This is a genomic window from Halomonas cupida (assembly GCF_900142755.1).
GTDB lineage: Bacteria > Pseudomonadota > Gammaproteobacteria > Pseudomonadales > Halomonadaceae > Halomonas > Halomonas cupida.
The window spans coordinates 56,622-111,783 of record NZ_FRCA01000012.1 but is presented as its reverse complement, the minus strand read 5'-3'; the positions used below and the strand labels follow the sequence as shown (position 1 = coordinate 111,783).

At 59.2% G+C, this 55,162-nt stretch carries 61 protein-coding genes and 1 tRNA gene (2 of these 62 only partly in view); 34 read left to right on the top strand and 28 right to left on the bottom strand.

All coding sequences use genetic code 11. The features are described from left to right. A protein-coding gene (locus BUE38_RS19020; RefSeq protein WP_073436816.1) for a 2-dehydro-3-deoxygalactonokinase crosses the window boundary here: on the top strand, positions 1–536 show its 3' portion. 373 nt of this gene lie to the left of the window's left edge; the window shows 536 of its 909 coding nt (coding positions 374–909); its start codon lies beyond the left edge, outside the window; the stop codon is at positions 534–536. Between the two features lie 145 nt (positions 537–681). Here the strand turns inward: BUE38_RS19020 and BUE38_RS19015 are convergent, their stop codons facing one another. Together BUE38_RS19015 and BUE38_RS19010 are read right to left on the bottom strand one after the other, a co-directional pair. After that, positions 682–1,221: a gluconokinase gene (locus BUE38_RS19015; RefSeq protein ID WP_234987101.1), complete on the bottom strand. Its 540-nt coding sequence runs from the start codon at positions 1,219–1,221 to the stop codon at positions 682–684. Between the two features lie 75 nt (positions 1,222–1,296). Further along, positions 1,297–2,046: an SDR family oxidoreductase gene (locus BUE38_RS19010; RefSeq protein WP_234987100.1), complete on the bottom strand. Its 750-nt coding sequence runs from the start codon at positions 2,044–2,046 to the stop codon at positions 1,297–1,299. Between the two features lie 247 nt (positions 2,047–2,293). Here BUE38_RS19010 and BUE38_RS19005 point away from each other — a divergent pair, with 247 nt between their 5' ends. Further along, complete coding sequence (locus BUE38_RS19005) at positions 2,294–3,067, top strand: MauE/DoxX family redox-associated membrane protein (RefSeq protein ID WP_073436814.1); 774 nt, start codon at positions 2,294–2,296, stop codon at positions 3,065–3,067. Between the two features lie 159 nt (positions 3,068–3,226). Here the strand turns inward: BUE38_RS19005 and BUE38_RS19000 are convergent, their stop codons facing one another. From BUE38_RS19000 to BUE38_RS18985, 4 genes are all read right to left on the bottom strand, one after another. Further along, the gene (locus tag BUE38_RS19000) at positions 3,227–4,114 is read right to left on the bottom strand and encodes a glycine betaine ABC transporter substrate-binding protein (RefSeq protein ID WP_073436813.1); all 888 of its coding nucleotides are present in this window, start codon (positions 4,112–4,114) and stop codon (positions 3,227–3,229) included. 61 nt (positions 4,115–4,175) lie between these two features. Continuing rightward, entirely contained in the window at positions 4,176–4,895 is a 720-nt protein-coding gene (locus tag BUE38_RS18995; RefSeq protein WP_073436812.1) for an ABC transporter permease, read from the bottom strand. A 4-nt stretch (positions 4,896–4,899) separates the two neighbouring features. After that, positions 4,900–6,063: an ABC transporter ATP-binding protein gene (locus tag BUE38_RS18990; RefSeq protein WP_073436811.1), complete on the bottom strand. Its 1,164-nt coding sequence runs from the start codon at positions 6,061–6,063 to the stop codon at positions 4,900–4,902. A gap of 78 nt (positions 6,064–6,141) precedes the next feature. Next, a complete protein-coding gene (locus BUE38_RS18985) occupies positions 6,142–6,807 on the bottom strand; it encodes an ABC transporter permease (protein ID WP_073436810.1) in 666 nt (221 codons plus the stop codon). 452 nt (positions 6,808–7,259) lie between these two features. Here BUE38_RS18985 and BUE38_RS18980 point away from each other — a divergent pair, with 452 nt between their 5' ends. The 7 genes from BUE38_RS18980 to BUE38_RS18950 all read left to right on the top strand — a co-directional run bounded on the left by BUE38_RS18980 (position 7,260) and on the right by BUE38_RS18950 (position 14,360). After that, positions 7,260–7,721 (top strand): SUF system Fe-S cluster assembly regulator, encoded by a 462-nt coding sequence (locus tag BUE38_RS18980; protein WP_073436809.1) that lies wholly within the window; start codon positions 7,260–7,262, stop codon positions 7,719–7,721. Between the two features lie 198 nt (positions 7,722–7,919). Further along, positions 7,920–9,362, top strand: coding sequence for a Fe-S cluster assembly protein SufB (gene sufB, locus BUE38_RS18975; RefSeq protein WP_073436808.1), 1,443 nt, complete (start codon positions 7,920–7,922; stop codon positions 9,360–9,362). Positions 9,363–9,437: 75 nt separating this feature from the next. Then, the gene (gene sufC / locus BUE38_RS18970; protein WP_073436807.1) at positions 9,438–10,190 is read left to right on the top strand and encodes a Fe-S cluster assembly ATPase SufC; all 753 of its coding nucleotides are present in this window, start codon (positions 9,438–9,440) and stop codon (positions 10,188–10,190) included. Further along, entirely contained in the window at positions 10,187–11,533 is a 1,347-nt protein-coding gene (gene sufD / locus BUE38_RS18965) for a Fe-S cluster assembly protein SufD (protein ID WP_073436806.1), read from the top strand. Before sufC ends, sufD begins: the two co-directional genes overlap by 4 nt. Before the next feature lie 3 nt (positions 11,534–11,536). After that, a complete protein-coding gene (locus tag BUE38_RS18960) occupies positions 11,537–12,778 on the top strand; it encodes a cysteine desulfurase (protein WP_073436805.1) in 1,242 nt (413 codons plus the stop codon). 11 nt (positions 12,779–12,789) lie between these two features. Further along, positions 12,790–13,362 carry a putative Fe-S cluster assembly protein SufT gene (gene sufT / locus BUE38_RS18955; protein WP_073436804.1) on the top strand — a complete coding sequence of 191 codons (573 nt, stop codon included), beginning with the start codon at positions 12,790–12,792 and terminating at the stop codon, positions 13,360–13,362. Positions 13,363–13,493: 131 nt separating this feature from the next. Next, a complete protein-coding gene (locus BUE38_RS18950) occupies positions 13,494–14,360 on the top strand; it encodes a SanA/YdcF family protein (protein WP_073436803.1) in 867 nt (288 codons plus the stop codon). A 3-nt stretch (positions 14,361–14,363) separates the two neighbouring features. Here BUE38_RS18950 and BUE38_RS18945 read toward each other — a convergent pair whose 3' ends face one another. From BUE38_RS18945 to BUE38_RS18930, 4 genes are all read right to left on the bottom strand, one after another. Next, on the bottom strand, positions 14,364–14,855 hold the full coding sequence (locus BUE38_RS18945) for a ferritin family protein (RefSeq protein ID WP_073436802.1): 492 nt from the start codon (positions 14,853–14,855) through the stop codon (positions 14,364–14,366). 155 nt (positions 14,856–15,010) lie between these two features. After that, positions 15,011–15,925: a 30S ribosomal protein S6--L-glutamate ligase gene (gene rimK, locus BUE38_RS18940; RefSeq protein WP_073436801.1), complete on the bottom strand. Its 915-nt coding sequence runs from the start codon at positions 15,923–15,925 to the stop codon at positions 15,011–15,013. A 161-nt stretch (positions 15,926–16,086) separates the two neighbouring features. Further along, positions 16,087–16,524 carry an ATP-dependent zinc protease family protein gene (locus BUE38_RS18935; protein ID WP_073436800.1) on the bottom strand — a complete coding sequence of 146 codons (438 nt, stop codon included), beginning with the start codon at positions 16,522–16,524 and terminating at the stop codon, positions 16,087–16,089. A gap of 59 nt (positions 16,525–16,583) precedes the next feature. Beyond that, positions 16,584–17,633, bottom strand: a complete 1,050-nt coding sequence (locus BUE38_RS18930; protein WP_073436799.1) for a DUF3549 family protein — start codon at positions 17,631–17,633, stop codon at positions 16,584–16,586. Positions 17,634–18,069: 436 nt separating this feature from the next. Here BUE38_RS18930 and BUE38_RS18925 point away from each other — a divergent pair, with 436 nt between their 5' ends. The 5 genes from BUE38_RS18925 to BUE38_RS18905 all read left to right on the top strand — a co-directional run bounded on the left by BUE38_RS18925 (position 18,070) and on the right by BUE38_RS18905 (position 21,359). Further along, the gene (locus BUE38_RS18925) at positions 18,070–18,837 is read left to right on the top strand and encodes an amino acid ABC transporter substrate-binding protein (protein WP_073436798.1); all 768 of its coding nucleotides are present in this window, start codon (positions 18,070–18,072) and stop codon (positions 18,835–18,837) included. 18 nt (positions 18,838–18,855) lie between these two features. Beyond that, the gene (locus BUE38_RS18920; RefSeq protein WP_073436797.1) at positions 18,856–19,530 is read left to right on the top strand and encodes an amino acid ABC transporter permease; all 675 of its coding nucleotides are present in this window, start codon (positions 18,856–18,858) and stop codon (positions 19,528–19,530) included. Continuing rightward, positions 19,527–20,282: an amino acid ABC transporter ATP-binding protein gene (locus BUE38_RS18915; protein WP_073436796.1), complete on the top strand. Its 756-nt coding sequence runs from the start codon at positions 19,527–19,529 to the stop codon at positions 20,280–20,282. The genes BUE38_RS18920 and BUE38_RS18915 overlap by 4 nt, the downstream gene beginning before the upstream one ends. Positions 20,283–20,496: 214 nt before the next feature. Then, the gene (locus BUE38_RS18910; RefSeq protein ID WP_073436795.1) at positions 20,497–20,841 is read left to right on the top strand and encodes a YqcC family protein; all 345 of its coding nucleotides are present in this window, start codon (positions 20,497–20,499) and stop codon (positions 20,839–20,841) included. A gap of 17 nt (positions 20,842–20,858) precedes the next feature. Next, positions 20,859–21,359: a gamma-glutamylcyclotransferase family protein gene (locus BUE38_RS18905; RefSeq protein ID WP_073436794.1), complete on the top strand. Its 501-nt coding sequence runs from the start codon at positions 20,859–20,861 to the stop codon at positions 21,357–21,359. 120 nt (positions 21,360–21,479) lie between these two features. Here BUE38_RS18905 and BUE38_RS18900 read toward each other — a convergent pair whose 3' ends face one another. Then, the gene (locus BUE38_RS18900) at positions 21,480–22,121 is read right to left on the bottom strand and encodes an OmpW/AlkL family protein (protein WP_073436793.1); all 642 of its coding nucleotides are present in this window, start codon (positions 22,119–22,121) and stop codon (positions 21,480–21,482) included. Positions 22,122–22,286: 165 nt separating this feature from the next. Here BUE38_RS18900 and BUE38_RS22750 point away from each other — a divergent pair, with 165 nt between their 5' ends. After that, positions 22,287–22,532 carry a hypothetical protein gene (locus tag BUE38_RS22750; protein WP_143166397.1) on the top strand — a complete coding sequence of 82 codons (246 nt, stop codon included), beginning with the start codon at positions 22,287–22,289 and terminating at the stop codon, positions 22,530–22,532. Here BUE38_RS22750 and BUE38_RS18895 read toward each other — a convergent pair. Next, positions 22,516–23,124 (bottom strand): OmpW/AlkL family protein, encoded by a 609-nt coding sequence (locus tag BUE38_RS18895; RefSeq protein ID WP_073436792.1) that lies wholly within the window; start codon positions 23,122–23,124, stop codon positions 22,516–22,518. The genes BUE38_RS22750 and BUE38_RS18895 overlap by 17 nt on opposite strands. A gap of 381 nt (positions 23,125–23,505) precedes the next feature. Here BUE38_RS18895 and BUE38_RS18890 point away from each other — a divergent pair, with 381 nt between their 5' ends. Then, the gene (locus BUE38_RS18890) at positions 23,506–23,823 is read left to right on the top strand and encodes a hypothetical protein (protein WP_143166396.1); all 318 of its coding nucleotides are present in this window, start codon (positions 23,506–23,508) and stop codon (positions 23,821–23,823) included. Positions 23,824–24,010: 187 nt separating this feature from the next. Here BUE38_RS18890 and putA read toward each other — a convergent pair whose 3' ends face one another. The 6 genes from putA to BUE38_RS18860 all read right to left on the bottom strand — a co-directional run bounded on the left by putA (position 24,011) and on the right by BUE38_RS18860 (position 33,483). Next, positions 24,011–27,202 (bottom strand): bifunctional proline dehydrogenase/L-glutamate gamma-semialdehyde dehydrogenase PutA, encoded by a 3,192-nt coding sequence (gene putA / locus BUE38_RS18885; protein ID WP_073436790.1) that lies wholly within the window; start codon positions 27,200–27,202, stop codon positions 24,011–24,013. Between the two features lie 175 nt (positions 27,203–27,377). Beyond that, positions 27,378–28,202 carry an AraC family transcriptional regulator gene (locus tag BUE38_RS18880; protein ID WP_073436789.1) on the bottom strand — a complete coding sequence of 275 codons (825 nt, stop codon included), beginning with the start codon at positions 28,200–28,202 and terminating at the stop codon, positions 27,378–27,380. 36 nt (positions 28,203–28,238) lie between these two features. After that, positions 28,239–28,637 carry a hypothetical protein gene (locus BUE38_RS18875; RefSeq protein WP_073436788.1) on the bottom strand — a complete coding sequence of 133 codons (399 nt, stop codon included), beginning with the start codon at positions 28,635–28,637 and terminating at the stop codon, positions 28,239–28,241. A gap of 214 nt (positions 28,638–28,851) precedes the next feature. Then, complete coding sequence (locus tag BUE38_RS18870; RefSeq protein WP_073436787.1) at positions 28,852–29,256, bottom strand: DUF1090 family protein; 405 nt, start codon at positions 29,254–29,256, stop codon at positions 28,852–28,854. A 287-nt stretch (positions 29,257–29,543) separates the two neighbouring features. Further along, positions 29,544–32,495: an amidohydrolase family protein gene (locus BUE38_RS18865; protein ID WP_073436786.1), complete on the bottom strand. Its 2,952-nt coding sequence runs from the start codon at positions 32,493–32,495 to the stop codon at positions 29,544–29,546. Between the two features lie 499 nt (positions 32,496–32,994). Next, complete coding sequence (locus BUE38_RS18860; RefSeq protein WP_073436785.1) at positions 32,995–33,483, bottom strand: hypothetical protein; 489 nt, start codon at positions 33,481–33,483, stop codon at positions 32,995–32,997. A gap of 361 nt (positions 33,484–33,844) precedes the next feature. Between BUE38_RS18860 and BUE38_RS18855 the strand changes: the two genes are divergently transcribed. The 4 genes from BUE38_RS18855 (at position 33,845) to BUE38_RS23295 (ending at position 35,800) form a co-directional block, all read left to right on the top strand. Next, positions 33,845–33,918, top strand: a tRNA-Gly gene (locus BUE38_RS18855). A gap of 86 nt (positions 33,919–34,004) precedes the next feature. After that, entirely contained in the window at positions 34,005–34,337 is a 333-nt protein-coding gene (locus BUE38_RS23410) for a single-stranded DNA-binding protein (protein WP_073436784.1), read from the top strand. 25 nt (positions 34,338–34,362) lie between these two features. Then, positions 34,363–34,755 (top strand): hypothetical protein, encoded by a 393-nt coding sequence (locus BUE38_RS23300; protein WP_234987099.1) that lies wholly within the window; start codon positions 34,363–34,365, stop codon positions 34,753–34,755. 670 nt (positions 34,756–35,425) lie between these two features. Then, positions 35,426–35,800, top strand: a complete 375-nt coding sequence (locus tag BUE38_RS23295; RefSeq protein ID WP_234987102.1) for a helix-turn-helix domain-containing protein — start codon at positions 35,426–35,428, stop codon at positions 35,798–35,800. Here BUE38_RS23295 and BUE38_RS22745 read toward each other — a convergent pair whose 3' ends face one another. After that, positions 35,801–36,016, bottom strand: a complete 216-nt coding sequence (locus tag BUE38_RS22745; RefSeq protein ID WP_143166395.1) for a hypothetical protein — start codon at positions 36,014–36,016, stop codon at positions 35,801–35,803. A 442-nt stretch (positions 36,017–36,458) separates the two neighbouring features. On the opposite strand from BUE38_RS22745, the gene BUE38_RS18835 reads away from it, so the two are divergent. Beyond that, positions 36,459–36,920 (top strand): GNAT family N-acetyltransferase, encoded by a 462-nt coding sequence (locus BUE38_RS18835; RefSeq protein ID WP_073436781.1) that lies wholly within the window; start codon positions 36,459–36,461, stop codon positions 36,918–36,920. Between the two features lie 128 nt (positions 36,921–37,048). Here the strand turns inward: BUE38_RS18835 and BUE38_RS18830 are convergent, their stop codons facing one another. Continuing rightward, entirely contained in the window at positions 37,049–37,315 is a 267-nt protein-coding gene (locus BUE38_RS18830) for a hypothetical protein (RefSeq protein ID WP_143166394.1), read from the bottom strand. 247 nt (positions 37,316–37,562) lie between these two features. On the opposite strand from BUE38_RS18830, the gene BUE38_RS22740 reads away from it, so the two are divergent. After that, entirely contained in the window at positions 37,563–37,838 is a 276-nt protein-coding gene (locus BUE38_RS22740; RefSeq protein ID WP_143166393.1) for a hypothetical protein, read from the top strand. A gap of 123 nt (positions 37,839–37,961) precedes the next feature. On the opposite strand, the gene BUE38_RS18825 is transcribed toward BUE38_RS22740, so the two are convergent. The 5 genes from BUE38_RS18825 to BUE38_RS23020 form a co-directional block, all read right to left on the bottom strand. Next, a complete protein-coding gene (locus tag BUE38_RS18825) occupies positions 37,962–38,309 on the bottom strand; it encodes an AzlD domain-containing protein (RefSeq protein WP_073436779.1) in 348 nt (115 codons plus the stop codon). Next, positions 38,302–39,021: an AzlC family ABC transporter permease gene (locus BUE38_RS18820; RefSeq protein WP_073436778.1), complete on the bottom strand. Its 720-nt coding sequence runs from the start codon at positions 39,019–39,021 to the stop codon at positions 38,302–38,304. Before BUE38_RS18820 ends, BUE38_RS18825 begins: the two co-directional genes overlap by 8 nt. Further along, positions 39,018–39,551 carry an XRE family transcriptional regulator gene (locus BUE38_RS18815; RefSeq protein WP_073436777.1) on the bottom strand — a complete coding sequence of 178 codons (534 nt, stop codon included), beginning with the start codon at positions 39,549–39,551 and terminating at the stop codon, positions 39,018–39,020. The genes BUE38_RS18820 and BUE38_RS18815 overlap by 4 nt, the downstream gene beginning before the upstream one ends. 533 nt (positions 39,552–40,084) lie before the next feature. Next, positions 40,085–40,507, bottom strand: a complete 423-nt coding sequence (locus tag BUE38_RS18810; protein ID WP_073436776.1) for a CBS domain-containing protein — start codon at positions 40,505–40,507, stop codon at positions 40,085–40,087. Positions 40,508–40,775: 268 nt separating this feature from the next. Further along, positions 40,776–40,952, bottom strand: a complete 177-nt coding sequence (locus BUE38_RS23020; RefSeq protein WP_159438909.1) for a hypothetical protein — start codon at positions 40,950–40,952, stop codon at positions 40,776–40,778. 141 nt (positions 40,953–41,093) lie between these two features. Between BUE38_RS23020 and BUE38_RS18805 the strand changes: the two genes are divergently transcribed. The 8 genes from BUE38_RS18805 (at position 41,094) to BUE38_RS18770 (ending at position 47,991) form a co-directional block, all read left to right on the top strand. Continuing rightward, positions 41,094–41,672, top strand: coding sequence for a YqaE/Pmp3 family membrane protein (locus BUE38_RS18805; protein ID WP_073436775.1), 579 nt, complete (start codon positions 41,094–41,096; stop codon positions 41,670–41,672). 85 nt (positions 41,673–41,757) lie between these two features. Next, on the top strand, positions 41,758–42,627 hold the full coding sequence (locus tag BUE38_RS18800; RefSeq protein WP_073436774.1) for a carboxylate/amino acid/amine transporter: 870 nt from the start codon (positions 41,758–41,760) through the stop codon (positions 42,625–42,627). A 265-nt stretch (positions 42,628–42,892) separates the two neighbouring features. Continuing rightward, on the top strand, positions 42,893–43,774 hold the full coding sequence (locus tag BUE38_RS18795; protein ID WP_073436773.1) for an NAD(+) kinase: 882 nt from the start codon (positions 42,893–42,895) through the stop codon (positions 43,772–43,774). Position 43,775: 1 nt separating this feature from the next. Next, a complete protein-coding gene (locus BUE38_RS18790; RefSeq protein WP_073436772.1) occupies positions 43,776–44,777 on the top strand; it encodes a metallophosphoesterase in 1,002 nt (333 codons plus the stop codon). A 319-nt stretch (positions 44,778–45,096) separates the two neighbouring features. Then, positions 45,097–45,942 carry a rhomboid family intramembrane serine protease gene (locus BUE38_RS18785; protein ID WP_073436771.1) on the top strand — a complete coding sequence of 282 codons (846 nt, stop codon included), beginning with the start codon at positions 45,097–45,099 and terminating at the stop codon, positions 45,940–45,942. 102 nt (positions 45,943–46,044) lie between these two features. Continuing rightward, positions 46,045–46,329, top strand: a complete 285-nt coding sequence (locus tag BUE38_RS18780; RefSeq protein WP_073436770.1) for a YeaC family protein — start codon at positions 46,045–46,047, stop codon at positions 46,327–46,329. Then, positions 46,313–47,224, top strand: a complete 912-nt coding sequence (locus tag BUE38_RS18775; protein ID WP_371860427.1) for a DUF2797 domain-containing protein — start codon at positions 46,313–46,315, stop codon at positions 47,222–47,224. Before BUE38_RS18780 ends, BUE38_RS18775 begins: the two co-directional genes overlap by 17 nt. Before the next feature lie 68 nt (positions 47,225–47,292). Further along, a complete protein-coding gene (locus tag BUE38_RS18770) occupies positions 47,293–47,991 on the top strand; it encodes a glutathione S-transferase family protein (RefSeq protein ID WP_073436769.1) in 699 nt (232 codons plus the stop codon). Positions 47,992–48,079: 88 nt separating this feature from the next. Here the strand turns inward: BUE38_RS18770 and BUE38_RS18765 are convergent, their stop codons facing one another. From BUE38_RS18765 to BUE38_RS18755, 3 genes are all read right to left on the bottom strand, one after another. Beyond that, positions 48,080–48,466 (bottom strand): hypothetical protein, encoded by a 387-nt coding sequence (locus tag BUE38_RS18765; protein ID WP_073436768.1) that lies wholly within the window; start codon positions 48,464–48,466, stop codon positions 48,080–48,082. A gap of 11 nt (positions 48,467–48,477) precedes the next feature. Beyond that, on the bottom strand, positions 48,478–49,797 hold the full coding sequence (locus BUE38_RS18760; protein ID WP_073436767.1) for a sulfite oxidase: 1,320 nt from the start codon (positions 49,795–49,797) through the stop codon (positions 48,478–48,480). 164 nt (positions 49,798–49,961) lie between these two features. After that, complete coding sequence (locus tag BUE38_RS18755; RefSeq protein ID WP_073436766.1) at positions 49,962–51,044, bottom strand: PA0069 family radical SAM protein; 1,083 nt, start codon at positions 51,042–51,044, stop codon at positions 49,962–49,964. A gap of 368 nt (positions 51,045–51,412) precedes the next feature. Between BUE38_RS18755 and BUE38_RS18750 the strand changes: the two genes are divergently transcribed. The 4 genes from BUE38_RS18750 to cobT form a co-directional block, all read left to right on the top strand. Then, positions 51,413–52,429: an ABC transporter substrate-binding protein gene (locus BUE38_RS18750; RefSeq protein ID WP_073436765.1), complete on the top strand. Its 1,017-nt coding sequence runs from the start codon at positions 51,413–51,415 to the stop codon at positions 52,427–52,429. Beyond that, positions 52,429–53,496, top strand: a complete 1,068-nt coding sequence (locus BUE38_RS18745; RefSeq protein WP_073436824.1) for a FecCD family ABC transporter permease — start codon at positions 52,429–52,431, stop codon at positions 53,494–53,496. Before BUE38_RS18750 ends, BUE38_RS18745 begins: the two co-directional genes overlap by 1 nt. Beyond that, entirely contained in the window at positions 53,493–54,257 is a 765-nt protein-coding gene (locus BUE38_RS18740) for an ABC transporter ATP-binding protein (protein WP_073436764.1), read from the top strand. The genes BUE38_RS18745 and BUE38_RS18740 overlap by 4 nt, the downstream gene beginning before the upstream one ends. A 155-nt stretch (positions 54,258–54,412) precedes the next feature. After that, a protein-coding gene (cobT, locus tag BUE38_RS18735; protein WP_073436823.1) for a nicotinate-nucleotide--dimethylbenzimidazole phosphoribosyltransferase crosses the window boundary here: on the top strand, positions 54,413–55,162 show its 5' portion. It continues 288 nt past the right edge of the window; 750 of the gene's 1,038 nt are visible here — the first part of the coding sequence; the start codon lies at positions 54,413–54,415; its stop codon lies beyond the right edge, outside the window.

Here is a 55,162-nt window from a genome sequence, read left to right as displayed (position 1 = left end):
AAATCCAGGCTTTCGGCGCGCTGGCTCTGGCCGAACGTGACAGTGCAGTGTGTTGTCTGCCGGGTACGCACAGCAAATGGGCTCGACTCGAGCAGGCCAGCTTGGTGGACTTCAGCACTGCGATGACCGGCGAGCTTTTCCATGCGGTGCGTTTCCATACCCTCCCGGGGGAGCCGGCACGTGGTGAGCACCCGCACAGCAAGAAGGGCTTTGCTCAGGGACTGGCTGCGGCGCAACACCCTGCCGGGGTATTACATGCCCTGTTCGAGGCGCGCAGCCGTCATCTGTATGCTGGCCTTGCGACGCATGAAGTGGCCAGCTTCCTGTCCGGGGTACTGATCGGCAGTGAGATCCTTGCCCAGCGGGGGTCATTGCTGAGTCATATCGATGAAGTCCTGCTGGTGGGTTCCAGCGGGCTCAATCCGCTCTACCGTCAGGCGCTGGAAATGCATCAGTTCAGTGTCAGGGAAATCGATAGCGATGCCGCCACTCTGGCGGGATTGCTGGCTCTGGCGGAACGCCATCAAACTGTATGATGAATTCGTTCAATACAAGATGAATGGCTACAAAGGAAACGGCGCCACAAGCGTCGTTTTCTTTTCTGGTGATCAGTCGTTTTACATCTAGTGGAACAAGAAGAGAAAAGTGCTTTTCTGAGCGTGATAATTACCGAATCACCTGCTAAAAACTTTTCCTCAGTTCGCTGAGAAATTCTTCAATGATTTGTGCTGGCATCTGTTCGATACTGCAACGAATGGCCTCGTCATTACCGGGAATTTCCAGGGTGTCGAGTTGACTGTTGAGCATATGTTCGCCATTGAAGAAATGGTCGCCACGACTGTTCAGGCGTTGCAGTAGCACTTCGCGTTCACCATGCAGATAGAGAATACGCAGACCGGGCGCACCCTGACGAAGAATATCTCGATAGCGGCGCTTGAGCGCCGAGCAACCAATGATGACTGAATTTCCATCCCGGCGGTGCTGGTTGAACAATTCTGCGAGGGTTTCCAACCACTCCTTTCTGTCATCATCCGATAGCGGTTCGCCGCGTGACATCTTGTCGATGCTGAGTGCACTGTGGTAGTCATCACCATCGATGAAAAGCGCACCGGTGACATTGGCAAGCTGGCGGCCGATGTGTGATTTTCCTGACCCTGAAACTCCCATGACAAGAAAGGAGAATGGCGTTTCAATGGACGGGGAAGTGGCTGAGCTATTCATGCTGAAATCCGCGCTGAATCGTCTGAAAATGATGCTGATATTCTAGCATTAAATTTTCCGGAAATGTGCTTCCTGTCAGCGTCCTCCTGCAACATCGATCATGGCGCCAGTGGTATAGGAGGAAGCCTCCGACAGCAGCCAGACAATGGCATCGGCAACCTCTTCGGCTTGCCCTGGCCTTCCCAGTGGACACAGGGGGCCAAGCTCGGCGATGCGTTCCGGGCGCCCGCCGCTGGCATGGATATCCGTGGCGATGAGCCCCGGACGCACGCAATTGACCCGGATGCCGCGTGGCCCCAGCTCCTTCGACAGGCCGAAGGTCAGGCTATCCACGGCTCCCTTGCTGGCGGCATAGTCGACATACTCGTTGGGCGAGCCCAGTTTGGCCGCCATGGAGCCGACATTGACCAGCGAGCCACCATCGGCCAACTCGCGGGCCGCCTGGCGAGCCACCAGCAGCGCCCCGAGCACATTGATCTCGGTGACCCGGCGCATGCGCTCGATATCCATGTCGGCCAGCGGCATGGAAGGCGCGACGATGCCGGCGTTGTTGACCACGCCAGTGATCGCGCCGAACCGTGACCGGGCCTGCTGGAACAATGCGCTTACGTGGTTCTCGTCGCGGACATCACCGCGCAGTGCGCTGATACCGTCGCTACCGGCCAGTGCCCAGCAGTCTTCCAGCGTGCGTCGGGCGGCATCTTCATTGCCCTGGTAACTGAACATGACTCGGGCGCCGGCCCGAATGCAGGCCAGGGCCGTGGCGCGGCCAATACCGCGTGAGCCACCGGTGATCACGATGGCGCCGGACAGTGCTGTTGGCATGGAGTGTCTCCTGCATTTCGATAGGGTCAGGTCGAGGAACCAATATACCGGGCTTTGTAGCGCGAAGGGCAGTGGCGGAGGAGAGGAGCGGTTGTAGTGGTTGTGGGCCAGCTCTTTTCTGGCGTTACGCTTGCCCTTTTCCTGACACAAGGCTTCTACGCTTACCGCAGGAGGGCACACAGGACATCCTCTCTCGAAGGTTGTCTGTCCTCTTTTCATTCACCATGACCATGAGCAGGAATAACGGATGAGTACAGGTACGACCCCCGTAGCCTCAGGGCAGCAAACTGCTCGACTCTATCGGATGAAAACTGACGAGCACCTATGCCCCTTTGGCCTCAAGACCCTGGATCTGTTGAAGCGGAAGGGATACAAGGTCGAAGACCATACTCTTGTCTCCCGCGATGCCATTGATCGCTTCCAGCAGGAGGCGGGTGTCGACACAACGCCTCAGGTGTATATCGGAGACGAGCGGATCGGAGGGTATGAAGCGGTACGCGCCCATCTGGGCATGAGTGTCCCCGGCGACAAGGAGGTTACCTATCGCCCGGTGATCGCAATCTTCACCACGGCATTATTGATCGGCATGGCGATCAGTTGGATGGTTGGTCTGGGGCTTGTGACGTTGCGCACGCTGGAATTTGCGATCGCCTCAGCCATGGTCCTGCTTGGCCTTCAGAAGCTTCAGGATGTGGAAAGCTTCAGCACCATGTTTCTCAACTATGACCTGCTCGCCCAGCGCCACGTTCGCTATGGCTATGTCTATCCCTATGCAGAAACACTGGCAGGTATTCTGATGCTGGCAGGGACTCTGGTCTGGATTGCGGCACCACTGGCGTTATTCATCGGAAGCGTGGGTGCCATATCCGTCATCAAGGCCGTCTATATCGACAAGCGGCAGCTCAAGTGTGCCTGTGTCGGCGGCAACAGTCGTGTTCCGCTGGGCTTTGTCTCGTTAACGGAAAATCTGATAATGGTGCTGATGGGCTTGTGGATGCCGATGAAGGCACTGCTTCTATAGATACCCTCGGCAAGAGTACGTGAGCTATCCGTGGCAGGAGCCCGTGGCTGCAGTGCTCGGTAACGTTGTGGTACCTTGCGGAGGAGGGACCGCGCGGTGGAAGGGGCAGGGAGGGGGCAAGTCAACCAGGGCGACTCGGCGGAGCCGCCCCGGTGAGGATTATTCCTCGATCAGTTCGTTCTCGACCAGGAAGTTGTGGGCGACATCCTCGATGGTCTCGCGGTCGACGTCGACCTGCGCGTTGAGCTGCGCCATGGTGTCATCGTCCAGCAGCGCAGACAGAGCGTTCATCTGAGCTTCCAGCTCCGGGTTCTCGGCCAGGGTATCTTCATGCACCACTGGCGTCAGGGCATAGGCCGGGAAGAAGTTCTGGTCATCTTCCAGCACCTGGAAATCGAAGGCCGGGATACGACCATCGGTGGCAAACACCAGGCCGACTTCCACCTGGCCATCACGCAGGGCCTGGTAGACCAGCCCGGAATCCATGCGCTTCACGTCAGCTCGACCGACACGGAAGTCATAGGCCTGCTGCAGCGGGCGCCAACCGTCCTCGCGGGCGTAGAACTCGGCGTTCATGGCAAAGGATAGCTCCTGCCCATCATTGACGGCCTGGGCCAGCTCCGACAGCGTGCTGATACCGGTTTCCTCGATGCTGTCGGCACGCATGGCCAACGCATAGGTGTTGTTGGCGGCGGATGGCTCGAGCCAGACGAGACCCTTTTCGGCGTCCAGCTCCTTGACGCGCTGGTAGGTCTCCTCGGGGCTGAGTGACTCGGTGACATCGTTGTAGTTGATCAGCGAAGTCCCGGTGTATTCCCAGTAGAGGTCGATCTGGCCGTTCTCCTGTGCCTGCCGCAGTACGGCTGACCCCATCCCGGCACGCGTCTCGACGTCATAGCCGAGGTTATCCAGATATTGGCTGGTCATGCTGGCGATGAGCTGCTGCTCGGTGAAGTTCTTGCCGCCGACGACGATTTCATTGGCGTTGGCAACTGCAGCCGAGCCGGCGAGTGCTACGCCGGCAATCACGGGAATCCAGGTTTTCATGGGCTTTCTCCTTCTACCGATTGTTATCGGAGATGTGGCCGGTTTCGAGGCCTGCAAATGGTTATAGGCGATTCGGATTGACGCCGCGGGGCACCACCAGAAAGGCTGTGGCGGCTATCAATGCATCAACCAGCACGGCGAGCATGGCCGTGGGAATGGCGCCGGACAGCATCATGACCGGGTCATAGAGATCGATACCGGTGAAGATCAATTCTCCCAGGCCGCCAGCGCCAATCAGGAAGGCCAGCGGGACGGTACCTACGTTGATGGTCAGCGCGGTACGAATCCCGGCGAAGATCACGTACAGGGCATTGGGCAGTTCGACCTTGAGCAGCCTCTGCATGGGTGACATGCCGATACCTGCCGCGGCTTCCTTGAGCGCGGGCGATACGCCCTTGAGGCCAGCATAGGTATTGCGGGTGATCGGTAATAGTGTGGCGACGAACAGACCGAATACCGCAGGTACCGTGCCGATGCCCAGAAAGCTCATCGACAGAGCCAGCACCGCCAGCGTCGGAATGGTGGTGCCGACATTGAGACCCTGCATGATGGTCTCGGCGTACTTCGTCATGCTGGGGCGGGACAGTACGGTGCCCAGCGGGATAGCTACCAGCAGGGCCAACCCCCCGGACATCGCCGTCAGCCACATATGCTGCATTGTCAGGTATTGGACATCCGGTAGATAGAACAGGAATTCGTCCAGCGGGATCCAGATACCGAGACAGAAGGCAGCCAGCAACCCCAGTCCATAGGCGGCACTGCGTAGATTACGAATGCGCATAGGCTCACCCCCTCGGCTGTTCGCCAGTGGTGGCTGCAGCTTCCGCTTCCTGAGTACGGAATCGCGCACCGAGATGGTGGGTCATGGCGCGCTGGGTGATCTGCCCGCACACGCGCCCGTCGTCGTCGACACAGGGCAGCCAGGTCATGTCCTGGGCAAACATCAGTGAGGCGACCTTGCGCAGGTCGTCGTCGAGATTCACCGAGGCGGGAACATTCTGGAAATGATCGCGGCAGTAGCCTCGGGTAGTGCGCGCTACGGCACGGCTGATCAGCCCAACGGGCTGGCGGCGCTCGTTGACCATCAGAATCGAGTTCTGATAGCCGTAGTCGTCGATGCGGGCGAGGGCGGCCTCGAGGGTATCGCCGGGTTCGACCGTACCGATCTCATCGCTGACCACTTCTCTGACCTTGACCAGATTGAGGCGCTTGAGGGCACGGTCCTCACCGAGGAACGATTCGACGAAGGCATTCTTCGGCGCTGCCAGCAGGTCATCCGGGGAGGAATACTGCACCAGTTTGCCGTCGCGGAATACGGCAACGCGATCGCCCATCTTGATGGCTTCGTCGATGTCGTGGCTGACGAACATGATGGTCTTGTTCAGTTCCTGCTGCATCTTGAGGAACTCGTCCTGGATCACCGCCCGATTGATCGGGTCGATAGCGCCGAAAGGCTCATCCATCAGCATCACCGGCGGATCCGCTGCCAGCGCTCGGGCAACGCCGATACGCTGCTGCTGGCCCCCTGACAATTCGTTGGGGTAACGCTTGAGAAAGGCGTCTGGGTCCAGTGCGATCATGTCCATCAGCTCGCGGGCGCGCTCACGATAGCGCTTGCTGTCCCAGCCCAGCAATTTAGGTACCACTGCGATATTTTCCTCGATGGTCATGTTGGGAAACAGACCGATCTGCTGGATGACATAGCCGATATTGCGGCGCAGGTCCTGGGTATTCAGGCCGGAGGTATCCTCATCGTTGATGAAGACCTTGCCGGAACTGGGCTTGATGATACGGTTGATCATCTTGAGTGTGGTGGTCTTGCCGCAGCCTGAGGGGCCGAGCAGGATGCAGATCTCGCCGCTGGGAACTTCCATAGTGACATGGTCAGCGGCTACGACTGCGCCCTTGGGCGTATCAAAGACCTTGGTCAGGTTTTCCAGTCGAATCATTGGCGGGTCCTTGTAAGAATCATTGGCGCATTCCTGTTCCTGTAAAAACAGGACGGGGCGGTTACAAATGGTGGCGGCTCAGGTGGTACTGAGGGCCCGCTCCATGCCCTTGGGCGTCAGGCGCTTCTGCAGGGCGAGCAATGCATAGTCGACGATGATGGCCAGCAGACTCACGGCGATGGCGCCGACAATCAACTGGCGCGGATCGGATTGCGAAATGCCGCGGCTGATAAAGGTGCCGAGCCCGCCGGCCCCGATATAGGTGGCGATGGCCATGACCCCGATGTTGAGCACCACGGCGGTACGAACGCCGGCCATGATGACGGGAACGGCGAGCGGGATTTCCACCATGCGCAGGCGTTGATTGTGGCTCATGCCAATGCCGCGAGCGGCTTCACGCAATGCCGGGTCGACGTTGTTGATGGCGGTATAGGTGTTGCGGATGATCGGCAACTGCGAGTAGAGCAGTACGGCGATGACCGCGGGCACGTAGCCGATGCCCTGACCAATCAGGGACAGCACGGGAATCATGATGCCGAACAGGGCAATGGAAGGGATCGTGACAATGATGGAGGCGGTATAGAGCACAGCCCTGGCGAGGCGCTCATTGCGTGTAATGGCAATCCCGATGGGGACTCCAGTAATGATGGCAATCCCCACCGCGACGCCGACCAGGGCAATATGCTCAAGCGTCTTTGCCAGCAACAGGCCGAAGTTGTCGATGGTGTATTGGATCAGTTCCAAATGGGTGACTCCTTCAGAATCGGCAAGCGCCGTTTTTATTGATGTCATGGACGCAACCGATCGGCTCGTGCAGGCAGTTGGTGTGCCAGCGAGACGCCTGGGTGGCCATGAACCCTCAAGTGACTACAAGGGTAGCAGAAGCCCATATCTATTTGTTTTAGTCATGAATGACGATCTGCAATGAGTGGAATTGATGGATATGATGCTGTGCCATTCCAGGCAGTTATTTGGAAGGAAGGGGACGGATATCATGATCGCGGGTGCGCATGAAAATGATAACGATTGTCATTTTGATGCGAATGGTGCCGAACATGTCGATAAATTCCTCTCTATTGGCGTAATAGCCTGGGTTACCTCTTCACATGGATTTCATACAGGACTAAAATGGTCCGCATTAAGAGGTGAGGCGGAAAACCTTGCCGGATTCTGGAGTGGTGATACGGGGAGTAGGCATGCTCAAGCTATCGCGGTTGACGGATTATGCGGCAGTGGTAATGGCGCAGATTGCACGGCATCCGCAGCAACCGCATGCCGCGGCAGAGCTGGCCGAGGCAGTGCAGCTCCCTCATCCGACCGTCAGCAAGACGCTGAAGATGCTGGTCAGAGCCGGTCTGCTGGAGTCGCGCCGCGGAGCCCAGGGGGGGTACAGCCTGGCGCGCCCTGCCTCGCAGATTACCGCCAGCGATATCATCGCCGCCATTGAGGGGCCGGTGGCGGTCACGGAATGCAGCCATGCCGATGGCGACTGTGATCTGGCCTCGACCTGTGGCGTATCCGACAACTGGCAACGGGTTTCCGTCGCCATCCGCGAGTTGCTCGACAGCATCACTCTGGCGCATCTGGCGGCCACTACGCCATTGAAGCTGCCGGTGAGGTTGCCGATTCAGTCCGTGACTCTGGCCGTCGAGGCCTAGCCCGACAGCCGAAGCATACCGCAGTAGCCAAGCCGGGCAGATGAGATCCGGCAGCAGCATGAAAGGCGCCACTGCAAACAAGGATCTCAAAACCTGGATCTCAAACTCTAGATTTCAATACCGGGATTTCAATGCCTGGATTTCAAGACCCAGGTCGGGCAACGCCCGCCGACCCAACATTCCGGGAGGGGACACATCATGGCAAGTCAGGAAATGGAACAGCTTGTCCGTCGCGAGTATAAAGAAGGCTTCGTGACCGACATCGAAAGCGAAACGGTACCGCCCGGCCTGGACGAGAGCACCATTGCCTTCATCTCGAACAAGAAGGGTGAACCGGAGTGGATGCTGGAGTGGCGCCTCGACGCCTATCGCCAGTGGCTCAAGATGACGGCTCCGTCCTGGGCGCATCTGGACTATCCGCCCATCGATTACCAGGCGATCTCCTACTACAGTGCGCCCAAGCGTCCTGAGGATCGCCCGCAGAGCCTTGATGAAGTCGACCCCAAGCTGCTCGAGACCTACGAGAAGCTGGGTATTCCGCTGCACGAACGTGCTGCTCTGGCCGGCGTCGCGGTGGATGCGGTGTTCGACTCGGTATCGGTTGCCACCACCTTCAAGGACAAGCTCCACGAAGCGGGTGTGATCTTCTGCTCGATTTCCGAAGCGATTCGCGACTACCCCGAGTTGGTCCGACAGTACCTGGGCACCGTGGTCCCGACTGCCGACAACTATTTCGCGGCGCTCAACTCGGCGGTATTCACCGACGGCTCCTTCGTCTTTGTCCCCGAAGGCGTGACCTGCCCGATGGAGCTGTCGACCTACTTCCGTATCAACGCCGCCAATACCGGTCAGTTCGAACGTACCTTGATCGTCTGCGAGAAGCAGGCCCAGGTGTCCTACCTCGAAGGCTGTACCGCGCCGATGCGCGACGAGAATCAGCTGCATGCCGCCGTGGTGGAACTGGTTGCACTGGAAGACGCCAAGATCAAGTACTCCACGGTGCAGAACTGGTATCCGGGTGACGAGAACGGCAAGGGCGGTATCTACAACTTCGTCACCAAGCGTGGCGACTGCCGTGGTGACCGCTCACACATCAGTTGGACCCAGGTCGAGACCGGTTCGGCGATTACCTGGAAGTACCCGTCCTGCGTACTGCGCGGGAAGGACAGTATCGGTGAGTTCTATTCCGTAGCGGTGACCAATGGTCGGCAGCAGGCGGATACCGGCACCAAGATGATCCACCTTGGCGAAGGTACCCGCTCGACGATCGTCTCCAAGGGCATCTCCGCCGGGCGTTCCAACCAGTCCTATCGTGGTCTGGTCAAGATCGGCCCGCGGGCGAAGGGAGCACGCAACTTTACCCAGTGTGATTCGCTGTTGATCGGCGATACCTGTGGCGCGCATACCTTCCCCTATCAGGAGATCGGCAACAGCACGGCGACGGTCGAGCACGAGGCGACCACCTCGAAGATCGGCGAGGACCAGCTGTTCTATTGCCAGAGCCGGGGAATCTCCGAGGAGGATGCCGTGAACATGATCGTCAACGGTTTCTGCAAGGACGTCTTCCAGGAATTGCCGATGGAGTTCGCGGTGGAAGCGGAAGCATTGCTGAACGTTACCCTCGAGGGCGCGGTGGGCTAGTCACCACCCGATATACATCCAAATTCATTTTCCGGGCCGTTGGCGCGGCCCGAGATCAGGTTAAAGGTAGGCAAGATGCTCGAAGTCAAGGATCTGCATGTCACGGTCGAGGGTTCCGAGATCCTCAAGGGACTCACTCTGACCATCAACCCCGGTGAGGTTCACGCCATCATGGGCCCGAACGGCGCCGGCAAGTCGACGCTGTCTGCGGTGATTGCCGGCAAGGACGGCTATGAAGTGACGTCCGGCAGCATCACCTTCGAAGGTCGTGATGTTCTGGAGATGGAAATCGAGGAGCGTGCCCAGGCCGGCCTGTTGCTCGGCTTCCAGTACCCGGTGGAGATTCCGGGGGTCAAGAACATCTATCTGCTCAAGGCTGCGCTGAATGCCCAGCGTGAGGCACGGGGTGAAGGCGAGATTCCTGCGCCGGAATTCATGAAGTTGATCAAGGAGAAGGTGGCGTTCATGAAGATGGACACCAGCTTCCTGCAGCGCGCGGTCAATGAAGGCTTTTCCGGGGGTGAGAAGAAACGCAACGAGATCCTGCAGATGTTGGTGCTGCAGCCGAGACTGGCGATGCTCGACGAGATCGACTCTGGCCTCGATATCGATGCCATGAAAGTGGTGGCCGAAGGCGTCAACTCTCTGCGCGGTGAAGAGCGCGCCATTCTGTTGGTGACCCATTATCAGCGCCTGCTTGACTACATCGTTCCCGATCGGGTTCATGTGCTGGTCGACGGCCGAATCGTCAAGAGCGGCGGAGCTGAGCTGGCGCATGAACTCGAATCGCGTGGCTACGACTGGGTCGTTGAGGAGCCTGCGGCATGAGCGATGTTCAATCCTTTCTCGATCGTCTCGCCGAGCGTAATGCCGAGCGCGGCAGCGAGCCAAGCTGGATAGCGGCGCGCCGTCAGGCTGGAGCTGCGCGTTTCGAGGCCATGGGCTTTCCCCATCGCCGCATCGAGCAGTGGAAATATACCGATGTCCGGGCCATCAGCCGTGGTGACTTTCGTCTGGCGGACAGCGCTGAGTTCTCTCCGGCCTCGGCGGCAGCGTTGACCCTGCCGATCGACGGCTACCGGCTTACCTTTGTCGATGGGGTGTTCTCGAGTGTGCTGTCGGATCTTGCCGACCTACCCAGTGGACTCGCCGTGCAACCGCTGTCCCAGGCGCTGGCCGAGAACCACGAGGCCGTGGGTGGACCACTAGGGCGCCTGACCGGTGTCGAGTTCTCGGCCTTCTCGGCGCTGAATACCGCCTTCTTCGAGGAAGGGGCGCTGGTGCGTCTGGCACCAGGTACGGTGGTGGAGAAGCCGATTGTACTGCAGTTCCTGTCGCGCCATGCCGACTCGGCGGTGATGAGTCATCCGCGTATTCTGGTCGAGGCCGGCGGACGCAGTGAGGCGACCATCATCGAGCACCATGTGGGAGAGAAGGACGCGGCCAACTTCACCAACCTGGTCGAGGAAATCATGCTCGACCGTGGTGCCATCCTGACCCACTACAAGCTGCTGGAGTCCCCCGAGCAGGACCTGCATATCGCCAGTATCCATGTCGAGCAGGCGAGGGATTCGCGCTACACCTCCTTCAACCTGACGCTGGGTGGTGGTCTGGTGCGCAATGACCTGATCACGGACCTCAATGGCCAGGGGGCCGAGGCCACCTTCAATGGCCTGTTCCATGGCCGCAATCGTCAGCATGTGGACAACCACACCCTGGCGAATCACAACGCGCCGCATACCTTTTCGCGTGAGAACTACAAGGGCATTCTCGACGACCGCGCCCATGGCGTGTTCAACGGCAAGGTCATCGTCAAGCGGGACAGCCAGAAGATCGAGGCCGAGCAGAGCAACGCCAACCTGTTGCTGTCCGATCGTGCCCAGATCAATACCAAGCCGGAGCTCGAGATCTACGCCGATGACGTCAAGTGCGCCCACGGTGCCACCACCGGCCAGTTGGATGAAGAGGCGGTGTTTGCCCTGCGTGCTCGCGGGCTGGACGAGGCCACGGCGCGCGGTCTGCTGACACTGGCCTTTGCCGGTGAGGTCATGGATCAGGTCGGTCTGGATGTCATTGCCGAGCGTGTCGAACTGACCGTTGCCGGCAAGCTGCCGGAACGTTTCAACCTGGCAGGGTTGGTGCAGGCTGCGGTTGCCCTGAATGAGGATTGAGACATGACCAATTTCAGCGACCTTCTGCTGGACGTGGCTCGGGTGCGCAAGGATTTCCCGATCCTCGAACGCGAGGTGCATGGCAAACCGCTGGTCTATTTCGACAACGCGGCGACCTGTCAGACGCCTCAATCGGTGATCGATGCGTTCGACCACTACTACCGGCGGATGAATGCCAATATTCATCGTGGTCTGCATAGCCTGGCCGATGAGGCCACTGCCGCATTCGAGAATGCACGCGAGACGGTGCGTGCCTTCATCAATGCCGCCGAGAGCCGTGAGGTGATCTTCACCCGCGGCACTACCGAAGCGCTCAATCTGGTCGCCCAGAGCTGGGGGCGTGCGAACCTCGGCGCGGGTGATGAGGTGCTGGTCTCACAGATGGAGCACCACTCCAACATCGTGCCCTGGCAATTGCTGGCGCAAGAGCGCGGTTTCACCATCAAGGTGATTCCGGTGGATGAGCGTGGTGTGCTGGATCTACACGCCTATCACGATCTTCTCAACGAGCGTACCCGGCTGGTGGCCGTGAATCACGTCTCCAATGCGCTGGGCACCATCAACCCGGTCAAGGAGATGACGGCCACTGCTCATGAGCATGGTGCTCTCGTTCTGATTGACGGGGCTCAGGCCGCACCGCATATCGCCATCGACGTGCAGGACATCGGTGCCGACTTCTATGCCCTTTCAGCGCACAAGGTCTATGGCCCGACCGGTGCTGGCGCCCTCTATGGTCGCGCTGAACTGCTCGAGGCAATGCCGCCCTGGCAGGGTGGTGGTGAGATGATTGCTACGGTCTCGTTCGATGTACCGACGACCTTCGCGGACATTCCCCACAAGTTCGAGGCTGGCACTCCAGCCATCGCCGAGGTGGTGGCCTTCGGTCGCGCCATCGAATGGGTCAACAGCATTGGCCTGGAGCATATCGCCGCCTGGGAAAATCGCTTGTTGAAGCATGCCAGCGAGGCGGTTTCCGGCATCGACGGCCTGAGGATCATCGGTACGGCGCCGGAGAAGGCGGCGGTGCTGTCCTTCGTGGTGGACGGTGCCCACAGTCAGGATATCGGCCTGCTGATCGACCAGTTCGGGGTAGCGATCCGTACCGGCCATCACTGCGCCCAGCCACTGTTGAGCCGGCTGGGTGTCGATGCAACCTGTCGCGCCTCCTTCGCGGCCTACAACACCCCGGAGGAAGTCGATGTCTTCGTCGATGGCCTCCAGCACGTCATCAACATGTTGCGCTGAACGGGAGTGCCATGAGCGACAACGAACAGATCGCGCAGCTCAGCAAGGGGCAGCAATTGCCCCTGCAGCGTGATGTCGATGCGATCTCGATTCCCTTCGGCAAGACCGTGACCCTCGACGAGGACAGTATCGTCAGTGTGATGCAGGCCAAGGGCAGCACGGTCAGTGTTGCCTTCGAGGGGCGCCTTTATCTGGTCGAGGGGGCAAACCTTGATGCGCTGGGGCTCGAGGCACTGCCGCGACCGACACTCCCGGAAGACGCCAGCGAAGAGCAGATCGAACAGTTTGTCTGGGATCAGTTGAGGACCTGTTTCGATCCCGAGATTCCGGTCAATATTGTCGATCTGGGGCTGGTCTATGGGTGTCGTATCGAGCGCCTGATCAGCGGTGAGAGGATCGTCACCATTCGCATGACCCTGACCGCACCTGGCTGTGGAATGGGAGATGTGATAGCGGCGGATGCGCGCAACAAGATCCTCGGCGCTCCGCAGATTGCTCGCGTGCATACCGAGATTGTCTTCGATCCTCCCTGGAGTCGTGAGATGATGTCGGAAGAGGCCAGACTCGAGTTGGGCATGTTCTAGACGAGAGGTGATGATGTCGCGCCAGCGGCATCTCATGTCGCCGTCCTGCGGCGGCTCGAGGCAGGGAAGCATTGTCGGGATAGTACGATTTGCTCAAGGCCCGCTGATTTCGCCGCTTGAATGGGAGCACCATGCGCGAGTCGCTTGTTACGTTTTGTCGTCGTTTTCTGCTGGTGGCGGGCATGCTGGTGCTGGGGCTGGCAGCCGTGCTGCTGGTGGCCAACCTCTGGGTGGTTGCCAGTACTCGAGAGCGCATTGTGCCTCTGGCATCCTGTCCGTCACAGGGCGTCGGCATTGTCTTTGGAACATCCCACTGGACTCGCAGCGGCGAGCGCAACCCGCATTTTGAGGGGCGCATGCAGGCTGCAGCGGAGTTGATGAGCGAACGGCGTCTTGAGCACCTGCTGGTTTCCGGTGACAACGCCACTCGTTACTACAACGAGCCCATCACCATGTGGAAAGATCTGCTCAAGCGTGGTGTACGGACAGTAGATATGACGCTCGACTATGCTGGGTTCAGTACTTTTGATACCCTGGCTCGCGCGCGTGATGTCTTTGGTGTCGACAAGGCGATGCTCATCACCCAGGCTTGGCATCTGCCCAGGGCCCTGTTTATCGCCGATGCCCTGGGTATCGAGGCCGTTGGTTGCGCAGCACCGCGCTTGCCTGCGGATGCCATGTGGTTGCTGCTGCTTCGTGAGTGGATAGCGCGTGCTGCCACCATTGGTGATCTCTATCTGTGGAAACGTGAGCCACATTTCCTCGGGCCTGTGGAGCCCCTGGATATTGTTCCTCTGATCGAGGTGCCGGAAGCATCAGACCCATTGATTCTCAAGCGACCGGCCATCGAGGGGCAGTCGGCAGCCGTTGTGCGCATGGGTGAGCGGGTGTGGGAGGAAGCGATCCATCGAGGTAGCCTGGGATCGCCGGCGGCCGACGAGGCGCCGCCGATGATGAGGCCGGACCGCAACGCCGGGCGGGAAGAGCCCGCCCGGTAAATGTCAGCGGCGTGAGGAGCGTTTGGTGCGAGGCTGACGTTGTTGCGCCTTCTTCGGCGCGGTGTCCTTCTGCAACTGGTACAGTTCGCGAATCAGCGAGCGGCAACCTTTCCACACTTCCTCGATGACCGGCTCTATGGAGCTCGGCAGAGGATGGGTGAACAGTGTTGACAGCGACTGCATCAGCACGCGTTCCTGCTCCAGCAGCTCATTGATCAGTACCTGGGAATCGTTGCCGACAAAGCTCTTCAGGCGACTCCACAGCCACATGTAGTCATCACGTTCGACATCGGCATCACGCGGCAGGAGGTCGAGATGGCGTCGTGCGAGGGCCTGCAGTTTGCGCATCGACTTCCTGCGCGCCTCGAAATGAGGCTCGAGAGCATCGCGCAGCGACGGGCGCAGGCGCTCGAGATTGTCCTGAAAATAATCAATGCTATCGGCCAACGCTTCCAGCAGACTGTCCATCGCCACCTGGCGATTATCGAGAAACATGCGCGTCACCTCCTACAGTGACGCAAATTGTGGGGCCCCAGCTCGAGTTTTGCCACCCCCAATGTGGCAAATATTTGTGATTAGTGATCATGCGGTTGAAATGCCCCTGGCCCCAGCAAACTTCCGAGGCGAGGGGCAGAGGGGCGATAAGCGGCTCAACCCTTGGGTTTTGCGGGCGGACGGCGGCGTGGAGTGCTGTTGGCGGCCTTCTCGAGGTGTTCGATGACCAGCCCGGCAATATCCTTTCCGGTTGCCTGCTCGATGCCCTGGAGCCCCGGTGATGAGTTGACTTCCATGACCACCGGGCCGTGGTTCGAGCGCAGCAGGTCGACGCCGGCAACTCTCAGGCCCATGGCCTTGGCGGCACGAATGGCCGTGGAGCGCTCTTCCGGCGTAATGCGAATGACGCTGGCGCTGCCGCCACGATGAAGATTGGAGCGGAACTCGCCTTCAGCGGCCTGACGCTTCATTGATGCGACGACCTTGTCACCGATCACGAAGCAGCGAATATCGGCGCCCTTGGCCTCCTTGATGAACTCCTGAACCATGATGTTGGCCTTCATGCCCATGAAGGCCTGAATCACCGACTCTGCCGCCTGGTTGGTTTCGGCAAGCACCACGCCGATGCCCTGGGTACCCTCGAGTAGCTTGATGACCAGCGGAGCGCCGCGGACCATGGTGATCAAGTCGGGGATGTCATCCGGGGAGTGAGCGAAACCTGTTACCGGCAGGCCAATTCCCTTGCGCGACAGCAACTGCAGGGAACGCAGCTTGTCACGGGAACGCGTGATACCGACACTATCGTTGAGCACCGGGATGTTCATCATCTCGAACTGTCGCAATACCGCACAACCGTAGAAGGTAACCGAGGAGCCGATGCGCGGAATCACTGCATCAAAGGGCTCCAACTCCTCCCCCTTGTAGTGAATTGAAGGGTGATGAGAGGCAATGCTCATGTAACAGCGCAGAGTATCGACGACGCGGGCCGAATGCCCCCGTTGTTCTGCGGCTTCCACCAGGCGGCGAGTCGAATAGAGGTTGCGGTTGCGGGACAGCAGCGCAATGTGCATGGGCATGTCTCCTGAAGGCAGTGTGAACGGCCGTTCATTGGCAGGTGCGGCGACGCCTGTTCCTGTGGTGGTTGATTCGACCCGGTCAGCCTATCGCCGTTGTGCCTGTCGAGGGTCTGTTGTCGGCTTTGTGTTGTCTATGTTGCAGTATTCGGCATGTCTTACGGCTCGCCGTGCAGAAAGGCGGTGCCGGGGGCAACCAGCAGGCGTCTGAGCGCACGTCGCCCGAGCAGCATGGGGTGGCGCATGTTGCGGCGGTCGGTCAGCGAGAACTCCACCGGGAACTCGAGTTCTCCCAGTTGCAGGCGTGTTCGAACAATGTAGCGCCACTCGGATTGACCATTGGAGCTGGTTACACGGCGACGGTCATGCAGGTGCATGCGATAGCTGTGTGCAGGGCTATCCGGGCCTCCACCGCGAGTCACAAAGCTGACCCAGAGAACTTCATCTTCTTCGAAGGACTCGATATCCTCGGCATGTAGCGCCGACGTTCGGGCTCCGGTGTCGATCTTGGCGCAGAGGTGCAGATGCAACTCCGGCAGGATCACCATCTCCCGGCGTCCGACAATGGCTCTGGCCTGGTAGGGCAGCTCCTTCATGGCATTCTCCCTGGTACACCGCATATCGCACAGTTGTTGTTCACGAGCTCGATCCGTGCTCAGTCCTGCTGATGCCCTGTCGTACCCGCAGTCACTGCTTGCAGACGATTGCTGATTGCCGACCCCTTCTCGGCCTGACGCAGCAGCATCAGCACCGGTAGGCGCAGACGTGGAATCAGTGCCAGATCCCTGACCAGCGCCAGGAAGTCCGCCTGCTCGCAACTCGCCACTCGTTCCAGATAGTGTGGCAGGCGCTGCTCATGCTCGAGATGTTCCCAGCCTCGCGCCGCCATGGCAGCCAGCACATCCGGGCCGCAGGCGTGGGCATCAGCCAGCAGTTCATCGAACCAGGCGCCGGTCACTTCACGTGGTGCGCCGGCGACCGCTCGGATGCAGGCGCACAGGCCTTCGAGATGGCCGGCCTGGGCTTCGGTTTCCCCACGTCGACGCAGTGCATCAGCTACCGCTGTATCAATAGAGGTATTCTCCAGACAGTAGCACAGCGATAACAGGACTTCGTTGTGCAGAATTGGTATTGCTGCCGCCAGTTCCGCCATGCGCTCGCTGTTCAAGCGTGCGGAATAATCGGCGATACCCTGCAGACCCAATGCCTGCCAGTCGGTATTGACCTGGCCACTGAGAAAGTCCTCCACGGGCTCCAGATGCTCGCTGGCCGGTAGTCCCAGATCAGCACAGGCGCGAGCATGCAACATGGCCTGAAAGGGCAGTGTCGGCGTGAAGGCCAGGGGGTTGTCCTTCATCAGGTTGTCGATATCTGTGGCGGACTGTTTTTCGATGGCTTCGGCGCTCTGTCCCAGGGTGTGCAGCAGACGCTCCAGAAAAGCGTCTCGCTGGGCCGGCTCCAGGTGTCCCTGCTCATCAAGGGGCAGGGCCAGAAACCAGATCAGTGGGTCCTGCATCTCACCCAGGCGAAAGACCAGGGCAAGGCGCGCCTTGCCCTGCCAGGGAACGGGCCAGGGGCTGCTAGCGCTTTCCAGCTCCGCCAACAGCTCGCGTTCACAGGGCGTGACGCGACGCCCCATGTGATAAAGGTGCAACTCGGCATGGGTCAGGTTGAAGAAATCGTGAAGGCTGTGGATGGATTGCATGGAACCTCCCTGGATGACGGACGCACTCTACATGCCACTGCGAGGGCTGTCAGCCGTTCGCCGGGAAAAAAGTTGTGCCGCCTGATCAATTGTTGAGCAATCCTCTTGAGCAGGCATTGGCCCTGGGCTTGAGCGATCTTTCCAAGGCTTATCCACAGGGACATTCAGGCGTTCTGTGAATGTTTTCTGACGTTTCGGGGACACGCCGATGTCATCTGGATTCCTGCTCCCTGGATGCTATTGGCAGCAGGGCAGGGCCAATAGGTGTATTACATTGAGGCGAGCAACGGAATTTACTCGGTGTGATGAATCAATATGGAATATAATACAGTCCACTTATTCCATATGTTGCTTAAGGTTTCATGCCGAGTCGTTGTTCGATTTGCTGGCGAAACACATAGCTCATTGATGTAATTGAGGAAAAAAGGAGTCATCCATGCGTCGTCAACTGGCAGTTGTACTGATGTCCACCGGTCTTGTCGGCTTCGCCGCCAATGTTCAGGCCGAGGAAGCACTCAAGGTCGGTATGTCGGGAGGATACTTCCCGTTCACGTTCGTCGAGCAGGATCAGCTTCAGGGCTTCGAAGTCGATGTCATGGAAGCGGTTGGTGAGCAGATGGGGGTTGATGTCGAGTTCGTCACCGCCAGCTTCTCGGGTTTGTTCGGCATGCTCGAATCAGGTCGCATTGACACCATTGCCAATCAGATCACCATCACGCCGGAGCGCGAGCAGAAGTATCTGTTCACCGAGCCCTACGTCTATGACGGAGCTCAGGTAGTGGTGAAACGGGGCAACGAGGAGATCGAGGGCGTCGAGGACCTGGTGGGCAAGACAGTGGCCGTTAATCTGGGGTCCAACTACGAGCAGCTGCTGCGTGAGCTGCCCTATGCCGACGAGATCGATATCCGCACCTATGACAGCAATATCGAGCAGGATACTGCGCTGGGGCGTGTTGATGCCTTCGTCATGGATCGTGTCAGTGCCACCCAGGTGATCAAGGAAAAGCCGTTGCCGCTGCAACTGGCCGGTCAGCCATTCTCCGTGATCCACAATGCGCTGCCGTTCCGCCAGAACGATGCCGAGCTGCGGGATGAGGTCAATACGGCATTGCAGACGCTGCGTGAAGACGGCACCCTCAGTGAGATTTCGCAGCAGTGGTTCGGTGCCGATATCACCACGGCGGACGACACCGCTGCCAACTGAGTCCTGATCGGCTGACTGATGGATATCCTCGACTTCGATTACATGCTCGGCCTGGTGCCGGTGCTATTGAGCTACCTGCCGCTGACGCTCGCCATGGCGGCGGCAGGCATGGCGTTGGCACTGGTGCTGGCCTGCCTGCTGGCGGTGATTCGCGTACTGAAGTTGCCGGTCTTGAACGGCTTTACCATGCTGTTCATTTCCTTCTTCAGGGGGACGCCGCTACTGGTTCAGCTGTTCCTGTTCTATTACGGGTTGCCTCAGGTGCTGTCCTTCCTGACGGCGATCAACGGCATTACGGCCACGATCATGGGGCTGACGCTGCATTTTTCCGCCTATATGGCCGAGTCCATCCGCGCGGCGATCATCGGTATCGACCGCAGCCAGACGGAGGCGGCGCTGTCGATCGGTATGACCAATGGCCAACTGATGCGCCGTATCGTGCTGCCTCAGGCGGCTCGTATCGCCGCCCCCACGCTGATGAACTACTTCATCGACATGATCAAGGCAACCTCTCTGGCTTTCACTCTGGGAGTGACCGAGCTGATGGGGGCGACCCAGAAGGAGGCCTCCGGCAGTTTCCTGTATTTCGAGGCCTTCGTTACCGTGGCGCTGATCTACTGGGGGATTGTGGAATTGCTGGCCTGGTTGCAGCGCCAACTCGAACACCGACTGAATGAGGCTTATCGCCGATGATCAAGGTGCGTCAGCTGGTCAAGCGCTTTGGCCAGACAACGGTGCTGGATGGCATTGACCTGGATATCCAGCAGGGCGAGATCATCGTGGTGATCGGGCCCTCCGGTACCGGCAAGTCAACCTTGCTGCGTTGCCTGAACTTTCTTGAGCAGCCCGACGCCGGGACGCTGGAGATTGGCGATCTGGAAGTGGATGTCACCAGGGCAACACGGCAACAGATTCTCGCCGTGCGCCGACGTACTGCCTTCGTGTTCCAGAATTATGCGCTGTTTGCCAACAAGACGGCGCTGGAGAACATTGCCGAGCGCCTGGTCGTGGTCGACCGCTGGCCCGAGGAAAAGGCGCAGGTGCTGGCACGAAAGATTCTCGAGCGTGTCGGCCTGGCCGACAGGGCCGACGCTTTTCCCGTATCCCTGTCGGGAGGCCAGCAGCAGCGTGTGGGAATCGGCCGTGCCATGGCTGCCCAGGCAGACGTTATCCTGTTTGATGAGCCGACTTCGGCGCTGGATCCAGAGTGGGTCGGCGAGGTGCTCAGTGTGATGAAGACACTCGCCGAGGAGCGTCAGACCATGCTGGTGGTGACTCATGAAATGGGTTTCGCCCGGGATGTCGCGGACAGGGTGATCTTCATGGACGAGGGGCGCATCGTCGAACAGGGGCCTCCCTCTCAACTGTTCGAGTCGCCGCGTGACCCCCGCACCCGCAGCTTCCTGCGCAAGGTGCTGTCCGAGAATGCCCTGATCGGAGAGTGAACGGGTTTGGTCGATGCCTTTCATGGCGTTCAATTGATTCACTTTGGGGTGGTCGACAGCCGCCGGGCGCGAGACAATAGGCATCCCCCCGGTTTTCATGCCGGGTGGATTGCGGCATAGGGAAGTGCCGCCGTCGACAATCAAATCGTTCAGGATGATCCATTTGATTGCCACGTTGATAGCATGATTCTTGTGCAACAGAACCGGAGCCGGAATGTCCGATCAATCCGCGGTACATGACGAATTGTCTGCCGCATTGCGTGAGCTCGAGGCCACCATGCGCGCCACCAACCTGTGGCGCATGGAAGAGCCGGAGGCCAGCGCCTTCAACAGCCAGCAACCCTTCTGTATTGACACCATGTCCCTGCCGCAGTGGCTGCGTTTTGTGTTTATCGCGCGGCTCCAGACGTTGGTGGAACATCGTGCGCCGTTGCCGGCGAATTGCGATGTGGCACCGGCTGTGGATGCGTGGCTGATACAGGAAGGCGCACGGCCAGAGGATCGGGCGCTGATGAAGAAGGTGGTTGAGGATATTGACCAGTTGATCACTCGGAACTGAAGGTCTCGGAGCGTCGCATGAGCTGGTACTTTGCCTACGGCAGCAACATGAACGAGGCACGGGTAGAAGCGCGTATCGGTGCTGTCCGTCGCGTCATGCCGGGTGTGCTGGAAGGTTTCCGTCTGAGCTTCAACAAGGCCTCTCGGGTCGCGGGCATTTCCCACGCCAACGTCGTGTCCTGCGCGGCATCGAGCGTGGAGGGAGCGCTGTTCGAGCTGGCGGAAGTTGATCAGATTCTGGCCATGGACCCGTTCGAAGGTTATCCCTCCGAGTATCAGCGCCACTGGTTGCCGATCAGGGTGGAGCATGGTGTGGTCGAGGCATGGGTGTACATTGCTGGCCCAGACAGGACTGCCGAGGCGCTGAAGCCGGCTCGGGAATATCTGAATCACCTGCTGGCCGGAGAGGCGTTTCTGAGTCCCGATTATCACCGTCAACTGGCGGCAGTGGAGGTGGTCGAAGGGCTCGATGACGACACCCTGGCCAGGCTGGGATTATCCAGACAGTCTCCGCGCTGATGTCCGCAGCTTGAAAGCCCAGCGCCCACTCAATCAAGACAGTGCCCGCTCAATCACGACAGCGCCCACTCTCGAGTGGGCGTTGTCGTGTCCGGCAGGGCTCAGAATATGGGGTAGGGCTCAGAAGTAGAAGCTGATACCGCCCATTACTACGACTGGGTCGACATCGACGCTGCCGATATCCTCTCCATCGAGTTCGACGTCGCTGTCGATATCGGCATAGGTGATGGAAGTTGTGGCAGCCCAGTGATCGCTGATGATCAGGTCGACGCCCATCTGTGCCGCGGCTCCCCAGGAGTCATCCAGTTCAAGGTCGGCACCCTTGACGTCGATGCGCTCGTCGGAGAAGTGGGTGTAGTTGACGCCCAGTCCAAAGAACGGCTGCACACGAGACTCCAGCCCGCCCAGCGGATAGTACTGCAGCGTCAGGGTCGGCGGCAGGCTGTCGACGTCAGCACCGATATCGCTGCCATCAAAGGCTTCCAGGTTGACGCCATGCTCGAAGGGGGCGGCAGCCAGCAGCTCGACACCGAACTTGTCATGGAAACGATAGCCGATGGTATAGGCGAAACCGCTGTCCTCGTCGATGCTGGCTTCCAGCGCCCCGTGCACCAGATCCCCACTGTCGGACTTCGGTACGACCTTGGCCACGCCGACACGGGTGAAGAAGTCGCCCTTGCCGTAGGCCATGGCCTGAGAGCTCACCAGTACGGAACTGGCGACGACGGCAATCAGAAATGGGGAAGCGAGAGGGTGGCGCATGGCAATCTCCTTGTGCACGGGTGGGTCGACAGAAACCTTGTCGAGCCTGAAGCGACGGCAAGTGTATGCCGCTCCGAGCATCAGAATATTGATCCCGCTCAATGCTTAATGCGCACAACCTAATATTAGGGAACTATTAACCCGGCATGCTTTCATGTTGGGTTAGTGGCGGCACAGGGATGTGCCGCCGTCGGCCACCAGACCGATGCGAGACCGCACCACACCAGCAGATCCGAGCATCTGCGCCAGTGTGGTGCGGACGACAATCAAATCGATCAGGATGAGTTATTTGATTGCCATGTTGATAAAAAAACCGCGCCCGATGAATTGGGGCGCGGTCTGAGGTCATGCTGTACCAGTCTGACCGGCCAGCAAGCGCTCGTAAGCGGAGTGCTTAGAAGCGGTAGGTGACACCTGCACCAACAGTGACCGGATCGATGTCGAGACGGGTCTTGTAGGTGCCGTCGATGTCGAGGTCAGTGTCAACGTCGGTGTAGCGAGCCCAGGTACCAACCAGCAGGTTGTCGGTAACGCTCAGGTCCACGCCGACTTGTCCGGCAAAGCCCCAGGAGTCGTCCAGATCAGCGTCGAAGGACTCGTTGTCGAAGTAGGTGTAGTTGACACCCACACCGGCGTACGGATGAATACGAGCGTTGCTGATGCCACCCAGCGGGTAGTAGTTGACCATCAGGTTGACCGGAGTGCTGTCGAAGTTACCGACACCGTTGCCACCAACGCTCAGGTCCTGCTTCTGGGTCTGGCTGCCGTTCAGTTCAACACCGAACTTGTTGCTGAACAGGTAACCTGCGCCGTAGGCGAAGCCGGTGTCATCAGAAACGTCGATATCGTTGTCATACAGCGCGCCGTTACCGGATTCCGGATCAGTTTTCTCAAAGCCGCCGCGGACATAGATGTCGCCAGCCTGGTAGGCCAGGGCAGATTGAGCGCCGAAAGCAGTAACGGCCAGCAGTGCAGCGGTACCAACAAGACGTGAAGTTTTCATATGACTGTCTCCTCATCAGTCTGATGGATCTCTGCATCAGCAGTGATCCTTGAACATTGAGGAGTATAAAAACAGTGTTTCCAAATGTCTTGTAGAAAATTCCTATCGCGTTGTAGGAATGTTCTTGGTTATTTCTATGGAACTTTTGTCGAATACGGTAGTTCAATCAACTGAAATCCCGTCTGGGCTCCCGATACATCGCCTGCTGCTGCACTGTGCTCTGTGCCGGGCTGAAGCCATGTACTCGCGCCATCTCGATAAATCGTCTTCACTGTATGGGAAGGGCCCTTGATGGTCCTTGGCCGTTCAAGCCGCTCACCGGAGGTTCAGGTGGGGAGACCGCTGGAACTCTCAGGGGACAGTGAGTGAGGGAGAGTGGGTATGAGACGAAGGCGACAGGACATGCCCTTGCTTGGGCTGAACACTCTGCCGGTGGGAATGGCTGCCGTGATTCTGGCGCTGAGTGCGGTGCTGGCTCTCTGGTTGTTGATCGAGCCGCAATTGATCAGCGGGCTGGCGTGGCCATGGCGCCTGCCGATGCTGTTGCTGGGCATCTGGGTAGTGGGGGGAGGCCTGGCGCAACCTCTGCTTTATAGTGATTCACCCGCCTGGTTGCGCCTGGTTGGCGGCCTGCCCTGGTATCCGGTGCTGCTGGCCCTGTTCATCCTACTGTTGCTGATCCGAGCCCTGTTCATGTAGGCATAGGGGAGGCCGTTCTTTCGGAGCCTCACCTCTCTGCCACCATCCCGGTGCTTCATACTCGCATTCGTGCGTGCAGGATACTGCGCGACAGCCTCCACAGAGGTGCCTGCCATACACCGCTTCCATACACGAGCGCCGCCCATCTGGGCGGCGCTGTGCCTGTGTGCCTGAGCTGACTGCAGGGTCAGTCGTCGCCCATAGCCAGCAGCGAGGCGTTGCCACCCAGGGCTGCCGTGTTGTTGGTCACGGTCTTTTCGGTGGCGAACCGCAGCAGATAGTGCGGGCCGCCGGCTTTCGGGCCGGTACCGGACAGGCCCTGGCCACCGAAGGGCTGCACGCCGACCACCGCACCGATGATGTTGCGGTTGATGTAGACGTTACCCACACGAACCTTGCGTGCGACTTCGTCGGCGAAGGACTCGTTGCGGCTGTGAACCCCGAAGGTAAGGCCGTAGCCGCGGGCGTTGATGGAATCGATGACCTTGTCGATGTCACGACTCTTCCAGCGCACCACATGGAGGACCGGGCCGAACTGCTCACGCTCCAGGGCATCGATACTGTCGATCTGGAAGGCGCTCGGGGCAATGAAGGTGCCGTGTGCAGTATGCTCAGCGGCCATGGGTGTCTCGCTGATCAGGCGACCTTCGCCCTTGAGTCGTTCGATATGGGCCTGCAGGCTCTTGCGGGCATCCTCATCGATCACTGGTCCGACATCAGTGCCCAGGTCACGCGGGTCACCGACATGCAGCTCGGCCATGGCGCCGTCGAGGATCTCCAGTACGCGGTCGGCAACATCATCCTGCAGATACAGTACGCGCAGTGCGGAACAGCGCTGACCGGCACTCTGGAAGGACGAATGGATGACATCTGCCACCACCTGCTCCGGCAGGGCCGTGGAGTCGACGATCATCGCATTCATGCCACCGGTCTCGGCGACCAGGATCGGAAGAGGGGCGTTCTCGCGTGTAGCCAGGGCGCGGTTGATGATATGGGCGGTGTCGGTGCCGCCGGTAAAGACAACGCCGGTGATGCGGGGGTCGCTGGTCAATACGCTACCCACCGTCGGTCCATCGCCGGGGAGCAGCTGGACAACGTCACGCGGCATACCGGCTTCCTGCAGCAGTTCGATAACCCGATGGGCCACGATCGAGGTCTGCTCGGCGGGCTTGGCCAGTACGGTGTTGCCGGCCACAGCGGTTGCCACGACCTGGCCGCAGAAGATCGCCACCGGGAAGTTCCACGGGCTGATCGCGGCAAACACGCCCCGGCCACCCATGTACAGGCGGTTGGACTCGCCGGTGGGCCCCGGCAGCTCGCTTGGTGTCGCGAACAGCTCTTCGGCGCGTGCGGCGTAATAACGGCAGAAATCCACTGCTTCTCGGATCTCATCGACACCGTCGGTGAGCAGCTTGCCGCCTTCGCGGGAGCACAGTGCCATCAACTCGGCGAGGTTCTCCTCCATCAGGTCGGCGAAGCGGCGCAGGATATCGGCGCGCTCGGAGACCGGTGTGGCCTCCCAGCCAGGGAAGGCCTGCCAGGCGGCGTCCACAGCCTTCTGGGCCTGGTCGGCGCTGGTCCACAGCACGCTACCGACCTTCTGGCGACGATCGTAGGGGCTGGTCACTTCGTGGACCAGTGCCGGATCAGTGGCCACGTCAAAGGCCAGTAACGGACGTGCTTCGTACTGCTTGTCCATGTGGCGGGCCATGGCATCCATCAGTGGCTGGTACTGGCTGTTGATGTTGAGATTGACGCCACGCGAGTTCGGACGCTTCTCGCCGTAGATATCTCGCGGCAGCGGGATCTGGGCGTTGGCGATAGTAGAGTACTGACGCAGTGTCTCGATCGGGTGCACGCACAGCGATTCCACCGGCACCTTGGGATCCACCAGTTGGTGCACGAAGGAGGAGTTGGCGCCGTTTTCAAGCAGGCGGCGTACCAGGTAGGGCAGCAGGTCCTTGTGGGCACCTACGGGTGCGTAGATGCGGCAATAGGTTCCCTGCGGCGCGCGCTTGAGGGCGGCGTCATAGAGTGCTTCGCCCATACCGTGAAGACGCTGGAACTCGAACGGACGGTTGCCCGTGTTGGCGTGCTCGAGAATGGCCGAGATGGTATGCGCATTGTGAGTGGCAAACTGCGGGAAGATGCGGCCCCGGGTGTTGTCGGAGAGCAGGAAGCGCGCGCAGCACAGGTAGGACACATCGGTCGAGGCCTTGCGGGTGAATACCGGGTAGCCGTCGACGCCGAGCTGCTGGGACTCCTTGATCTCGGTGTCCCAGTAGGCGCCCTTGACCAGGCGTACGGGAATCTCGTCGCCCTGCAGGTCGGCCAGGCGATTCAGGTACTGCAGTACCGGCAGCGCGCGTTTGGAATAGGCCTGAACGACCAGGCCGAAATGGCCCCAGCCGCGGCTGACGTCACTCTCGTAGACAGCACGGAAGACTTCCAGTGACAGCTCGAGACGATCGACTTCCTCGGCATCGATGGTGATCGCGACTTCGCAATCGCGGGCCAGTTTGACCAGATCACGAACTGTGCCCACCAGTTCCTCGAGGATCTGTGTGCGACGCCCGAACTCGTAACGCGGGTGCAGGGCAGACAGCTTGATCGATACGGACGGTGCAGGGGCCGTGTCTCCCAGGCTGCGACTGGTCTTGCCGACCTGCTTGATAGCCTTGGCGTAATCGTCGAAATAGCGGCCGGCATCCTTGCGGGTGCGAGCAGCTTCGCCAAGCATATCGTAGGAATAGGTATAGCCCTTGCTGAACAGCGGCTGAGAGCGCTTCAGGGCTTCATCGATATCGCGGCCAAGCACGAACTGCTTGCCCATCACCTTCATCGCCTCGACCATGGCACGGCGAATGACTGGCTCACCCATGCGGTTGACGAGCTTGTTGATGAAGCTGGACGGCTTGCCATCGCGTGGTTTGTCGAGCGTCACGACCCGGCCGGTCATCAGCAGGCCCCAGGTCGAGGCATTGACCATCCAGGATTCACTCTTGCCCAGGTGTGCCTGCCAGTCTGCCGGCCCCAGGCGATCCTCGATCAGCGCGTCGGCTGTTTCCTTGTCGGGAATGCGCAGCATGGCCTCGGCCAGACACATCAGCATCAGGCCCTCGTGGGTGTCGAGGCTGTATTGCTGCAACAGCTCATCAATGGTGTCGACGGCAGTATCCATCTCGCGGACTTCGCGTACCAGCGAGGCTGTGCTGTCGGCAACGCGCTTTATATGCTCGTCCTTGCCACCGAGCAGTTGGATCAGCTCCTCGACGAAAGGAGTTTCCTCAACGGCATAGTAGTCACTGATGGTGGCGAACAGGCTATCGAGGTCGCGCTGCCAGGTAGCGGCATCGAGCATATTATTGGCGTTAAGCATGATGATCCCCAAGAGTTGAGCCGCCCGGTCGGCGGAATGGATCCCGTCGCGGAAAATAAGACCGCGGAATCTGGGCATGCTGCAAGACTAGGCGTGTCGGCGTGATGCTGCTTGTCAAAAGCGACGGAGGATTTGCATAATCCACCGCCATTTTAACTCAATCCGACGGTGTTTTTCACGATTGCAGCGTCACGTTGGCGCTGGCCTGGCCACAGGCGATGGCGGTGTTGTCAGGGCGGCGCAGTTGGCTGGGGGGATGGCCATAGGCACGGCGCCAGGCGCGGGACAGGGCGCTTTGATGGGAAAAGCCGGTCAGGGCGGCAATTTCCGACAGCGGCAGGTGGCTACGTTGCAGTAACTGACGGGATGCCTCCAGGCGGCGACGCATGACGTACTGCCAGGGGGATAGCCCGGTCTGCATGCGGAAGCGCTCGGTGAAGCGTGTTTCGCTGAGGCAGGCTACCGCGGCCAGGTCAGCCACCTTGAGTTGACTGGATAGATGATCGTCAATGTAGCGGTCCAGGCTATGCAGGTCGATTCGACGGTGGCTGCCGGTGGAGATCTCCCCTGGCGTCAGTCGCGAATGGAGCGCACCGAGCAGGGTCGTGGCCAGGCGCTCTTCATCGATATCGCCACGGCCATTGCGCTCATCCAGCAATGCCAGCTCCGCGGTCAAGAACTCCAGGTACAGGCGCAGCGAACCATCAAGGGTGAAGAATCGCGGGGCATCGAACAGGCGGGCCAGTTCGTGGTGATGCCCGGTCAAGGCGAGTGCGTCCGGAGGCAGGTCGAGGATCAACTGACGGTTGTTGCCGGTACCGGTGTAATAGTGCAGATGATTGGCTGGCACGATGCAGCCACTGAAGCTCTCGATACTGCCGCCGAGTCCTTCAATATTGAAGTCAGCGCTGCCCTCCAGCGCGATCACGATCTGATGGAAATCGTGTGCGTGGTGCTGGGTGTCGGTGTCGAGGGGAATCTGGCGGATTACGCGACTCATCCTCAGCCTCCTGAAGGGCCTACGGGAATCGGCATTCTAACGCATTCTGTCGCTGTTCTCATGGTCGGCGCGCTGCGCGCGCAACCGGGTATGGGCCTGCAGATGTTCACGTAGCGCCTTCAGCTCAGTTGCGCCTTCTTCATCGAGGATTGACCTGCCACGGCCCACTCGGGCGAAGCGGCCATGTTCGTCCATCAACCGATTGGCACGGCGGCGCACTCCATCAAGATAGTCGTCGTGGCGAATCGGATAGTGGGCAATCATATTCCACTCATCTTCGGACAGACTGTCATCCAGGACGCGGTCAAACAGCGACAACAGATGCTCCGGCTCGGTACGGTAACGTGGCGTGCCGGACAACATCAGCACGGCGAGCACACTGCCGAAGATGAGCAGGCAGACGGCGAGGACCAGCAGGAAAAGGGGAAGATTCATGGCTAGCGGGATCGACTGTCGAGGAGAAGCGTGTTCTCGGAATGCGCGTTTAGCCTCGCATATATGACAGCAGTTGTCGCCTGAAGAGCGCCTCTATTGGCGGAACAGCAGGAAGGCCATGATGACGGTCGCAGAAGGCGACCTCTCTACCGACGATGAACGTCATTGAGTGCGGCGGCAGAGGGTCGCCATCTCTGGAGCCTGAGGGGGAGCGTTAGTCGTTGGTCTGCAATGCCTTCAACTCAGCGGAGCGCTGCTCCAGATCGCCGGCAGCGGCCTCCAGTTCATCACGCTTCTGGTCGATGGCTTCCGGGTCACCATCGGCGATGGCTTCGTCGAGATCGGCCTGCTGTTGCTGAACGTCTTCAAGACCAGCACGCACCCGGTCTTCGGCATCGATGATGGCTTCTTCGTCATTGCAGTGCTGCTGGATGTTGTTCAGGACACCTTCCAGGTCGGTGACGCGCCCCTCTTCGCCAGCCGCCTGAGCCTCGTCCAGTTGCTGCTGGACATCATCGGCCCTGGCCTGGCAGTCAGCAGACAACTCCTCGGCACTGGCGGCCGCGGTAAAACACAGAGCTGCGCCAGAAAGCAGTAGTGCCATGGTATGTCGTTTCATCGAGTCGATTCCTTGGTGTTGAAGGTCCACAACAAGCGGCATGATCCATGCTGTTGTCTACGTCAATGGCTTCGACACCATCAACAGGGGAATCGTTCGCTTCAATGTGCCTGAATGGGGCGCCGGCAGCTGTCGGCATCCCTCTGGTGGTCAGAATTGCCTGCTCCCCGTGCAGTTTTCGGGAAGTTATTGGGCGCTTGCTGGCTAGCGCCGCCTACTTCGTACTGAAGGCCGTGCCGAAGACTTTCGTTCCATGCGACCCCGGTACGACCTATTGGCCCTTCATCTCATTCGCCGTTGCCGGCGAAGGGCTCGATCAGCTCTTCGGTGGTGAAGAGACGCCCACCCTTCATCACCATCTCCACTTTGATCAGGTCTTCCACCGTCTCGTCGGGCCTGCCACTGACAAAAGCGATATCGGCAAGCTTGCCGGCTTCGATCGTGCCGAGGTCACCGGATAGGCCAAGCTCTTCAGCGGGTATGGACGTTGCCGATTGGAGGACCTGGAAGGGGCTCATGGAGCCACGCGCCAGCCAGCGCAAGTTGCTGTGGAGGCCCACCCCGACGAAGTCGAGCGGTGTGTCGCTGCCAGCCAGTACTCGACCACCCGCTTCGACGATACGCGCGAAGGTCTCCGGGTTGTCTGCGTACTGCGCCAGGAAATGCGATGTCTCGGGCGTATCGGTACTGGCCGCATTCTCGTCGAGGACGTCCTGTTCCGAGCTGGGAAGAAGCGCCTTGACCCTGGCGTCCTCTCGAATATCATTTTCTCCAAAGAGTGAAGGCTCCGTGGCAAAGAAGGTCGAGATCACCGACATGTCGGCCTCGGCGAAATAATCGATCACGTCACCATACGTTTCACCGGTGATGGAACCAATGCGGGAATAGTCGAGTCGCTCGGTCGCGCCGAGGTGCGTCGTTCCGTTCTGGTTTAGATAGACGCCAGGTGCAAGGAAGTGGGAGTAAGTCGGTACTCCGTTTTCTCCGGCCGTATCGGACACTACCTTCATGAATTCGGGGTTCAGGCGGACATAGGTCTTCATGATATCGAAGCCAAGGGCCTCGGCTCGCTGCATTTCAGCATCAAGCTGTTCCTTGTCCGCAACCGGCCGCATTGCATTGTAGTAGATCCGCGAACCATCCAGTGGGCCCCCTGTATAGAAGAACCGGGGACCCACGCGGTTTCCTGAAGTGAGTGCTTCATGGTCGCCGACGGCTCTGTATGCCAATTCGCCTACTGAGCGAGTACTCGTAATGCCCATGGAAAGAAGCAACCGACCCTGGCGCGCGCCATAGCCGTAAGTATGGTTACCCCAGACCTGATGAGTATGCCCCTCTATCAGACCCGGTACGGCGGTAAGGTCGCCAGCATCCACCACCTCTCCCTGGTGTGCTGCATCATCGTGGGGCTCAATAGACTCGATCCGGCCGTCGGATATACGGATGTCAACATCAGTGCGAACATCTTTCGATACGCCATCCCAAAGGCGGCCGACATGGATCGTACGCGGAGCAGGTGCCTCCTGAGTGCTCCACTCGAGGCCGAGTTCGACCTCGGTGACCTCGCCAGTGGCCACCTCGACTGTCTTCAACTCGCCATTTTTCAGGAAGAGCAGCTCTGATGCGTCCCCACTCCAGGTTGGAGAATCCACGATACCATCGACGAGACGCCGCGGTTCACCCTGTGGCTTTCCGGCATCGGACACCTCGACGGTGTGCAGGGCTCCATCGAGTACGAAAGCCATCATCGTGCCATCAGGAGACCACACCGGCCCGTTGTCGGAACGTGTAGTGATGGAGGCGTTGTCACGTGGTTCGTAAAAGGTCTGCTCGCTATTCTCGACGTCGACCACAAGGATCTGGCTCGTCCCCTCCCGGAAACGAGAGGTGTAGGGAACGACGGCAGCAAGAGCGATATGAGAACCATCTGCGGACCAACTCGCACGGCCCGGTTGGAAGATATCCTCCACGAGACGGCGGCTTTCACCAGTCTCCACATCGATGAGCATCGTGCCGCCGACCTCGGTCTGATAGACCATTCGGTTCCCGTTCGGTGACCAGGCAGGGTAGAGTTCCGCTCCGTCCGAGCTTGTCAATGCCTGCTCTTCTCCACTCTCGATCTCCCTGATCCAGATGTCGAGTGAACCGTTGCGATCGCTGATATAAGCAAGACGTGAGCCATCTGGGGACCAGGCAGGATCGGATTCGTAGAAGGTGTCGTCGGTCACCTTTTCAGGTGTTTCGCCAATCCGCATCGTCCAAAGGTCATTCAGGGCCACGAAGGCGATACGGTCTCCCTCTGGATGCAGGGTCGGCGTGACGATGCCCTTCACAGGCCATGTCCCATCTTGAACGACGTTGGCCCTCGACTCGAAATTGGGGCGATCGATTGTCAGCTTTGCGGTAAAGGGGACTTCCTCGGGCGCCTCGTCATCAGGTGCGAGGCGCATCACACTGCCGTCGGCAGTGAATAGCGCGCTTCCATCGTCCTGCCACTGTACCCGGAACGGAAAGACGTCGTGGCCTTCGAGGCGTACTTCATTGCCGACCATCAGATCGGCTTTACCGGGTGTCGAGCGAATCCAGCTGATTCTGGGGTCAGCCCCTGCCTGCCAGGACGGCGCGTAGGCGACGCCATCGATTCCCGAGACGAGATCGTGGACGTCTCCCTCCCGGGTTACCTCTTTGATCTCAGACTCGTCGACGACATAGGCGACCCGCTTTCCATCCAACGACCAGGTCGGATACGCCTCTTCTCCCGGCGTGTCAGTCCACTGTGTCAATTCCCCGGAGGTGACATTGATCGTCCAAACGTCATAGGTTCCAGAGCGGTCGGAGACGAAGGCAATCTCTGAACCATCAGGAGAGACCTCTGGTTCACGTTCATCCCAAGGTCCTTCGGTAAGTTGCCGAAGATTGCTTCCGTCAGGCGCCATCGTCCAGATGTCGAATGTACCCTCCTTGAAGGCCTGCATAGCGACAAAGTCGCCGGAGGGTGACCAGTGCGGTCGTGCGGGGTCAAGGTCAGGTTCAGTGAGCTGAACGGATTCACCACTTTCCATATCTACCCGCCAGAAGATTCCTTGAATATCAAGGATTGCTTCGGATCCATCTGGTGAGATAGTGGCTGCAAGATTCGTCACCTTATCGTAGTTGATCTCGACCGGCTCCGCTTGAAGCGACGTAGACATGACCAGAGATACAGTTGCCACGGCGCTAGCCAGGCGGGGAAAAGTCATGGTACTCCTCCTTGTCTTTATGTAATCCATGCTTACACTTACAACTGGATTGGGAACTTCGAAGATAGTCAAGGAAAAAGCAATATTCCATATAGATATAGTCTTATATATCTCCTCGCTTGGGCCGCCATAAAAGTATTTCTTGCGAAACACTCTAAGGGCAACGCTGCATAAACCCCGCGGCAGCTGCCCGGTAGCTACCGGCAGGTAGATCTTGCCTTCCTGGCACTGTCTGACAGAGCCACTCGATGATGTAGTGGCCAACTATTTCCGGACAGTGTTTTAAGATTTTCCTCAGCTGCAACCGGAGAAATACCATCATTATTGAAGACATGAGGTCGTTGTCTTCTTGCCATATGACACCTGGCTCAAGGTGGGAAGAATAACACCTACTCGGGTGTCCGATTTCATTAGACCACTACAGGAGCAGGTTTTCTCCAGTGGAGAATCGCGTTACTTGCCTCCGCCCAGACCAGTGGTCTGGGCGGAGGGGGAGAGGTCAGGCGATCTCGGGGATAGGAGCGTCGTTGATGCCGATCAGACCGCCGAGCTGGTCGGCGAATACATCGACCACATCGCCGACCACATCGCCGGTGGTGCTGACCACATCGCCGACCGCATCGCCGGCGGTGCTGACCACATCGACGACCACATCGCCGGCGGTGCTGACTACATCGCCGACCACATCGCCGATGATTCCCAGATTTTCGGGCGTGCTGTCGTCGAGCAGCTCGTTGAGCAGACCGTCGAGCACATCGCCGGTAGTGCTGATCACATCGTCGACCACATCTCCGGCGGTGCCGACTATGTCGACGACCACATTGCCGGCAGTGCTGATCACATCGTCGACCACATCGCCGGCGGTGCTGATCACATCGCCGATCAGGTCACCGTCCACGCCGTCGAGTAGGTCACCACCCACCTGGACCTCCGCTCCGGCTTCGGCGTCCAGTTCTTCCGGGTTAATGCCAATCGTAGAGTCTGTCATCGTTTTCTCCATGATCGCGTCCTATGTCAATTTGCGGATCGTGATCCGCCCCTTCTCGAGGCTAGGAGAATTTCTCCGAGGCGTCCGTCACGGCTTGTTATGTTCACGTAAGCCACCGTGTTGAATGTCAAGCAACCTGATGCCGATTGCGCCAGTGCTGGTCTTGACCATAGCATTCAGGATACTGAGCAGCTTGCGCATACGGCCATCAGGCCGGTGAACCAGGCTTGAAAGGTGTCGAGCGGCATCCTGTACAGATCATGGAAAACGGTTGATTATCGAAGTGAAATCGACAAGGATGTTAGGCAAGCTGGCTTGGCAATTCGAATCATCCCATTGATTCCAATGCTGATTTAGCATCGCGGGCGTAGCTCAATGGTAGAGCAGAAGCTTCCCAAGCTTAAGACGAGGGTTCGATTCCCTTCGCCCGCTCCAGATGTACTTTCGCATATACCCGCATATACCCGCATATACCCGGCCATCAGCGCCAATCCTGCCACCACGCTACATTTGACACTTGGGTGGACAAACAGAGCGGGCAGAGGAATAAATGCATCGAGTGGCACCGCATCGTGCTTTTCAACAAGTTGGCCGGGAACGCCCAGCAGTATGTCAAGAAAGACTCAAAGCTATACGTAGAGAAACGGGCTTCGCACTCGCAAGTGGCAGGGCCAGAGTGGTCAGGCTCGTTACTCCACCGAGATCGTTGCCCGAGACATGCAGGTGTTGGGTGTTGCTTCCCCTGGTTCTCGGGGCGGTCGAGATCGGAGATACAACGCGCCCCAAGTGTATGGCCAGGGGCAGCAACGGGACACGCAATCGAAGCAGGCCGGCAGTTACCCGCAAGGTATTAACCCGGCATGCTTTCATGTTGGGTTAATGGCGGCACAGGGACGTGCCGCCGTCGGCCATCAGGCCGACGCGAGACCGCACCACACCAGCAGATCCGCGCATCTGCGCCAGCGGGGTGCGGACGACAATCAAATCGATCAGGATGAGCTATTTGATTGCCATGTTAATAGTGCCACGGATGGACAGATCTCGCAGCAACCTCAGAATGAATTCGGCGCCCCGAGCACCTACAACGACTTCGACGACGAAATCCCGTGCGCTTTGGCCGGTAGCGCCAGTAACCGGGTGGCCAAGCCTCCAACCGGGGCTGCGAATACCGGATTCATTCCACAGCCGCCTCGACCAGCTTCCTTAATGCGCTATCCCGAATGGCGAGAACATCGAATAATCCCAAGGCTCGCAGTGCAGGCAAGGAATTGATGATGTCATGCTCAGCGTCTTGCCTCAGCAGAGCACTAGTTGCTGGATCACACCATAATCTGGCATTGACCAGAAAGGCACCGACAGTACCTTTGCGAATGACAACACCATCGCGTTCAACCTGGTCCTGGCCACCAGGTAACATGTCTTCAGCCTGCATATTCCTCTCCTGTAATGCCTGTGACGTGATCAGGACATCATTGTAGGCTTACCGATATGGTCTGTGTGCGTTATAAAGGACATTCAATACCCATTTGGCGCCATAATGACGAGTCCACTGATCTCCCCTGGGCAAGCTTCCTCAGATGATGGCCCACCACTGATTGCAGTATCGCGGCTGTCCAATGAGGTACGGGTGACTCATCGTCATCACCACACACGTGGGCAATTGCTGGGAGCCACCCATGGGTTGCTGTCGGTTGATACGGGCAATAGCTGTTGGGTCGTCCCGGCGACCCATGCGGTCTGGATACCACCCAACATACTTCACGGACTACGTTCGCACGGGCCATTCGTGGGTTGGAGTGTGTATGTCGCGGAAACTTCCTGCACAGACTTGCCCTGCCAACCGTGCACACTGGTAGTGTCTGGCCTGTTGCGCGAAGCAGTGACACGGGCTTCATCATGGGGTGAGGGGAAGCTGGATGAGGCGCAGACACGCTTGGCGGGTGTGATTCTGGACGAAATTCGTATCAAGCCCCAGGTGGCACTAGGCCTGCCGATGCCACAGGACTTGCGCCTGTTGAAGATTACCCGGGCACTGTCGGATCAACCTGGTGACAGGAGACGACTGGAGGAGTGGGCAATCTGGGCAAACATTGCACCACGTACACTATCGCGCCGCTTCGTGGCCGAAACGGGCTTCAGCTTTACCGAATGGCGACAACGCGTTCGCATGTTGAGAGCCTTGGAGTTACTGGCCTCAGGCAGATCGGTAACAGCGATCGCGTTGGACCTGGGATACGACAACGCCAGCGCCTTCATCGCCCTGTTTCGGCGCATGTTCGGCGTGACTCCGGGACGATATGCGCCACTGATGTGCTGATCAATGTATCACTGTGCCGTTGTGAGGCCCGGGGGAGGGGGTCATACACGGCACCTGCCAGGCAGGCACCGAACTATTAACATGGCAATCAAATAGCTCATCCTGATCGATTTGATTGTCGTCCACACCACACTGGCGCAGATGCACGGATCTGCTGGTGTGGTGCGGTCTCGCGTCGGCCTGATGGCCGACGGCGACACGTCCCTGTGTCGCCATTAACCCAACATGAAAGCATGCCGGGTTAATAGTGGCTGGAACATGAGATCGGCGAGTGGATGCGGAAAAGGTGGGACAAGGCGAGGAGGGGATAGGGCGCATTCCCTCCTGTCGGTCGGTTACGACCAGCGTTGCCGACCACGCAAGAAACAGCCTGGTTGAGAACATCGCGTATGGCCGGGTGTATGGTGAAATGGGAATCAGGCCGGTAGGCTTCGTATGGAGCAACGCTTCGATTCCCTTCGCGCTCCACCTCCTTTATGTTCAAGGTCTTCCAGGTTTACTTGCCTCAGGAAGTGTTCTTCGATCTCGACGTTGTTTTCCCTGGTACCAGCACACATATAGAACGGACGGCCTCCGCGGTCGATGAAACGTGTATGCATAAGGCTTTCATCAAGAAAGCAGGTGCGGCCGGGACGAGACAACAATACAGGGCACGAACATGTACCAGTGGCAATGGAAAAGGTTTGAAGAGCTTTCGCTTGATGAGTTGTATGAGATATTAAGGGTGCGGCAGGAAGTCTTTACTGTCGAGCAGAACTGCGTTTACCAGGATGTTGATGGTCTGGACAGGGTTGCCTGGCACCTCTTGCTCCAACATGAAGGCAGTGGCGGCTGCACCGATATTCAGGGATATCTTCGTATTGTGTATCCTGGCCACAAGTATTCCGAGCCCTCCATCGGAAGGGTCATGACTACCGGGGCGGCAAGGGGCAGGGGAGTAGGGCGGTTGCTCATGGAAAAAGCTCTGGCATTTCTGGCCTCGGAAGCGCCCGGGCTCCCTATCAGGATTTCAGCTCAGCAGTATCTCGAGACCTTCTATGCGGAATTCGGGTTCGAAACGGTATCGGAACCTTACGCTGAGGATGGCATAGCACATATCGAGATGTTGACTCGCTCATGAGTCACCGAGCTGCCGTTCTTCTGGAGTCTCAAGGCGCACGTTTTCAGTCTGTACGCAGGCTACAGGCGAAACATCTGCACCGACCTCGGAGGAGCGGGGAATCAGCCAGCAGCGGGAGGCTCAGGGTGTCAGGTCGTGGAGCTGGACTTCCTGCGAATGGCGTACAGGCAGTCCCAACTGACCTCGATTTCATCACCGATGAAGTCGACGCGCTGATTCTTCTCACTCGTTACACAGACGATTCTTGCGTGGTAACGGCTGTCATCAAGGACTTTCAGTATCAACAGGGTGAGCAATTGCCCACTATCGTTACCTGCGTGAGCGAGGTCGCCGACGGCCAGGAATCTGGCGTCGTTGCTGGGCTCATCCATTCGCTTCAGCGCAGTACTGTTCACTGTTCCACCTCCCGGCCTGATGTCTGATCTCGTCTTCCTGACGGTTCCTCTCTCTAGACTAGCACTTGCCAGTGCCAGCTGACTGATCCGCTGTACCAACTGTGCATTGGCGAGTCTTCGCCTTTCCTGGCAGGGTTGTGCGTGCCTGCAATGGTCTACCTTCCAGTTGAGTGGCGGTGGATCTGGCTGATATTGAAAACAACAGCCGTCCCCGTGTCTGTTGTACCAGCCATGATCGTGTCCTGCCATGGTGGCGTTCATACTCGTTGGGGGCATGGCTGTCTCCAGCAGCCCGCACAAGGCGTTTTCAGCAACCGTATCTGCTGCTGGTTTCACCAAATACCGCGAAGGGGGATCCGAAATGTACATAGTGGTCACTGCAGACGGTCCCAGGGGAACCGAGTACTGGGTCGTGAATACACGTGATGCGATCGATCGCAACATTGATGAGCACAGCATCGTGGAGCGTTATCGCAACCCGGATGAGGCCCACGAACACGTGGACCGGCTGAATGCTTCATGATGGCCTGTCGTTGTAGCGCGGAGACCTACCGATCAGTCTCCGCTGTTGTTGGTGAGCGTCGCTGGTGAGCGTTGTTGGTGAGCGTTGTTGGTGATTATCGTTGGTGATCGTGGCTGGCTTTGCTCAGACGAAGAGCCTGGCCAACAGTATGACGGCGGTATAGCTTGCTACACCGCCGAGTACCGGCCAGCCCAGTGAACGCAGCTGGCGCCAGACCAGCAGAGTGACGATGACGCCAACGAGGGTCGCCAGCCAGGTGGTGGCGGAGGGTGATGCCGGTATCAGGGATACACCCAGCATGGCGGCGATCATCATTGGCCCCAGGATACTGAGCCACGGGGGGAGCGCCTCAACGCCATTCTCGCCCTGGCGCCTGGCCAGACGCCGTTGCATCCACAGTAGTGGGAGTAGGCGAATCAGAAAGGTGCCGAGGGCAGTAAGTGCCACGGCAAGCCAGACGTGATCAGACATGCTGCGGTCTCCGCGGTTTGATCAGTTGAAAACACAGTGCTCCGCAGATGGCAGCCAGGGGGATGCCGATATTGCTCAGACCGTAGAGTGCCATCATCAGGGCAGTGAGAATGGCAAGGGACAGCGATATTGCCCAGCGTGGGTTGGTCGCATAGGGTGCCAACAACACCAGAAACAGTGCCGGTAGGGCAAAGGGGGTGACTTGCCCGACCAGTGGCCAGCGGCTCATCAACCAGTCACCGGTGAGAGCGCCCACGGCGGTGCCCACGACCCAGCTTCCCCAGGCGAGCATGGCTGCACTGCTGTACCAGCTCAGTCGTTGGCCTGGTTCGAGTTGTGGCAGACGGTTGAGGGCGAGGGCAAAGATCTGGTCGGTCAGGCCATGCATCATCCACGGCCACCAGCGGCTGTTGTTCAGCGAGGGGGCAAGACCTGGCGCGTAGACCAGATGGCGCAGGTTGATCAGTAGGCTCATGGATACTACCAGCCACAGGGGCGCACCTGTGGCGGCAAGGCCAACAAACATGAACTGGGAAGCCCCGGCATACACCAGCAACGAGATAAGTACGGCCTGCAGCGGCGTGAAGCCGGACTGGATGGCAATCAGCCCGAAGGAAATGGCCACCGGGATGTAGCCACTCAGCAGCGGTATGGCATCGCGCAGCCCCAGCAGCCATCCTCTGTTGTGGGGAGAGGTCGTTGATAGGGTCATGGGTGGGGCTCCTCGCCACCTGAATAGACGATGGTCATCAACAAGGTCGCCCAGCTTTCCTCCGTGCGATAGCAGTGCGCCTGGTCTGCGGCGAAGGAGGTGCTCTGGCCTGTGCTGACGATCTGCATGTTATCGACCGGACCTACCACCAGATGGCCACTGATGACAGTGATGTTTTCCCTGGCTCCGGGGGTGTGAGCCTCGGCTCTACGCTCTGTCCAGGGGGCGCAACGCATCCAGTAGGCGTCGACCGGAGGGGTGTCCCTGCCCTGATCCAGTAGCTGCACCTGAACACCTTCTTCATCGAGCGGTGCGGTAACCGGGGCCACCAGGGTGCCAAAGGGCACTTCCAGTTGAACTGCCAGGCGCCACAGGGTGTCTAGAGTGGGATTACCGTTGCCCTGCTCCAGTCGTGACAGGTTGGATTTGGCTATTCCGGCTTCGCTGGCAAGGTACGACAGCGACCAGCCCCGTGCAGTGCGTAGGTGCTGTAGGTGCTGCCCAAGTGTATTGAGTGAGATTCTATCCACGGGACCTGGCTGTTCCTCGACTTGTGATTCCTGTTACGAGCGTTCCTTATAACGAACGTTCCATAAAAGGAACAGTGGTCGATGCATAAGCGCAAGTCAAGCCTCACTTTACTGGCCTTTGCTGCATCCATGGCTTGCTGGTATGGCGTATTGGGTCAATGCTTCTGTTATCAGAAGGGCAGCAGCAGGCTCTGTCAGGCGTCGTTTGGAGGGAGTATCCAGCCTGAAACCAGGCGAGACGCAAAAAAATTGTCCTTTTGGCGAACTTTTCTGCTCAACGCGGTCTCAGTAGGTACAGGCAACACACGCGATGGCAGTCGCAAGCAGTGTTGCTCTGGTTTGCTAAATCGATCATTACGCTCCATGGACAACCCTGGAGCGTTTTTTTTGGTGCGCGCATCGCTGCCTTGAACGACGAGAACCTATTGTCGTCCTCAACAACGTTCTTTCTCAACAGCACCCTCGGCCCTGGTGCAGGACACCAGGGCCGAGGGTGTAGATGTATAACCGCTAAAGGTGTATGGCCAGGCGGCTCAGGCGCTGCGTTGGTGGCGGCGCATCATGAGTATGGCGTTGAGGACATCGCGGCGGGTGACGATACCCACCAGTCGTCCCTGTTCGGCAACCGGGTAGACCTTCGGCTTGGCGCCGAGCATTTCCTGAGCCAGGTCGACAATGCTCTTGGTCGGTGATACCGAGAGCACTTCGTTACGCATCAGGTCGCTGACCAGCGGCGCCTCGTGGTCGAGATACAGGCTCTCGATCACCTTGCCGAGTACATCCTGCTCCGAAATGAAGCCGATCAGATGATCACTTTGGTCGACCACAGGGGCGCCGGGAAGACGGTGCTGTGACAGGCCCTCGGCGAGGGTGGAGACGGATGTGGAGCCGGTGACGCGATAACAGTCGTGGGACATGATGTCGCGTACGATGGATGGGGGAGCCTGTTTGGGCATGGCCTCTCTCCTTGTAGTCGGCGCCTTGTAGTCGGCGGTCGGTGCGGACTGACCGGGTAAACGCGGAAATCCGATGCTGGCCGACCTTCAATACGGCAGCCATTGGGGGTGGTGGCAATGACGTGCCTGTTGACAGCGTAGCCCAAACATCTGAATTCGTGCGTATTGGCTTGACCGCAGCGCTTACCGGCGAGGGAATTGGCTTGCCACCCGGCAGCGCAAGCGGATCAGCTCACCCAGGCTCTGTCTAGTGTTACCATGCTCCATACTAGAGACAGTCATATGTATTGACCCGGCAGGCTTTATTAACATGGCAATCAATTCGCTCACCCTGATCGATTTGATTGTCGTCCGCACCACACTGGCGCAGATGCGCGGATCTGCTGGTGTGGTGCGGTCTCGCATCGGCCTGATGGCCGATGGCGGCACGTCCCTGTGCCGCCATTAACCCAACATGAAAGCATGCCGGGTTAATAACGTCGGGTTGGTTGCGTTGAGCGGCAGCGCCGCTGTCGGTTGCCGGCCTGTTCCACCCGATTGTCAGGCTGAGGGTATCGATGGCGGTAGCGCCTGGAGGACAGTAGAGATGGATGCGCGAGAATATCTGGCCCGCAAGGGACTGGATGGGCAGCGGGATAAGGAGAAGCCGACCACGCTCGAGGAAAAGGCGTGGGATCGGGCGCGGGGTGCCCAGGATCATCGCCCGCGCGCAGGAACTCCTCATGACTGGGAAGACTGGGAGCGGTATCACGATCTGCTTGCCGAAGGGGCTGACCAGGTCGAGCAGAAAGTGGATCGTGAAGCGCATCGCCAGGCGACAGAGACCTCTGATGATGGGGCGGTGGAGCACTTCACACCCGAACCGCAGCAGGTGCCTTCTCGGGCAGCGACGGCCAGGACGACAGCGACCTCTTCAATGCCATCCAGAGAAGATGTTAGAGAAGGTGCCAGAGACGATGAAAGCACTGCCGCAGGTGGGGCCTTGATGGCCTCGCCTGCTGTGCGCCTGGCCTTGATGGCACTGACGGTATTGATGCCACCGTTGGCCGTGGCGGTCACTGATGGAGGTGCCAGGCGAACGTCGCTGGCGCTGCTGCTGATGCTGTTGGGGTGGTTGCCGGGCGTCATCTATGCGGCCTGGTGGTTGCGGCGCTGCGACCGGTGAGGGCGTCGGCCCGGTCTGGTTGGCTGGACGAGATCGGGATTAGCGGTTACCTTGCGTCAACTTTCGAATTGTTCAGGAGTTGACAGTGGGTTATCTCGTTCTGGTCACCGCCCTATGGGCCTTCTCGTTCTCGCTGATCGGCGTCTATCTGGCCGGGCAGGTCGACAGTTACTTCGCCGTACTGATGCGAGTCTGCCTGGCGGCGCTGGTCTTCCTGCCGTTGCTGCGTCCCGGCCACCTCGATCTGCGCCACAAGCTGGCCTTGATGGCGCTGGGTGCGGTGCAGCTCGGCGTCATGTATATCTTCTTCTACCAGTCCTTCCTGTTGCTTTCGGTGCCGGAAGTGTTGCTGTTTACCATCTTCACTCCACTGTATATCGCCATTCTCGATGACTTGCTGTTTGCACGTTTCACCCCCTTTCATCTGGTGACGGCGGCTCTGGCGGTGTTCGGTGCGGCGGTCATTCGTTACCAGGGGTTGAACGACGACTTCTGGTTGGGGTTCCTGGTGGTGCAGGGGGCCAATCTGTGTTTTGCCCTGGGGCAGGTCGGATATCGACGTTTTTCTGCCAGCCTACCGGATGACCTGCCGCGCCACAGTGTGTTCGCCTGGTTCTATCTCGGCGCTGTGGTCGTTGCGGTACCTGCGTTTATCCTGCTGGGCAACAGCTCAGCGTTGCCGACCACAGGGCTACAGTGGGCTGTTCTGCTGTGGTTGGGGTTGGTTGCCTCGGGGCTGGGATATTTCCTGTGGAATCTCGGGGCGGTACGTGTTGATGCCGGGGCTCTGGCCATCATGAACAACGTGCTGATTCCGGCCGGACTACTGGTCAATCTGGTGATCTGGAATCGCGAGGCGGATCTGCTGCGTCTGGCCCTGGGTGGTGCCATCATTGGCGCTTCACTGTGGTTGAATGCCTGGTGGCAGCGTCGTCGTCCATTGGCACAAGGCTGATACTGCCACCCGTTTATTATTAACATGGCAATCAAATCGCTCATCCTGATCGATTTGATTGTCGTCCGCACCACACTGGCGCAGATGCGCGGATCTGCTGGTGTGGCGCGGCCTCGCGTCGGCCTGATGGCCGACGGCGGCACGTCCCTGTGCCGCTATTAACCCAACATGAAAGCATGCCGGGTTAATACCAGCTGTTGGTGATGGGTTTGCTCCACCAGAATGGCCTCGCCATAATGAGCGATCGCCAACCAGGGAAGTGTGAATGCAATCGTTCAAGAACATTGGTCTGATCGGGCGACTGGGAAGCGCCAAGGTAGTGGACACGCTGCGGCGCTTGATTCGCTATCTGGACAGCGCCGGTTATCACGTCATTGTCGAGGATCGCACCGCCTCGGCTCTGCTGGATCGAGGTCATGCCGAGGCCAGCCGTCGTATGCTCGGCGAACTCTGCGACCTGGTGATTGTGGTTGGTGGTGACGGTAGCCTACTCGGAGCGGCTCGTACCCTCTGCCACAGCGGCACACTGGTATTGGGCGTCAACCGTGGTCGTCTCGGCTTTCTGACTGATATCTCCCCGGATGAACTGGAAGAGAGAGTGGGGGAGGTGCTGGCTGGCAAGTACGAGGTCGAGCAGCGCTTTCTACTGGATGCCGAGCTCTACCGTGACGACATGCTGGTCGGCAGTGGTGACGCGCTCAATGAGGTGGTACTGCACCCCGGCAAGGCGGTGCGCATGATCGAGTTCGAGTTGTTCATTGATGGGCAGTTCGTCTACAGCCAGCGCAGTGATGGCTTGATCATCGCCACACCGACAGGATCCACTGCTTACGCCATGTCAGGTGGTGGCCCGATCATGCATCCACGGCTGGATGCCTTGACGCTGGTGCCCATGTTCCCTCACACCCTGTCCAGCCGCCCGATCGTGATCGATGCATCCTGCGAGATTCGTATTCATATCGGTGAAACCAACCAGACCTACCCGCATATCAGTTGCGACGGTCAGACTCGTGCGGTCGCCAAGCCCGACGATGTGCTGGTGATTCGACGCAAGCCTCAGTGCATCAACCTGGTGCATCCGCTAGGCCACGATTTCTATGATGTCCTGCGCAGCAAGCTGGGCTGGAGCAACCGGTTGGGAGACTGAGGTGAGGCATGCGCGTGTAGAAGGCTACGACCTGATCGGTGATGTTCACGGTTGTGGTGCGACCCTGGCGGTATTGCTGGAGCGTCTGGGTTATCACCAGCGCGATGGTGTGTATCGACACCCCAGACGCAAGGCCATTTTTGTGGGCGATCTGATTGACCGAGGGCCACGTATTCGTCTGGCGGTTCGTATTGCGCGGCGCATGGTTGAGGACGGGCAGGCTCATGTGGTGCTCGGCAACCATGAGATCAATGCCCTGACCTATACCCTCAAGGCGCCACCCGAGCTGGGGCGAGAGTGGCTTCGCCCTCACACTCCGCGTCACAATCGCATCATCAAGGAAACCCTCGAGCAGTACCACGATCATCCTCAGGAATGGGATGACACTCTGGCGTGGTTCCGCGATATTCCCCTGTTTCTCGAGTTTGACGACTTTCGTGTGGTTCATGCCTGTTGGGATCAGACGCTGATCACACAGCTGCGCAGGCAGTACCCCGATGGCCGTATCGATACCGATTTCCTCTATCGTGCCTCGACGCCAGGTTCCGATGAGTTCCGTATCCTCGAGAGGTTGACCCGCGGTGGTTCGATCAGTCTACCCGAAGGCGTGGTAATTCACTCCGGTGATGGCTTCACTCGGCGCAGTTTCCGCACCCATTTCTGGGCTCGGTGTCCATCGACATGGGGGGATGTGGTGTTCCAGCCGGACAACCTCCCCAACGGTCTGGAGCGCCAGCCGTTGTCGGACAGGGAGCGCGCGAAGCTGAGTTACTATGCACCGGATGAGCGTCCGCTCTTCATCGGTCATTACTGGTGTGAAGGCGTTCCGGCACTGCCGGCACCGAATATCGCCTGCCTTGATTACAGTGCGGTGAAGTACGGTCGTCTGGTGGCCTATCGCTACAGCTTTGAACCGCAGTTGGATGCTGATCGTTTTGTCTGGGTGCCGGTACCCCGGGATGCGGCGGCGCGACCGGAGCCGCGCGAGATCGATTTCGATTGATTACAAATGGTAACAATATTTCTGACCAATTCGATGAACCCTTTTGGGTTACCGGCGTCAGAACAAGTGTTCCCTTGAATGATCCCTTGCTCTTGTCCGGCGGTCCCCTCCGCCGGACTTTTTCTGTGCGTGCTTTTTGTATGTGTGCCTTTGGTTGGCATGTCTTTGGTGCGCATCGTTGTCAGCGGTCAGGTTTTACTACGCAATATTGCCGGTCAGGCTTGCCGCAGCGCCATCAGCAGGGCATTTCTGTCGTATTGTAGAAGATGGATGCCGATGGATAGAGGCATCGCCGTTCGTTACCAGTGCAGGAGTCACTATGTTTCGGGTCTTGATGGTCCCCCATGGAGTCGACATTCGCGAGCTACGTCAGGCGTTATGGGCACATCGAATCGGGCATCGCTTTACGGAAGAGGATGAAGGGCAGGCCCTGTGGCTGGTGGATCCCGAACAGCATCAGGCGATGATGGACGTGATCACGCGCTGGCAGAAGGGGGAGGCGCTGACACCGATTCCCGCTGCCTCAGCCGGTCAGTTCAGCCAGTGGCAGCGCGTTGCTCGTCGGGTGCCGGTTACTGTGGCGATCATCGTCCTGTGTCTGGCGGTCTTCGCGGCCATGGCCATCTGGGGAGACCTGGTACTGGTGTGGCTGGCCATTGTGCCCCTCGGCGTCAGTGGCGGAAGTCTGGTGACCGGGAGTCTGGTCGATAGCCTCGCCTCGGGGCAGGTATGGCGGCTGCTGTCCCCTGCCTTTCTGCACTTCGGCTGGATGCACCTGATCTTCAATCTGATGTGGACCTGGTATTTCGGTCGTCAGGTGGAGCTGTTGCACGGATCGATGCGCATGCTGCTGATACTGCTGGTGGCGGGTATCGGTGCCAACCTGGCCCAGTATCTTGCCGGCACGGTGCTGTTCGGCGGCATGTCCGGTGTCGTCTATGCCTTGCTGGGCTATGTATGGCTGATGTCGCGGCGGGTTCCGCAGAGTGGCTTCTTCGTGCCGCAGATGCTGGTCGTGTTCATGGTGATCTGGATGATCTTCACCATGACTGACTTCGCCGGCCTGGTGGGTTTCGGCAATGTTGCCAACGAGGCGCATCTGGGCGGGCTACTCGTGGGCCTGGCGCTGGGCTGGTATCATTCCCGGAAATCGGTCCAGCACTGACCCGGCCATCTTCTGTGTCGGGTGTGGCACTCCAGTCGATAGTCAATCATTTCGACTGGAGTGTCAGGTAAACCCTGGATTCATAGAACCACAGGACGTCCCATGAGCGATATGACCTTCGAGCGCATGATTTCCCAGATGACCCCGGCTATCTACGACAGCCTCAAGCAGGCGGTGTCACTGCGCAAGTGGCCGGATGGTCGCATGCTGACCGCCGAGCAGACCGAGCTCTGCCTGGAAGCCGTCATCCGTTACGAAATCGATAACCAGGTACCGGAAGAGCAGCGCGTCGGATATCTGGAGCAGCGCACCTGTGGTGGCGCCTCCAGCGGTACCGATGTTGACCCGGCCCTGGCCGGTCTGGCACGGGATGCCAGTAGTGACTGATCTGACCCTGAAGGAGATCCTTGCCACGGGATGTCTGCAGAAGATGGCTGCCGAGCCCGGTTCCGCTGTGACAGGCTCTGCCGAGCCCGGTTCCGCTGTGACAGGCTCTGCCGCGGCCGGGTCTGCAGTCAAATACACCCTGCGGGCCGGAGAGCAGCGCCTTGCCTTGAATGATTACCTGGGCGAGTCGTTGCAACTCGAGTGGACTGGTGCAATTGCCTGCACCCACTGTGGGCGAGCGACACGCAAGAGCTTTGCCCAGGGGTATTGTTACCCCTGTTTCAAGAGCTTGGCGCAGTGTGATACCTGCATCATGAAGCCGGAACTCTGCCATTTCCACGAGGGCACCTGTCGTGAGCCGGAATGGGGCCAGCGCTTCTGTTTCCAGCCGCATATCATTTATCTGGCCAATTCCTCCGGACTCAAGGTGGGAATTACCCGTGCCACACAGATGCCGACTCGCTGGCTGGATCAGGGTGCCATTCAGGCCTTGCCGATCCTTGCCGTGGACACCCGTCAGCAATCAGGCTTCGTCGAGGTACTGTTCAAGCAGCAGGTCTCCGACCGCACCAACTGGCGGGCCATGCTCAAGGGCGAGGTCGTCGAGCTGGATCTGGCTGCCGAGCGTGACCGTTTGCTGGGCGAGGTGAGTGACGGGCTGAGCCAACTGCGCCAGCGTTTCGGTGATGACGCCATTCGCGCTCTGGATGAGCCAGCATGGCAGTTCGACTACCCGGTGCTGGAGTACCCCAGCAAGGTGGCTTCGCATAACCTCGACAAGACGCCCCTGGTGGGTGGCAGGCTGATGGGAATCAAGGGCCAGTATCTGATGTTCGATACCGGCGTGATCAATCTGCGCAAGTACACCGGCTACGAGATTCGCCTCACCGCCTGATGTCTCGCTGTGATCGAGACTGCATGTTGGTGGTCTCCGCGGTCTCGATCACGAGAGAGGCAACATCCATGTATCAGTTGCATATCGCCAACCGCCAGACGTCATCCTGGTCATTGAGAGCATGGTGGCTGATGACGGTGCTCGACATCCCCTTCGAAGAGACACTGACGCCTTTCTGCGATGATGGCAGTCTCGGGCCCGACTTTCTGCTGATCGTACCGACCGGAAAGGTGCCATGCCTGGTAGATGGCGCAGTGACGGTCTGGGAGTCGTTGGCCATTGTCGAGTATCTGGCCGAGCGACATTCGGGGGTCTGGCCAACGGATGCCGTTGCCCGTGCCTGGGCTCGCTGCGTCAGTGCCGAAATGCATGCTGGGTTCCAGGCGCTGCGTCAGCTCTGCCCCATGCATTGCGCATTGCGGCTGCGCTTGAAGCAGCCATCTGCGGACCTGGATCGCAACCTGGCGCGTATCGACGAGATATTTGCGCAAGGCCTGCAGCAATTCGGTGGCCCCTTTCTGTGCGGCAGCTCTCCCTGTGCCGCGGATGCCTTTTACGCTCCTTTGGTGCTGCGTCTGCAGTCATATGGCCTCACCTTGAGCGCCACCGCTGAGCGTTATGTCGCCCATCTGTTGCAGAACGACGCCCTCCAGCAATGGCAGCGTCTGGCTATGGCCGAGCCATGGCGGGAAGCGGCGCTCGAGGCCGACATCATGGAGCGTTGCGAGATTCTGGTGGATGCTCGTGAGGACAACAGCGCCTCTTGAGTGCAGAAGCGCGTGCCAGGTCCGGCTGGTGAGCGTTGAATCCGGGTAACTGCCCCGCATTCAGGGAGGGGCGGGGCAGCTCAGGGGATTATCCAGCATCGCTCTCGGTGGATGGTGCCTGCGGCATCAGGTGAGGAGGCAGGTTACTGCGCCGGGTGTTCTCTCTGGGACCGTAATGCTCTGCCAGGTAGTCGAGAATAGTGGCTTCCATCTCAGGGGCGAACGGCCAGAGCCCCTGTGTTTCCTGCATCCACTGGATGGTATCGGCCCAGTACTTGCGATTGCCACGGTTCTGAGTGGCGAGACTGATGGAGTGACATACCGAGCAGTTGGCCTTTACCGTCTCCCATCCTTCGGCCATCACCAGACCACTGTCCGGATCAACGTCCAGTTGCTGGTCACTGTCTGCCTGCGCCGCAGCGGAGAGACTGACTGTCAGACTCAGCAGGGCGATTGCGTAGCGAAATGTCGCCATGACTCACCTCCTCAGGCGACCTGAACCGCAATGCGATGGCAGGCATTGTTGAGATAACCCTTGGGGTTCCAGCCCGGGACGACCATGGGCTGGGAGCGACCGTCGCTGTCGACGGCGCGTGCCCAGACCTCGTAGTAGCCAGGCTCGGGGAAGGTGACTTCCGATATGAAGCGTTGCCAGGCCAGTCGATTGGGGGCATCGCTCAGTGAAGCGGATTGCCAGGTGGCTCCGAAGTCGATGGACACCTGCACATCGTTGACGGCAAGGTCGCCGGCCCAGGCGTGGCCGCGTACTTCCAGGGGCTGATCCAGGGGATGTTGGACCCCTGAGCGCGGAAAGGTGATCAGCGACTTGATCGGCATTGACTCAATGGTCTCGAAATCCTCCTCCGCGACTTCCGTGCCAGGCGCTACCGAATGCTTTGGCACGCTGTAGGACGGTGGTGCCATCTTGGGGCCATCGTGTTTCTGATTGCGTATCACGATCCGGTTCAGCCATTTGCCGGCGACTGATGCTGGCCAGCCACCAATGGCCAGGCGCAGCGGATAGCCGTTGTACCAGGGAATGTCCTCATCGTTCATCGCCCAGGCAATCAGTGATTCATCCTCCAATGCCTTGCTCATCGGCACGCCACGGGAGATAGGGGGCTTGTCCGAGCCGACGCTGATATTGGTATCGGCACCGTAATAGCCAATATAGACAGCGTCCTCGGCAACGCCACAGGCTTCGAGTACGTCGCGCAGTCGAACTCCGGTAAAGCGTGGACAGGCAACGGCTCCTGTCGTCCATTGGTTTCCGCTGGCGCCGGGCGCAAACTCGCTACGGCCGTTACCGCCGCACTCGATCATCAACTGGTAGCTGTGTGTCTCGAAGCGTTCCTTGAGTTCGGCGATGGTGAAGGTAGTCGGTGTCAGGCAGGCCTCGCCGGATATCTCCAGTGTCCACGTCTCCGGGTCGATGGACTCCTGCTCCGGGGGGACGCCGTTGTTGCGTATGAACATGTGGCGTGCCGGTGTGATGTCGTCATCCAGTAGATGTGCTGGTGTCTCGGCATTGAGCGGACGGTCATTGAGTACCACCAGACCCTCCTTGCCCTCGATGCTGAATGGCTCGTCACTCTGTGCTAGAGCCGCAGGAATCAAGCCCTGTGGCATGAAATGAGCAAAGGGGATGCCCGAGCCCAGCACCGCGGCCATGGTCATCAGGCTGGAACGTTTGAGAAACCCGCGGCGTGTCAGTGGGTCGGCCTCACGCCCCCACAGCAGGCGGTCTGCAGCGATAGGGTCCTTGTTGTAAAGCGCATGAATGCCCTGTTGCTGTCGCTTTTTCATATACCACTCCACCTCCATCTGGTCTGTTGTAAGGTTGTTATGGTTATAACCTTATGCTCATTTTTGCCACCGATGAGCATCAGTCTAGACGGACGACGGGAAAATAACTGTCTGAATCGGGGGCTCCTGGCCGAAGGTCTATCCGGCTCGTTGGTCGGCAAGTGTCAGAACAGGCTGCCCTGCACATGCGGAGGGCGAAAGGCGGTGGTATCGAGGCTGGCGTTGAAGGTGCGTGGTGTACGGCCAGCCAGACCGAGTCGACGGCAGGCCTTGTTGAAGCGCTGGGCGAGGAGGTCGGCAAACACTCCCTGACCGCGCATGCGGTGGCCGAAACGACTGTCGTAGTCGGCTCCACCACGGCATTGGCGGATCAGGCTCATTACCCGTGAGGCACGTTCCGGGTAGTGAGTGGCCAGCCAGTCTTCGAACAGTGGTGCGACTTCCAGCGGCAGGCGCAGTAGCATCCAATTGGCACCTTGAGCCCCTGAGTCATGGGCCGCAGCCAGCAATCGTTCCAGCTCATGATCGGTCAGTCCGGGAATCACCGGCGAGATCAGAGTGCCTACAGGTATGCCAGCTTCGTGTAGGGTAGAGATCACCCTGAGGCGCGCCTCGGGGCTGGCCGCTCGGGGCTCGAGGTGGCGCTTCAATTGACGATCCAGGCTGGTCAGGCTGATGAATACCTTGACCAGACGATACCTGGCCAGCTCGCTGAGCAGGTCCAGGTCGCGCAGTATCAGACTGCCCTTGGTGACGATCATCACCGGGTGGCGGCACTCAAGCAACAGTTCCAACAGCTCACGTGTCGTACCCAGTTCGGCCTCGATGGGCTGATAACAATCGGTATTGCCGGATAGGTTGATCGGGCGGCACTCATAGCCTGGTTTGCAGAGTTCATCACGCAGCCGCTCCGTCAGGCCGGTACGGGCGATCAGCCGAGTTTCGAAATCCAGTCCTGGAGACATGTCCCAGTAAGCGTGGCTGGGTCGGGCGTAGCAATAGATGCAGCCGTGCTCACAGCCTCGATAGGGGTTGAGGGAGCGGTCGAAGGGGAGATCCGGGGAGTGGTTCCAGGATAGCGCGCTGCGCGCCTTTTCTTCAGCGACGACGGTAGCGATCCGCGTCTCATCGATTTCCTGCCACCAACCATCATCCACCGCCTCGCTGTGGGTTGGTGCGTAGCGATTGGCGGGTGTCAGGGTGGCACCTCGTCCCTTGCGTGCCCCGGGGGAGAAGTCTGAGCCCATGGGTGTGCTCTCCAGTACCGAGTGTTATGTATAAATATACAGTAATTGTGTATCACTGCAACAATCGCTCGTTGCCAATCTTGTGCAATTATTGTTATGTTATATTATAACTATTCGGGGTTTATATTAACGTTTCCTTGAATTGATGCTCCGGGTATGAAGAAAATCGCCCTCCGGCCGTCGCGCCCTGGTCGTCAAGCGAGGCCTACTCAGGAAACACTGAATGGGCTGCTGCGTTCGCGATATGCATGCAGCGCTTTCCCCAGTCACTTTGAATCGGCCACTTTGAATCGGCCACTCTGAATCGGCCACCCAGAGTCATCCACTCAGAGTCACCCACTCAGAGTTCGCCACCTGGAATAAGATGAATGAAATCAGTTCCTCACGCCCTGATGTTGCTATCGTTTCTATCCTCGACCTGTGTCATGGCAGCCGATACCGATTACCCGCTGACGCTGGGTAACTGCGGGGAAGAGGTCCGCCTTCAATCACCGCCCGAGCGTGTGGTGACGGTCGGCCAGTCCGCCACCGAGATCCTCTATGCACTGGGGCAGGCCGATAAGGTGGTGGGTACCTCGGTCTGGTTCAATCCAGTGTTGCCCCGATACCGCGAGGTCAATGCCGGCATCGAGCGTATTGCCGACAATGATCCCAGCTTCGAAGCGGTGGTGAATCGCAAGCCTGACCTCGTCGCGGTGCAGTATGAATGGCACGTCGGTCCCACGGGCAGTGTTGCCTCCCGGGATCAGTTCCATGATCTGGGGATTGCCACCTATATCATGCCTGCGGACTGCGACACCAAGGACAACGCCACCGGCGGTGATGGGACTCGCACGGCCGCCTTCACCACGCAGTCGATCTACAAGGGGATCTCCGAGCTGGCGACCATCATGGATGCACAGGACGCGGGAGAGGCGCTGATCTCGGATCTCGAGGCACGTGAGAGCCATGCCATTGCCAGGGCTGCGAGCCTTGATCTCCCGGAGGATCTGTCGGCGGTGTTCTGGTTTTCCTCGCCGGATGCGACAACCGCCCCCTATGTCGCCGGGCGTCTCGGTGCTCCCGGCTACATGATGGACAAGCTGGGTATCCGTAATGTGATCGAGTCCGACGAGGAGTGGCCGACCGTTGGATGGGAGACCATCGCCCGGGCCGATCCGGACGTGATCGTGATCGCGCGGATGGAGCGTCGCCGTTACCCGGCCGATGATGTCGCAGGCAAGCTGGAGTTTCTGCACAACGATCCTGTCGCCCGCGAGATGTCAGCGGTGAAGCATGGACGTATCGTGGAAATGGATGCCCACGCCATGAGTGCCACCATGCGCACGATCTTCGGCCTCGAGACGCTGGCCGATGCCTTGTCCACCATGTCCTTCGAGCCATGATGGAGACGGCTCTTACTCTACAACGGACAAGGTCGCTGCGATGGCGTTGGCTATGGCTGACGCCACCGGTTCTGTTTGCGGCGCTGATTGCCGGCACCGCAATCGGTGAAACATCGATATCGATGGATACGGTGCTCAAGGTGCTGGCGAACCAGCTGCTGGGGGCCGACTATGCGGTTGATCGAATCGATGCCGGCATCATCTGGAACTACCGACTGAGCCGCGCCATTGTTGCTGCCAGCTGCGGTGCCGGGCTGGCGTTGGCTGGTGTCGTACTCCAGGCATTGTTGCGCAATCCGCTGGCAGACCCTTATCTGATGGGGATTTCTGCCGGGGCTTCGACCGGGGCGGTGGGAGTTACCGTGGCGGGAATCGGTGCTGGTGCCTTCAGCCTGTCGGCGGGGGCCTTTGCCGGAGCCGGGCTGGCCTTTGGGCTGGTAGTACTGCTGGCTCAAGCGGCGGGTGGCGGTTCCTGCAACGGGCGTAGTGCCCAGGCGAGCGGGGCCATCATCCTGGCCGGCATCGCTGGCTCACAATTGTTCAATGCCCTGACGGCCTTCATCATCGCCAGGTCGGCCAGTGCCGAGCAGGCCCGCAGTATCATGTTCTGGCTGCTGGGCAATCTCTCCGGTGTACGCTGGGACGATGTGGTGCTGGCGGTACCCGTATCATTGGCTGGCCTGCTGGTCTGCCTGTGGCACAGACGTGCGCTGGATGTCTTTACCTTTGGTGCCGACAGCGCTGCTTCCATGGGCATAGCGGTGCGTCCGGTTCGCGGCATTCTGATTGCCTGCGTGGCGCTGGTGACGGCGGTCATGGTTTCCATGGTCGGCGCCATCGGCTTTGTCGGATTGGTGATTCCGCACGCCATGCGGTTTATCGTCGGTAGTCGCCATACGCGCCTGGTCCCGGCCTCGGCGCTGGCCGGGGCGGTGTTCCTGATCGGCTCGGATATCCTCTCGCGTATCCTGGTGCCTGGGCAGGTGCTGCCGATCGGCGTGATCACCTCGCTGATCGGCGCGCCGACCTTTGCATTGATCATGATTCGAGGAATGAGGGCACGATGAGGCTGAGTGCTGAACAACTGGGCTGGACAGCTCAGGGGCGCCGACTGCTGGACAATGTCAGCCTTGATGTGGAGCCCGGCGAGACCTTTGGGCTGGTCGGTCCGAATGGCTCGGGCAAGACGACGTTGCTGCGTATGCTGGCCGGCCTGCGAAGGCCGCACAGCGGCGCTGTGCTGGTCGATGGTCGGGCGATGTCCGCAATGCGCCAACGCGATATTGCCAGATGCATTGCACTGGTCGAACAGCACGCCGATACCACGGATCGTGTCACTGCGCGCCAGGTCGTGGCACTGGGGCGCACTCCGTTCCTCTCGCCGCTGCGCCCCTGGTCCAGTCAGGACGAAGCGGTAGTATCCCGAGCGTTGGATGATGTCGATATGCGACATATGGCCGACCGTCTGTGGCACACCTTGTCGGGAGGTGAACGCCAGCGGGTTCATATTGCCCGTGCCCTGGCCCAGCAGCCTCAGGTGCTGCTGCTCGATGAGCCCACCAATCACCTCGATATTCGCCATCAATTATCGATTCTTCGGCTCGTCAGACAGTTGCCGATCACCGTGGTCATTGCTCTCCACGACCTCAATCAGGCCATGGACTGTGATCGGGTCGGTGTCATGGAGGCAGGGCGGCTGATCGATATGGGGCCGCCAGGCCAGGTGCTGACCGCTGAGCGGCTCCACCACACCTTCGGGGTGCATGCCGACCTTGTCGATGACCCCCTCGATGGTAGTCGGATCATGCGTTTTCGCACGGTGGTATAGCCTGACCGCGGATGAGTCAGGCGGCTATCCTGTGCTGGTTGCAGCAGCGCTGGGCGCGTATCTGTTAAGCTCGCGACACGGCAGCGGTGGTGCACCGCTGCCCTATGGATATCCCATCAGCGAACTGGAATACCTGAGTGAGCCATCTCGATACCATGCTGGAGCGCATCCAGCCGACCTGCGCCGATAGCCGTGCTGCGGCGTTGTCGCGTCTTGATCAACTGACCAAACCCCGAGGCAGCCTCGGTCGTCTGGAAGAACTGGCGGTAGAGTTGGCGGCTATCACCGCGCAGCCACTGCCCCGGGTGGATCCCCCAGCCGTCGTGGTCTTTGCCGCGGATCATGGCGTCGCTGCCGAAGGCGTATCGGCATACCCGCAGGAGGTGTCGGCGCAGATGGTCGCCAATTTCGCCGCCGGTGGCGCGGCGATCAATGTGTTGGCCAGACAGATCGGCGCGCATCTGGAAGTAGTCGATGTCGGGGTGGCGACAAGTTGCAAAGGTATCGATGGCGTGGTGATCGACCGGGTGCGTGACGGCACCGGCAACATCGCGGTGGAAGATGCGATGAGCGATGAGGAGGTCCAAGCCGCCCTGGCGGTCGGGATGCGCGCCGTCGAACGCGCTCGTCGCCGTGGCTGCCGCAGCCTGATCCTCGGCGAGATGGGGATTGCCAACACCAGCAGCAGCAGTGCACTACTGGCCGCATGGACCGGGCTCAGACCGCAGCAGGTTGTCGGGCGGGGCACTGGCATTGATGATCAACGCCTGGCACACAAGTGCCATGTCATTGAGCGAGCGCTGGCGAGGGCGGATGTCGATGCTGATCCGCTCCGGGTGATGGCTCAGCTCGGTGGTCTCGAGATCACCGCGATGACTGGTGCCTGCCTTGCAGCCGCCGCAGCA

Bases quoted from the DNA above. Each gene is read 5' to 3' on its own strand.
- BUE38_RS18905 (WP_073436794.1), top strand. From the start codon at position 20,859: ATGAGCTGGTACTTTGCCTACGGCAGCAACATGAACGAGGCACGGGTA.
- sufT (WP_073436804.1), top strand. From the start codon at position 12,790: ATGAGCGACAACGAACAGATCGCGCAGCTCAGCAAGGGGCAGCAATTG.
- BUE38_RS18775 (WP_371860427.1), top strand. From the start codon at position 46,313: ATGCCAGTAGTGACTGATCTGACCCTGAAGGAGATCCTTGCCACGGGA.
- BUE38_RS18750 (WP_073436765.1), top strand. From the start codon at position 51,413: ATGAAATCAGTTCCTCACGCCCTGATGTTGCTATCGTTTCTATCCTCG.
- BUE38_RS18805 (WP_073436775.1), top strand. From the start codon at position 41,094: ATGGATGCGCGAGAATATCTGGCCCGCAAGGGACTGGATGGGCAGCGG.
- BUE38_RS19015 (WP_234987101.1), bottom strand. From the start codon at position 1,221: ATGAATAGCTCAGCCACTTCCCCGTCCATTGAAACGCCATTCTCCTTT.
- BUE38_RS18835 (WP_073436781.1), top strand. From the start codon at position 36,459: ATGTACCAGTGGCAATGGAAAAGGTTTGAAGAGCTTTCGCTTGATGAG.
- BUE38_RS18760 (WP_073436767.1), bottom strand. From the start codon at position 49,797: ATGAAAAAGCGACAGCAACAGGGCATTCATGCGCTTTACAACAAGGAC.
- BUE38_RS23300 (WP_234987099.1), top strand. From the start codon at position 34,363: ATGGCGGCACAGGGACGTGCCGCCGTCGGCCATCAGGCCGACGCGAGA.
- BUE38_RS18895 (WP_073436792.1), bottom strand. From the start codon at position 23,124: ATGAAAACTTCACGTCTTGTTGGTACCGCTGCACTGCTGGCCGTTACT.
- BUE38_RS19005 (WP_073436814.1), top strand. From the start codon at position 2,294: ATGAGTACAGGTACGACCCCCGTAGCCTCAGGGCAGCAAACTGCTCGA.
- BUE38_RS18925 (WP_073436798.1), top strand. From the start codon at position 18,070: ATGCGTCGTCAACTGGCAGTTGTACTGATGTCCACCGGTCTTGTCGGC.
- BUE38_RS18755 (WP_073436766.1), bottom strand. From the start codon at position 51,044: ATGGGCTCAGACTTCTCCCCCGGGGCACGCAAGGGACGAGGTGCCACC.
- BUE38_RS18960 (WP_073436805.1), top strand. From the start codon at position 11,537: ATGACCAATTTCAGCGACCTTCTGCTGGACGTGGCTCGGGTGCGCAAG.
- sufB (WP_073436808.1), top strand. From the start codon at position 7,920: ATGGCAAGTCAGGAAATGGAACAGCTTGTCCGTCGCGAGTATAAAGAA.
- BUE38_RS18860 (WP_073436785.1), bottom strand. From the start codon at position 33,483: ATGACAGACTCTACGATTGGCATTAACCCGGAAGAACTGGACGCCGAA.
- BUE38_RS18870 (WP_073436787.1), bottom strand. From the start codon at position 29,256: ATGAAACGACATACCATGGCACTACTGCTTTCTGGCGCAGCTCTGTGT.
- BUE38_RS23020 (WP_159438909.1), bottom strand. From the start codon at position 40,952: ATGGCGGCACAGGGACGTGCCGCCATCGGCCATCAGGCCGATGCGAGA.
- BUE38_RS22740 (WP_143166393.1), top strand. From the start codon at position 37,563: ATGGTGGCGTTCATACTCGTTGGGGGCATGGCTGTCTCCAGCAGCCCG.
- BUE38_RS18920 (WP_073436797.1), top strand. From the start codon at position 18,856: ATGGATATCCTCGACTTCGATTACATGCTCGGCCTGGTGCCGGTGCTA.
- BUE38_RS18865 (WP_073436786.1), bottom strand. From the start codon at position 32,495: ATGACTTTTCCCCGCCTGGCTAGCGCCGTGGCAACTGTATCTCTGGTC.
- BUE38_RS19000 (WP_073436813.1), bottom strand. From the start codon at position 4,114: ATGAAAACCTGGATTCCCGTGATTGCCGGCGTAGCACTCGCCGGCTCG.
- BUE38_RS18810 (WP_073436776.1), bottom strand. From the start codon at position 40,507: ATGCCCAAACAGGCTCCCCCATCCATCGTACGCGACATCATGTCCCAC.
- sufD (WP_073436806.1), top strand. From the start codon at position 10,187: ATGAGCGATGTTCAATCCTTTCTCGATCGTCTCGCCGAGCGTAATGCC.
- BUE38_RS18910 (WP_073436795.1), top strand. From the start codon at position 20,497: ATGTCCGATCAATCCGCGGTACATGACGAATTGTCTGCCGCATTGCGT.
- BUE38_RS19010 (WP_234987100.1), bottom strand. From the start codon at position 2,046: ATGCCAACAGCACTGTCCGGCGCCATCGTGATCACCGGTGGCTCACGC.
- sufC (WP_073436807.1), top strand. From the start codon at position 9,438: ATGCTCGAAGTCAAGGATCTGCATGTCACGGTCGAGGGTTCCGAGATC.
- BUE38_RS18785 (WP_073436771.1), top strand. From the start codon at position 45,097: ATGTTTCGGGTCTTGATGGTCCCCCATGGAGTCGACATTCGCGAGCTA.
- BUE38_RS18890 (WP_143166396.1), top strand. From the start codon at position 23,506: ATGAGACGAAGGCGACAGGACATGCCCTTGCTTGGGCTGAACACTCTG.
- BUE38_RS18795 (WP_073436773.1), top strand. From the start codon at position 42,893: ATGCAATCGTTCAAGAACATTGGTCTGATCGGGCGACTGGGAAGCGCC.
- BUE38_RS18820 (WP_073436778.1), bottom strand. From the start codon at position 39,021: ATGACCCTATCAACGACCTCTCCCCACAACAGAGGATGGCTGCTGGGG.
- BUE38_RS18990 (WP_073436811.1), bottom strand. From the start codon at position 6,063: ATGATTCGACTGGAAAACCTGACCAAGGTCTTTGATACGCCCAAGGGC.
- putA (WP_073436790.1), bottom strand. From the start codon at position 27,202: ATGCTTAACGCCAATAATATGCTCGATGCCGCTACCTGGCAGCGCGAC.
- BUE38_RS18930 (WP_073436799.1), bottom strand. From the start codon at position 17,633: ATGCAATCCATCCACAGCCTTCACGATTTCTTCAACCTGACCCATGCC.
- BUE38_RS18950 (WP_073436803.1), top strand. From the start codon at position 13,494: ATGCGCGAGTCGCTTGTTACGTTTTGTCGTCGTTTTCTGCTGGTGGCG.
- BUE38_RS18995 (WP_073436812.1), bottom strand. From the start codon at position 4,895: ATGCGCATTCGTAATCTACGCAGTGCCGCCTATGGACTGGGGTTGCTG.
- BUE38_RS18745 (WP_073436824.1), top strand. From the start codon at position 52,429: ATGGAGACGGCTCTTACTCTACAACGGACAAGGTCGCTGCGATGGCGT.
- BUE38_RS18780 (WP_073436770.1), top strand. From the start codon at position 46,045: ATGAGCGATATGACCTTCGAGCGCATGATTTCCCAGATGACCCCGGCT.
- BUE38_RS18915 (WP_073436796.1), top strand. From the start codon at position 19,527: ATGATCAAGGTGCGTCAGCTGGTCAAGCGCTTTGGCCAGACAACGGTG.
- rimK (WP_073436801.1), bottom strand. From the start codon at position 15,925: ATGCACATTGCGCTGCTGTCCCGCAACCGCAACCTCTATTCGACTCGC.
- BUE38_RS22745 (WP_143166395.1), bottom strand. From the start codon at position 36,016: ATGGCGACACAGGGACGTGTCGCCGTCGGCCATCAGGCCGACGCGAGA.
- BUE38_RS18880 (WP_073436789.1), bottom strand. From the start codon at position 28,202: ATGAGTCGCGTAATCCGCCAGATTCCCCTCGACACCGACACCCAGCAC.
- BUE38_RS18765 (WP_073436768.1), bottom strand. From the start codon at position 48,466: ATGGCGACATTTCGCTACGCAATCGCCCTGCTGAGTCTGACAGTCAGT.
- BUE38_RS18825 (WP_073436779.1), bottom strand. From the start codon at position 38,309: ATGTCTGATCACGTCTGGCTTGCCGTGGCACTTACTGCCCTCGGCACC.
- BUE38_RS18900 (WP_073436793.1), bottom strand. From the start codon at position 22,121: ATGCGCCACCCTCTCGCTTCCCCATTTCTGATTGCCGTCGTCGCCAGT.
- BUE38_RS18980 (WP_073436809.1), top strand. From the start codon at position 7,260: ATGCTCAAGCTATCGCGGTTGACGGATTATGCGGCAGTGGTAATGGCG.
- BUE38_RS18770 (WP_073436769.1), top strand. From the start codon at position 47,293: ATGTATCAGTTGCATATCGCCAACCGCCAGACGTCATCCTGGTCATTG.
- BUE38_RS18935 (WP_073436800.1), bottom strand. From the start codon at position 16,524: ATGAAGGAGCTGCCCTACCAGGCCAGAGCCATTGTCGGACGCCGGGAG.
- BUE38_RS18945 (WP_073436802.1), bottom strand. From the start codon at position 14,855: ATGTTTCTCGATAATCGCCAGGTGGCGATGGACAGTCTGCTGGAAGCG.
- BUE38_RS18740 (WP_073436764.1), top strand. From the start codon at position 53,493: ATGAGGCTGAGTGCTGAACAACTGGGCTGGACAGCTCAGGGGCGCCGA.
- BUE38_RS18875 (WP_073436788.1), bottom strand. From the start codon at position 28,637: ATGAATCTTCCCCTTTTCCTGCTGGTCCTCGCCGTCTGCCTGCTCATC.